Here is a 57,671-nt window from a genome sequence, read left to right as displayed (position 1 = left end):
CCGGCTCGCGGAATCTCGGAAAACAGGTGGCAGAGTATTACCAGAATCTGGCAGTGCGGCTGGACCGCGGTTATGACGAGTACCTGGAAAAACGCGAGGAGCTCATACGCACCTACAAAGAGCAGGGCCGCAGAAAGAAAATCCAGGAGGCGTTAAAACAGCTGCAGTGGAAACCGGACGAAGCGCAGATGCCGGAGGATCTCTGCTATCTGACCGGAAAATATCTGGAAGCCTATCTGCACGACGTGGAGATCTGCCAGCAGTTTGCACGCCGGAACCGGGAAAAAATGGCGGAAATCCTGCTGGAACGAACCGGCCTTACAGGCACCGATGCGTTCCACACGATTCATAACTATATCGACACAAACGAGATGATACTCCGAAAAGGCGCAATCGCAGCGCACAAAGGAGAACGAGTGCTGATTCCGATCAATATGCGCGACGGCAGTATTCTCGCCGTCGGAAAAGGAAATCCGGAGTGGAACGATTCTGCCCCGCACGGAGCCGGACGGCTGATGTCGCGCAAAAAAGCGAAGGAAACCCTGGCACTGGAGGAATACCGGAAGAGCATGGAGGGAATCTATACGACTTCCGTCAACGAACATACCCTGGACGAGGCGCCGATGGCGTACAAATCACTGGATGACATTCTCGATATAGTCCGTGCATCGGTCGATGTCGTGGAGGTGCTGCGTCCCGTTTACAATTTCAAAGCATCAGAATAGAGGCGGAGGAAACCAGTAAAATTCCTCCGCAAGAAGGAGGAAGAAAAAAATGATGGCAATTCCGTCAATTGATATGGAAGCAACAGGAAGAAACATTACAAGACTGCGGCAGCAGGCAGGCCTTACCGTCCGCGACCTGCAGGAAATTTTCGGTTTCACCACCCCGCAGGCAATCTACAAGTGGCAGCACGGCACCGCCATGCCGGCAATCGACAACCTGGTCGTGCTGGCAGCGGTACTGAATGTGTCGATCGATGAGATCGTGATTGTGGAGACAAGAGAGCTTGTGCTTGCGAGTGCATAAACCTGAGAACGTATTTTACGCAACTTTAACACAATCTTCCCTCAATTTCATGTAGAATAAAAAGCACAGATTCCGTAGCTTTTCTACAAACCGCAGCAGCCGGCTTATGGTAGCAGAAGCACTCGGTGAGGCAGAAACAGCAGGCTGGATCGGGTTGGCTCCGTTGACTTTATATGTGCAAACTGATAAGATACTCATAAGTATGTTCTTAGGGGTATCTTATTTTTGTATTTCAAAAAGAAAAGGGGAAATTAAATAATGACAAAAAAGAAAATCATTGGCCTTTGCATCGGCGCTGTCGTTCTTGCCGTGGCTGCGGCCGGTGTGAAGGAAGGCAGCTGGCTGATGAAGCATCGCCGGATGCAGAATGAGTTTACGCATGAGATGAATGCATTCACGACCAAAACAAACGCTGAGCTGATCCAGCCGACGATTGTTGCGGAGGATGATATCTACGGCTGGTTTTTCCATGAGGAAGATGACGGGCTGTACATGAATCTCTATTACCGGATCAAAAACGAGTCCAATCAGCACGAAATTGCATCCAGTGAATTTCCTGTGAAGATCAAAAAGGAGCTTCTTGCGGATGATAAAGTGTGGAGCAGAACGACGGGGACCGCGAAAAATCAGGTTCACGCGGAATACCTGGAAGGAGAAGATGACATGACGGTTTCGTTTGACGTCTATTACCAGTGTGAGGGTTCCTGCGGGGAATATTTTGCGGATATTACCGTGACGGATAGTGAGACCGGAAAGCTCTACTACAGCAGTGAAGCAGAAAATGAAGCGGCAGAATAGGAGGAGCGATGGCCGAAAAACAAAGCAAAAATAAATGGCACACACCGGCGGAGCGGATTATGATGCTGGGATTTGCGGCGGTAATCCTGCTGGGAACGATTCTTCTTTGCCTGCCGGTTTCTGCGGCGGACGGGAAAAGCGTTTACTGGCTCGACGCCCTGTTTACCGCAACGACATCTGTCTGCGTGACGGGCCTTGTCACCGTTCCGACGGCGACGACATGGAGTACCTTTGGAAAAATTGTGATCCTCGGGTTGATTCAGTTCGGAGGTCTTGGCATCATGGCGTGCCTGACGATGGTGTTTCTGATCCTGCGCCGGAAAATCAGTCTGCAGAGCCGGAAATTAATTCAGGATACCTATAATCTGCCGGTTTTAAAGGGCAGTGTGGGCATCGTGCGCCGGCTTCTGATTGGAACAGCAACCGTAGAGATTGCGGGGGCGGTTCTGTATAGCTTCTGGTTTGTGCCGGAGTATGGCTTCTGGAAGGGAATCGGCTACAGTATTTTTCACGCCGTTTCCGCTTTCTGTAATGCGGGAATCGATCTCGTTGGCGAAGCCTCTTTTGCTCCGTTTGTAACGAACCCGCTGATAAACTTTACGACGATGGGACTGATTCTTTTGAGCGGTCTTGGTTTTCCCGTCTGGTGGGAAGTTATGGAGCGGGTGCAGGAGCTTGTGAAGGGAAAACGGCCCCGTAAAAATTTTGTGCGAGGATTCACGCTTCATACGAAACTGGTTTTAACGACAACCATGATTCTGGTGTTCGGTGGAGCACTGCTGATTCTTGCACTGGACTGGAATCACGCGCCATCACTTGGCAGCCTGAAACCGGCGCAGAAGGTCATGGCGGCTTTTTTTCAGTCCGTGACGACAAGAACGGCAGGTTTTGAGACGATCCCGCAGGCTGATTTCTCGGACAGCTCTGCAATGGTAAGTATGGTTCTCATGTTCATCGGTGGCTCCCCGATGGGAACGGCAGGTGGTGTTAAGACGACAACGGTTGCCATTCTGGTTGTGCTGGTTGCCTCCTATATTCGCGGAGACTCAGATACGGTGGCCTGGGGGCGGAAAGTGATGGAAGAAAATATCCGTACCGCTGTCGTCATTTTCTTTTTTGTACTGACGACAGTCTTTACTGCCACCGTGCTGCTGATTTCCGTAACCGGAAGCCCGCTGCTGGATTGTACGTATGAAATTATTTCTGCGGTTGCAACGGTGGGCCTCACCCGTTCCCTGACGCCGACGCTTCCTTTTATGGGAAAGGTGATTGTTATTCTGGTTATGTTTATGGGAAGAATCGGGCCGGTGACGCTGGCTGTCGCACTGCGCCGCAGAACAGGAAGAAAAGATGTCGATATTCAGAGACCGGAGCAGCGGATTCTGATTGGATAGTTGGGAAAATAAAAAACAGGACAGATTTCAGAAAACGAGGAAAAGAAATGAGTAAACAGTATGCAGTCATTGGACTTGGAAAGTTTGGTTTTTCTGTAGCAACGACACTTGCGCAGGCAGGAAAAGAAGTGCTTGCCGTTGATAAAGACGCTGAGCCGGTACAGGAAATTGCCGATCTTGTTACCTATGCGGCGCGCGCGGACATCACCGACAGCCGTGTTTTTGCATCGCTTGGCATCAGCAACATGGATGTCGTGATCGTCGGCATCTCTGAAAATATGGAGTCGAGCATCCTCGCCACCCTGCAGGCAAAAGAGGCGGGCGTGCCGCTCGTCATCGCAAAGGGCATGAGCCAGATGCATGCCAATATTTTGAAAAAAGTCGGCGCGGACCGCGTCGTGATGGCGGAGAGTGAGACGGGCATCCGCCTCGGAAAAAGCCTGATTTCCGGTGGCTTCCAGGACTTCTTCATGCTGTCGGATTCGTTCTCCATGGTAGAGCTTCCCGTGCCGGAAGAGTGGACGGGGCATAACCTCGAGGAGCTGGATCTGCGGAAGAAATACAGTATCAACGTAATCGCCGTCAAGGACGGGGAAGACATCCGTGTCACGGTCAATCCGAAGACGCTGCTCCGCGCAGAGGAAGTGCTGATTCTGATCGGCGAAAACAAAGAACTTGCCAAATTGATGAAAAACAGGAAATGAGGGGACCATTCATGATTACAAGCAGCAGCAATGCACAGGTAAAAAACATTATTGCGCTGAACAAAAAAGCAAAAGAACGCCGGGAGCAGGACGTTTTCGTGGCGGAGGGCTGGAAAATGTTCCAGGAAGCGCCGCGGGAATGGCTGAAAAAAGTATATGTGTCTGAGAGCGGCAGCAAAATGCATGAAATGCCGTCCGACGGGACAGAATACGAAGTAGTGGACGACCGCGTGTTCCAGTCCATGTGCGACACGAAGACGCCGCAGGGTGTTTTAAGTGTGATCCGCATGCCGCATTACACCGAAGAGGAGGTGATGGACAACGGAAAGACACCGCTTCTGATGGTACTTGAGGATCTGCAGGACCCTGGAAATGTTGGAACAATCATCCGCACCGCAGAGGGCGCAGGAGTCACCGGCATCATCATGAGCCGCGGTACCGCGGATATCTTCAATCCGAAAACGATCCGTTCGACGATGGGCTCGATCTACCGTATGCCGTTTCTGATCGTCGACGATGCGGTCGGATTTGTAAAAGGCTTAAAAGCGCGGAAGATCTGTACGTACGCGGCACATCTGCATGGCGTGCATTCCTACCGCGAGGAGGATTACACAAAAGGAACGGCATTCCTGATCGGAAATGAGGGAAACGGCCTGACTGATGCAATGGCAGAGGCCGCCGAGTGCCTGATCCGTATTCCGATGGAAGGAAAAGTGGAGTCGTTAAACGCAGCGATTGCATCCGCCGTTCTCATGTATGAGGCACACGGCCAGCGCGCATAAAAGAAAGAGCGTTACCGGTTTTCTTACATTTCTCTTAACCTGCCGGAAACCTACTCGACAGAACCGGTATTTTGAGCTAAAATAGAAAGAGCAGAGTCCGGGCTGAATTTCTGTCAGTCCGGTAAAACTGTAATATTTGCCAGAAAAGCAAAAGCTGTTTTGGGAGGAAGGAAAAATGAGTGAGAAAAAAAACATCAGTAAAAAGGAGCTCCGAAGAAGAAAGCGGAAGCGTGCGCTGATGATCAAAACAGGAATTCTATGTGTTCTGCTTGTCATCTTCGGCATTGGAATCTGGGCTTTGGCCGGAGGAACAGAAAAAATCCAGCAGAAAGCACAGGAAAAAGAGGATCAGAAAACAGCAGAGGTGGACGGTTCCGTATCGTCGGACAGCACGGGAAGTGCTGAAGCGCCGACAACGAAAGCACAGATTATGGCGGAAGCCGATGCACTTGCGCAGACATACGATTACGATGGAGCCATTGAAAAGCTCCAGAGCGTAGAGGGCGCAGCGACCGACGCGGATATCATCACAAAAGTAGCAGAGTACACCAGCACGAGAGATGCCTGTGTGCGCGTCAACGTCAACGAAGTAACCCACATTTTCTATCATTCTCTTGTAGTCGATCCGCAGAAAGCGTTCTATCAGGACAACGCACAGACCGCAGGCTTCTGCCAGTGGATGACCACCGTGGATGAGTTCAACGCGATCACCCAGCAGATGTACGACAGAGGATATGTCATGGTTTCGATCAACGATCTCGTGAAAAAGACCGTAGATGATGACGGAACCGTTCATTACGAGGAAGGGGACATTTACCTGCCGGAGGGCAAGAAAGCATTCGTTCTTTCTCTGGATGACCTTTCCTATTACCACTCTTACGACGGACGCGGCATTGCCAGCAAGATGGTAGTCGGCGACGACGGAAAACCGACCTGCGAATACATTCAGGATGACGGAACTGTTGTGACCGGTGCTTACGACTGCATCCCGCTGATGGATCAGTTTATCGAAGCGCATCCGGATGCCGTATACCACAATGCGCGCGGAACCGTAGCACTGACCGGCTACGATGGAATCCTTGGATACCGCACCGACGGTGATTACAAGACGAGAGAAGATCTGACGGATGATCAGGTAGCATGGCTTGATGCACACCCGGATTTCGACTGGGATAAAGAGTGCGAGGAGGCGAAAAAAGTAGCCGATGCGATCAAAGCAGACGGCTGGACATTCGCAAGCCATACCTGGGGCCATATCCGTGTCGGCGACAAACCGATCGAGACGATCCAGGCGGATACCGAGAAATGGCTGACGTATGTTGCACCGCTCATCGGCGGAAGCGATATCATCATCTTTGCACATGGACAGGATCTTTCCGACTGGCACGATTACACGATGGACAATGAGAAGTTTGCTTACTTAAAGAGTCAGGGCTTCAACATCTACTGCAACGTAGATTCCTCCCAGTATTTCGTTCAGGTAAGAGACAATTACCTGCGTATGGGACGAAGAAACCTGGATGGATACCGTCTGTACCAGAACCTCTACGGAGGCGGCGAGGACAGAACAAGCGATCTGTTTGATTCTGCCTCTGTTATTGATCCGCAGCGTCCGACAGATCCATCTCTTTACAATTTAGGTTAAAGAATTTTGAAAATGAAAAAGATCTCACAGAACTTTCTATTATTTATAGAAGAAAGTCTGTGGGATCTTTTTTTCAGCAGGGCGAACCGTTTACAGATATTTTTCTACGAGCGGAAACGGCAGAGGCCCGAGACGGAGCAGTTTTTCATGGAAACCGATCAATGAGAATGAGTCACCTTCCTGTTCCCGCACTTCCGAGAGGAGCTGCGAAAACGAGAGCGATCCGACACAGTATTTCAGATAGTTCGCCGGTGTCTCGAGAATATACTGATATAAAGAGGTAGCGGCCGACGCATCCGTGATGCCGAACTGCGCCAGAAAGGCTGACGCATCCGAGAGGAGCCATCCCTGGCTGTGGATTCCGAGATCCAGCAGCGAGCAGAGGGTAAGATGCACCGAGCGGTTCAGATACCAGAGACGGCAGAGCGCCTGCGTGTTTGCATCGAGATTACGTGCGGCGTAGCGGCAGGCATATGATTCAACGTAGGTTGCCCATCCTTCCACATAACCCGACGGCGCGTAGAGATGGCGGATCAGAAGCGGGTCGGAGCGCGAGAACGAGACGGTCTGGTACAGATGGCCGGGAAAGCCCTCGTGGGCAAGTGTGGAATACAGTTCGATGCCGGTCATCTCATCCGCGGGATTCAGGTAAATGGAGTTGGGTGAATTGATATCGGCGGGCGGTGTGAGATAAAAGGCGGGGCTTAAAAAATCCTTGAGGGAGTCATCCACGGTCTTTACTTCGTATGCGATACCCGAAAGAACGGGAAAATCTTCAGAAACGGCATTCTGCAGATCGGCAAGCATTTCCTCCGGCGTGGAGAACGGCAGCACGAGCGCCTGCTCGGAGAGGGAGAGCGACGGATTCTGATCGAGAATGATCTGCATTTCGGCACACTGGTCCGCAAGCTGCTGTGTTAAAAGGCGGGTCAGCTCCTCCGGTGAAGCGTCAACACCGACGCGGCTGCGGAGAAGATACGCATAGTAGGAAAGTCCGTCTTCCTGCCGGGAAAGACCGCCGGCGTTCTGCGTTCCTTTGCCGCGGAGTGAAGAAAGCGCATCGGAAAGAGAGCGGTAGGCGGGAAAAACACAGGAGGTAAGGAGTTTTTCATGCGTCTGCAGACAGAGATTCCTTTCCGCCTCAGAAAACAGTGAAGACGCCTGCAGTTTATTCTGAAAAACGGTGTGGAGCAGATGGCTTTCCGGTGTATCCGCGTCGGCGAGAAAAGCACTGCACTGGCGGATAATGCCATCGACCGCAAGGTCATTCTGAAACATGCCCTGCCGGGATTTTTCCTGCTCGAGTGCGATGAGGTCGGAGAAATAGCGCGGTAGATCCTGCAGGAGATGGAGGTAGTCGGCGATATCCTGCTGTGTGCGGAACGGGTACTCCGCGAGCAGAATGGGAAGCTGTGCCTGAATCCCGAGCGACGGACCGAGCGGTTCCGCAAGAAGGCTGGTGCTGCCCGGCATTTTCTCGCAGTCCAGCTCGTAGAGCAGAAGATCGAGCGTGATCTGATTTTCCGCGGAGAGGCGGTTTCGATGAAAGGATGTGAGCGTTGTTTCCACACTCTGCAGCAGGGCATCATACGAGGTGCGGTAAGGGATGGAAACCGTGCCGAACGAGGCGGTGCCGGGGGCAATTCCGCGGGAAGCCGGATCAGCGAGGGTATAGTGGAGCGTGATGGCAGAAGAGGTTACCTCGGAGTGGAACCGTTCCTCCACATACGCGGAAAACCGGCGGTTCTCACCAGGGGAAAAGAACGGGGAAAAATACCAGAACAGCAGGGCGAAAAGAAGTCCGCCGCACAGAAGCAGAGGGAACAGGATGCGGCGGTGCAGAGAAGCTGGTTTCATAGAATAGGCTCCGGTGCGGACAGTTATCATAAAGTATGTAAAAAATGCTGATTTTATGCGCTTTTTCCGTGGCCTTTCATTTGACTTTCCAAAACGGCTTTGCTATAATCAGTAACGAATGAAATAAGGGACTTTTCAGTGCGGAACGGATTTGAAAAAGAATCCGCGAAGATAAAAGGGAATCAGGTGGAAATCCTGAGCGATCCGGTCACTGTAAGCAGGGAGTGTTAGCTGCAGAAATGCCATTGTGCGAAACGCATGAGAAGGCGCGGCTGCCGTGAAGATCTGCGAGTCAGGAAACCTGCTGGAAAGGTTAGTGAATCGCTTCCGATGAAAGCATATATTCATGGAAAGATGTACGAAGCAAAATCGGACATCTGCTTTTTTGTCGCCATGCGTCCGAAAAAGAGCTTCGGTGGAGAAACTCTTTTGCAGAAAAAGCAGATGTCTGTTTGTCTTTTCGCAGAAAAAATGTGTCCTCAAAAACAAGATTACTTGCAGGGAGACATCATTGACGGGGACAGGCACCGCCCAGCTGCCTGAAAAAGTCAGACGGAATCCGGAGCAGATGCGCGAAGGATATCCGAAGAAAAGGAGAAGTTATGAAAGGAAATTCAAGCAAATTTCTGGCACTGCTGCTGTCGGCGTCCATGATCATGAGCCCGACTGCCAGCGTATTAGCAGATACGCAGGAAAAAGCAGCACAGACAGAAAGCAGCGCAGCCGCAGAGGAAGCGCTGCAGAGCGAAGAAACAGCAGAGACGGCAGAACCGGAAACAACACCGGCAGAAACCGAGAGCAGTGAAAGCACTGCAGAGACTCCGGCAGAAGAGCCGACGGAAACACCGGTTGCGCCTGCAGAGGATCAGACACCGGCAGGATCTGACGAGACCGAGACACCATCTGCAGATGAGGATGCTTCGGAAGATACTGCAGAGGACACTGCAAAAGACGGTGAAGAGACTGCCGATACCACAGAAAAAGAGCCGGAAGCAGCAGATGAGACTTCCCAGGATGCTAAAAAAGAAACACCGGCAAAAGAAGAAACCAAAGATGCTGTAAAAGAGAATACCAGTCCGGCGGCAGAACAGCCGAAAACGGAAGTAAAAGAAACAACCAAAAATGAGGCATCCAATACAGCCGAGGAGAAAGAAACAAAAGCAGCGGAAGCAGCAAAACCGGCAGATGGTGAGTATGAGACTTCTGCAGAAGCAACCGGAAGCATGTTCCGTGTGATTTCTTCCAGACTCATCGTAAAAGATGGAAAACTGAAAGCATCCATTCTGCTGAGTGGAACCGGCTATGATTACCTGTATACGGGAACAGCAGCAGAAGCTGCCGCAGCAGATGAAAAGAGCTGGATTGCTCCGACAGGAAGCGAAACCTATACGGATACGAAGACCGGTGCAGAAAAGACCGGATATCGTTTTGAAATTCCGGTGGAAGAGCTTGACAAACAGATGGATGTTGCCGTTCGCTCAGCCAAGAAAAAAACATGGGCTGATAAAACTGTTACGATCCACAGCACCGCTGCAATCCCGACCGTAACCCCGGAACCGACCGAGCCCCCGGCCCCGAGTGAAACACCAGGCGATGATTCTTCCGAGACACCAGTCAGCGTAGAAGCACCTGTTGTAAAGGACAACGGTCAAGCATTCAAAATGTTCCTCATCTCTGAGGCAACCATGATCAACAAGGGCGACAAACTTGTTCTTACCCTGAAAACAAACAACACATCGTTTGATAAACTGTATTTTGGAAATAATGATGACCTTGCAAAAGCACCGGTTATTCAGGGAATGCAGGAAGCAAACGACGGTTTTTCCTTTGCGTTTGAAGTAGATGCTGACAAAGCCGGCACAACCGTTCCGATTGTTCTTGGAAAGAAAGACGGAACCTGGTATACGAAACAGCAGCTTTACTTTGTGATTCCGGGAACGAAAACACCAGATGTTACACCAACCCCGGAACCGACCGTAACCCCGGAACCGACTGAGATCCCGGCACCAACCGCAACGCCGACCCCGGAGCCATCTAAAGTTCCAAATGGCATTTACAGCGGAACCGCCGAGACGGGTGCTCAGATGTTCAAAGTAGTGGCTGTGGAGCTGACCGTAAAAGATGGTGATATGAAAGCTAAGATCACCTTAAGCGGTGTTGCTTATGACTACCTGTATATGGGAACTCCGGAAGAGGCAGCTGCTGCAGATAAGAGCGCATGGATCGCGGGCATCGGAACAGCGGATTATACGACCGATGACGGACAGACCAAAACCGGAATGCAGTATGAAATCCCGGTAGCAGCACTTGATCAGCCGCTTACCGTTGCATCCCATTCTGAAAAACGGGACAAATGGTATGCAAGAACCATCACCATCGCATCAGCAAGTCTGAAAAAGACCTCAGATCTTCCGGCAGATGAGACAAACAAAATTGCAGACGGTATCTACGAAGCAACTGCTGAGACTGGTGCAGCAATGTTTAAAGTAGTCAAAGTAAAACTGACTGCAAAAGATGGAAAAATGACAGCACTTATCACCTTAAGCGGAGTAGGTTACAATTACCTGTATCTGGGAACAGCAGCAGATGCAGCAGCAGATAAGAGTGCATGGATTGCATCCAAAGGAAAAGGTGAGTACACCTTAAACGGCGAGACAAAAACAGGACTGCAGTTTGAAATTCCGGTAGAAGCACTGGATCAGGGCCTGGCAGTGGCAGCTCACGCAGTAAAGAGCGGCAAATGGTTTGACAGAACCATCACGATCGCATCCTCCAGCCTGAAAAAGACCGGAGATCTGCCGTCGGATGATTCCAACGATCCGAAACCAACCATTGTTCCGACCAAGACCCCAACCGTATCTCCATCTGAGACACCGGTTGTAAAACCGACCAGCACCCCGACTCCGGCACCGACCCAGAAACCGGCCGATACCAAACCGGAGCAGGAATCCAAATATGAGTCTGACTTAAGCGGCGGCACATCCAAAGTAGACAGTGCAACCACACTGGCAGATGGCGTTTACACACCAGACGGATTCTCCTTCTCCGGCGGATCCGGAAAGGTAACCATCTCCTGCAGCAAGATTACTGTAACGAACGGACAGGCTTATGCAACGATCGCATTCAGCAGTCCGTACTACGGATATGTAAAAGCAAACGGAAATAAATACATGGCAAATGTCAGCGGCGGAAGCAGCATCTTCACCATTCCGGTTGAGCTGAACAAGAACAATACCATCATCGGTATGACCACCAGAATGTCCGTTGCCCATGAGATTTCCTACAACATCTTCATCTCCCTGGCAGCAGCAAAGAAGGGCGGCAGCACTTCTTCCAGCACAGGATTTGTAAAAGCAGACGGAACAATCTCCACGATCAGCACCGATAACTCCAAGCTGGATACCACCGCTCCGGAGATCATGGGACTGGAATACAAAGCAGAGACAAAACTTGCTTACGCAGAGTACTTCAAGATGTATCATTACGACGAAGGCATCACCCTGCTGGAGATCGATATGACAAAAGATACCGAGCGTGATCCGGAGAAACAGACCGAGGACGACAAGAAAGCAGAAGATACCAATACCGCAGCAGCAGAGGATACCGCAGCAGCAACCGACGAGGAAGAAGCGGCAGCAGCATCCGATTCCAAAAAAACCAGCACTGAGAAAGCGAAAGATCTGACCGAAAAGACAAAAGAGCTGTACGAAGGCAATGTTGTCAAATATCTGATCGTTCCGAAAGATGTTGAGATTCCGGCAGGACTGGACAAAGATATGATCGTGATCCAGCTTCCGGTTGAGAAAACATACGTAGCATCTGAGGATGCCCTGAAACTTCTCGATGAGCAGTTAGACGCAGCAGAGAGCATCAAAGCAGTCGGCATGGAGCAGAAAGACTGCCAGATCGAAAACATTGCAAAAGCAATGGAAAACAAAAAAATCTCCTTCGACGGAGCATTCGATGATCTGGACTACAAAGCTCTGGTAAAAGACGAAATCGATTTTGCAATTCTTCCGTCTGAGTTCCTTCCGGGAAATGCAAAAGATGAGGAAGATGCTGATGCAGCCGACGAGACCGCAGATACCAAAGCTGAGGATCAGAAGGACGATAAAGACGATAAGACAACGGATGAGAAAGCAGACGAAGACAAGACTCCGGAAGAACTTCTGAAAGAGGAAAATGAGCGTCTGTCCGACACCGCAGAGCGTCTGGCAACCCTGACCATTCCGATGCTGGTTGACCGTTCCGCAGACGAGAAGACCGATCTTGCGAAAGCAGAGTGGCTGAAAGTCTACGGCGTGATCTTCGGATGCGAGGATCAGGCAAACGAGCTGTTCCAGCAGATGGTAAAGGCAGAAGAGAATAAATAAGTACAATAATTTGCAGCAAAAAATGAGAAAGGGCTGCTGCCGTATGGCAGCGGCTTTTTCTTTAAGAAAGGAATATCAAATGACAGGAAAAAACGAAAGAAAGCTGAAAAAATGGGCTGCACTTTTTCTTGCAGCAGCGATGTCACTGACGGCCTGCGGCAGCACCGCATCAACGGGAAGCAGCACATCGTCCGCGTCGGGCACTTCGGCAGTTTCTGAGAGCAGCACATCCACAGCATCCGCAGCAGACGTTTCCGAAAGCCAGACGGAGAGCACATCCGTCTCGGAAAGTACGGCTGAAAGTGAAAGCACCTCCGAAGCCACTGCTGCGAGCAGCACCTCCGGGAGTGATACCGCATCCGCGGATGGTTTCGCAACGACAGACGATGTCAGCGACGCACCGGACATCACCGGAATCACCATCGAGAGCAAGATGGTCCTGAATTACGCCGAGTGCTTTAACGTATACTACTGCACAGACGGCTATAAACTGATCGATGTCAAAGACGGCGCGCAGTATCTGCTCGTCCCGGACGGAAAAGAGGCGCCGGATGACCTCGATTCCGACGTAATTGTAATCCATCAGCCGCTGGAACGCATCTACATGGCAGCAACCTCTCCGATGGCGCTGTTCGATGCCATCGACTCCCTCGATACGATTCGTCTCTCCGGTGAAACCGCAGACAACTGGTACGTACAGGATGCCGTTGACGCGATGAATGCCGGAACGATGATCTTCGCCGGAAAATACAGTGAGCCGGATTACGAACTTCTGGTCAGTGAGAACTGTGATCTGGCCATTGAATCCACGATGATCCTCCATTCCCCGAAGGTACAGGAGATGATCGAGATGCTCGATATTCCGGTCTTCATCGACCGTTCCAGCTACGAATCCCAGCCTCTTGGCAGAACCGAATGGATCAAACTCTACGGTGCCATGCTGGACAAAGAGGAGGAGGCAGCCGACTTCTTTGCAAATCAGGCAAGTGTTGTGGAAAATCTGAAGAATTTCCAGAATACCGAAAAAACGGTCGCTTTCTTCTATATTAATACGAGCGGAGCTGCCGTTGTGCGGAACCCGGAGGACTATATTTCCAACATGATCGAGCTTGGCGGTGCGCGCAACGCCTTCCGTGATCTCCAGGACGACAGCGGAAAAACATCCGTGCCGATCACGATGGAGCAGTTCTACGATACGGCCGAAGATGCGGACTATCTGATCTACAACGCAAGCATCGATTCCACCGTCAAAACCCTGGACGACCTGCTGGCAAAGGATTCCATGTTTGCCGATTACAAAGCAGTCAAAGAGGGCAACGTCTGGACAACCGAGAAATCCATGTATCAGGCAACCGATAAAATTGCACAGTTTACCAACGACATTAACCTTCTGGTAACGGGCGGCGATCCGGATCAGATGGTATTCTTAAGAAAATTATCCTGATGGAGGAACGTATGTCAGAGAAAAAAAATATGACAGGAAAAGAGAACAGTTTCCATATGGAAAACTTCCGGCGCCGTTCGCGGTATGCCGCTGTGTTCCTGGTGCTGATTCTGGCGTTCGCCGCCATCACCGTGTTGAATATCAATTCCGGAAACGTAAATATTTCGATTCCGGAAATTTTCCGGATTCTGCTGCGGCGGACCGGAGAGGGGAAAGCGTACAATATTATCTGGAAAATCCGCCTTCCGCGTATTCTGATGGCGGCAATCCTAGGCGGTGCTCTGTCCCTGTCGGGCTTCCTTTTACAGACTTTCTTTGAAAACCCGATTGCCGGTCCGTTTGTTCTTGGAATTTCCTCGGGAGCCAAAATGGTCGTGGCGCTGACCATGATCTTTTATCTGGAGTGGGCGCGCAATATCACATCTTACACGATGATTGTTGCAGCATTCTTAGGATCCCTTCTCTCCGTCGGCTTCATTCTGCTGATGTCCCGACGGATCAAAAATATGGCAGGACTTCTCGTCGGCGGTATTATGATCGGTTACATCTGCTCGGCGGTCACGGATTTTGTTGTCACCTTCGCGGAGGATTCCGATATCGTCAACCTCCACGGCTGGTCACAGGGAAGCTTCTCCGGCATGAGCTGGAGCAACGTAGCGATCTCTGCGGCTGTGATCGGCATCACCTTTGTCATCACGTTCCTGATGGCAAAACCGATCGGTGCATACCAGCTCGGTGAGGCGTATGCGCAGAGCATGGGTGTCAACATCAAAGTATTCCGCATCGCGCTGATTCTGCTTTCGAGTATTCTCTCCGCATGCGTCACCGCATTTGCCGGTCCGATTTCGTTTGTCGGCATTGCCGTCCCGTTCCTCGTTAAACAGAGCCTCGGCACATCGCGTCCGCTCGTCGTAATCCCGGGAACGTTCCTCGGCGGAGCCGTCTTCTGTATGATGTGCGACCTGATCGCGCGTATGGCGTTTGCACCGCTGGAGCTGTCCATCAGTACGGTCACATCGATCTTTGGTGCGCCGGTCGTCATTTTCATGATGCTGCGCCGGAAAAGGGGGTAAGAGAATATGAATGAATATTATTTTCATCTGGACCACCTGACGGTCGGCTATGATAAGAAGCCGCTGATCAAAGATATCTGCATCAGCATCGAAAAAGGCGAGATCGTTACGCTGATCGGACCGAACGGTTCCGGTAAATCAACGATTCTGAAAAGCATCACCCGCCAGTTAAAGCTGGTCGGCGGAAATGTGGAGTTTGATGGGAAAAACCTGCATGAGCTTTCGTTCCGCGAGTTGTCCACGAAGATGGCCGTTGTGCTGACGGAGCGCATGAAGCCGGAGCTGATGACCTGCCACGATATCGTGGCAACGGGCCGCTATCCGTACACCGGACGGCTCGGCATGCTGACCCGCGAGGATGAGGAGAAGGTCGAGAAGGCGATGCGCGCCGTTCATGCCGAAGAGCTCGGCGGCCGCGATTTCAACGCCATCAGCGACGGCCAGCGCCAGAGAGTGCTTCTTGCGCGTGCGATCTGTCAGGAGCCGGAGGTCATCATCCTCGACGAGCCAACTTCTTTCCTCGATATCCGCCACAAGCTGGAACTGCTCGCGATTCTGCGCCGCATGGCAAAGGAGAAGGGCATCACCGTCATCATGTCGCTGCATGAGATCGATCTGGCACAGAAAATTTCAGATAAGATCATCTGCGTCAAGGGCGATGCTATTTCCCATTTCGGCGCACCGGAGACAATTTTCCGCGAGGATATCATCCGCGAACTGTACGAGATTGACAATGGTTCGTTTGACCCGTGCTTCGGAAGCATCGAGCTGCCGCGGCCGGAGGGAACACCGCGCGTCTTTGTCCTCGCAGGCGGCGGAACGGGAATCCCGGTGTTCCGGAAACTGCAGAAGGAAAATGTCCCGTTTGCGGCAGGCGTCCTGTATACGAACGATATCGATTACCAGCTCGCCCGCATTCTGGCGATGGAGACGGTAACCGAAGCACCGTTTCAGGAGATCGGCGACGAGGCATTTGCCCGCGCCTGCGAGCTGATGAAGAGCTGTGAACGTGTCATCGACACCGGCGTCCCGGTGGGCATGTGCAACCGCCGGATCGAAGAGCTGAGGGCAGAAGCAAAGCGGCTTGGAAAGCTGGCAGAGTAAAACAAAGAAAAATCCAATCAAAATCTCCTGTCTGGGAACGAAACAATTGTTTTCCGAACAGGAGATTTTCTTTTTGCAGCCATTGTAAAAACAGCAAAAGAACACGAAAAATGTAATATTAAATTGTACGAAAAATTCACACAATTCAAGTCAAAAACCAACAGAGATTGACACTTAAAAAGTCAAGTGCTTTGTAAAATCTTTTGGTGAAATAACGGTTTTCTCTGTTATGACCAAAACACGCGTTCTGATTTCGCAAGATTTAAACACATGCTTTCCACACCGTTTTTCGTGGATAATGTGGATAACTCGGTGTATAACTTGTTTTTAGGCATGTTTTCGGTGGTTAACTATGTGGATAACTTGTGGACGAGATGTTTATAAAATTGGCCCGTGTGGAAAAAACCCGGTTTCTTTGTGCAATTTCGACAAAAGAGGTTTTAAAGTTTTATACGACTGACATGAAAGGTTTTTCAGATTTCAGAAACTACGGAAAAACAGAAAAAAGCAGGCAGTTCTCCGTACAATACGAAGAATGCCTGCTTTTGCCGTATTCTATTCGAAAGAAGCCATCAGTGGCTGATCAGATATTTCTCTACCGAAGTCACACAGTTCGCGCCGTCGGCGGCTGCCGTGATGATCTGACGGAGCTGCTTCGTGCGGACATCGCCTGCGGCGAACACGCCCGGCACGCTCGTCACACCGTCTTCGCCGGCTTTGATGTAGCCAGCCTCATCGGTTTCTACGGTGCCTGCGATCAGTGCGGAGACCGGAACGATACCGACGGCAATAAACACGCCGTCTACCGTGATCATACCGGCTTCTCCTGCCTTTTTGTTCGTTACCTTCACGCCGGACACCATCTCGTTTCCCTCGATGGAATCCACAACCGTATCCCACACCATTTCCACATTCGGCAGTGCCAGCAGTGCATCCTGGAGAACACCGGCTGCCCGCAGTTCATCGCGGCGGTGGATCACGTAAACCTTTTTGCACGTTCTGGCAAGGAAAATCGCATCCTCCACGGCGACATCGCCGCCGCCGATAACGGCAACGGTTTTGTCTTTGAAAAATGCGCCGTCACACGTTGCACAGTAAGAGACGCCCATGCCGGAGAGTTCCTTTTCACCAGGTACATTTAACGCGCGGTGCTCCGCACCGGTTGCAAGAATGACCGTTCTGGCATGATACTCATTTTTTCTCGTGCGGACAATCTTGATCTCTTCGTCAAGAACAAGCTCCTTCACACGCTCGCGGGAAAATTCCGCGCCCATTTTTTCAGCGTGTGCGCGCAGCGTGCTTCCGAGATCCATGCCGCTGATGCCCGGAAGGCCGGGATAGTTGTCTACTTCATAGGTATTCAGCACCTGGCCGCCGCTTGCAAAGTTTGCCTCAATCGTAAGAGAGGAGAGCTTTGCGCGTTTCGCATAAATCGCGGCAGAAAGACCCGCCGGGCCGGAGCCGATGATGATAACGTCGTATAAGTTTTCCATAAAAATCCTCGTTTTCGTCTGTAGTAAGCTGCCATGCAGCCATTTTTCTGAAAGTATCGTTACGGAGCCGGTGTTTCGGACGGTTCCTGACTGTCGGAAACGGAAGATGAATCTTCCGCGGAAGTTTTTTTGGCTTCTTCTTCCGGCGCTTCCGGCTGGTTGTGAACCACCTTGATGCTGCGTACCAGCTTCAGATCGTTGTCGATGCCGATTTCAGTGTAGTCCAGCTTTTCGTCATCACTATAGAATGTGTAGAGTGTCAGGTTACTATCCTCTTTTTCCGTTTTTTCTGATTTGGCATCCCCTGCCTTCGCCAGAAAATCGCTCTCGGAAGTGCCGAGCGTGATGCCGTTTGTGATTGAAATCGGAATCTTTGTCGTATCGAGATCGCCGTACAGCGAAGTAACAAAACAGTTGCGCACTGTCGTCGCCTCCGCGCCGTAATTATGTACGGTGCAGTAAAGCTTCTGACCGCCCTTTTCCAGCGTGACGTAGCCGTATTTTCCGTTTAAAACGGCCGTATCGGACTCTTTCATATTGACGGTCCAGTCGTGGTCCAGAAGTTCACTGACCGGAACGGGAAGATGATAGAGTACATCGTCAAAGCGGACGGTCCAGTCGTTGATTTCACTGCTGTCGGCTTCCGGTGCCTGGTAGGCCTCCACTTCCGGTGTTGTGGCATCGCTGACACCATCGAGCGCTTCTGCATCAGCCGTGGTCGTAAAGTTCTGCATATCGAGGGAATACAGAATTCCCGTTTTGTTATCGAAGCCGAGCGTGATCGTCTGGTACAGCCCGTACTCATACGTGAACTGCACAGAGGTATCGGTCTCATAACGGTCCTTTGGCGCACCGTAGATGCTTTCCGCATCCTCCATCAGCGACTGCTGCAGAGTGACGCCGTTCGGCAGGCCGACATAGATATTCTGGCCCTCAGCGGTCGAGGTGTCGATGTGAATGCCTCCGATCAGGCATTCCGCCACTGGCTTTGCCGTGGTATCCGGATTGGCAATATCGACGGTAATCTGGTTTCCGTCCTTTTCAAAACTTTCGCCCTCTGAGAAGGATTCCGGCTGAATTTCCTTCGTGTCGTCGCCGCTGTAGACCCAGCCAAGCGCTGTAAAATCCGCGTAGGATTCCGGAATTTCGTATGTATCGCCCCAGATGGCAAGCTGAAAACTGTTCAGGTTCTTCGAGAGATCCACATCGTATTCCGGAATCTCATCGGAATCGCCGGAGGCCGCCAGATTGTCTTCGGGGTCGTCATCGTCGGTACTCTGACTGATGGTTGTGATCGGAATCGTTTCTGTTTTCTTTCCGCAGCCGCTCGTTCCCACGAGGAAAGCGGCAAATACTGCTGTTAAAACCCAACGGTATTTTTTCATCAAAACCTCCTCATAATAAATGGTTAAAAATATTTGAAAGTTACTTCATGTAAGTAACGATATCAGTTCCCCCTATTCTATCACATTCCGCTTCGTTTTCCAATGTCTGAAGCGGATTTGAGAAAAATGGTTTTTCAAAAGCGCGGTACGGAATACATATTTAGTAAGGAACTGGAAAGGGCAGAAGTCTGGGAGGAGGCTGTGTATGCGTTTTACAAAAATGCAGGGCTGCGGAAATGATTATATCTATGTAAATGCCATGGAGGAGCGGGTGGAGAGTCCGGGGCGGCTGGCAAAAGCGGTAAGTGACCGCCATTTCGGCATCGGCGCGGACGGGCTGATTCTGATCGGGGCATCCAAAACAGCAGATTTTTCGATGGAAATGTACAACGCCGACGGCTCGAAGGGCGCGATGTGCGGCAACGGCATCCGCTGTGTGGGAAAATACGTGTACGAGCATGGGCTGACGAGAAAAACGACGCTGACTATCGAAACCGGCAGCGGAAACCGTGTGATTCATCTGCAGACGGGGGAGAATCTGAATGAGATCTGTCAGGTGACAGTGGAGATGGGAACGCCGGAATTCCGCGCCGCACAGATCCCCGTTGTTTCTCTGGGGGAATATGTGCTGGAGCATAAAATTACCGTGTGCGGGGAAAATTATACGATGACCTGCCTTTCGATGGGAAATCCGCATGCGGTGATTCCGGTGGAAGATGTGGAAAAAATATCCATTGCAAAGACCGGTTCCGCTTTTGAACACCTTTCCTGCTTCCCGGACCGTATCAATACAGAGTTTATCCAGACTTTAGATCAACACACAATAAAAATGAGAGTCTGGGAACGTGGGAGCGGTGAAACGCTGTCCTGCGGAACGGGAGCGTGTGCGGCAGCCGTCGCGGCGATGCTTTCCGGCTGTGTTTCGGAGGGAGAAACTGCCGTAGAACTGCGCGGCGGCAGGCTTTTCGTTACATGGGACCGGACGAAAAATAAGGTCCTTCTGACCGGCCCGGCCGAGACCGTTTTTGAAGGAACGCTTGCAGAACGAATTTGAAAAATGCAGATTTCTGTCTGCACGAAAGAGCAGTATGCAATATTCTGAAAATAAAAACTTACAGGAAATGCCTTTTCTTTTCAAAAGAAACATGCTACAATATGTGGTACCCGCTACAAGAAAAGGGTGGGGGACACACAAGATATAGTGTTTGATTTGGAGGACACCACAATGGTTTATATTATCAAAAAGGACGGCACCAAAGAAGAATTCGACGCGCAGAAGATCGTCCGTGCCGTAAATAAATCCGCACAGAGAATCCTGTATACCTTCTCACAGCAGGAGATTGACTTTATCTGTAAGTTCGCAACCGAGCACGTATATTCCCTTGGAAAGACCGAAATTCCGATCAGCGATATGCACAATATCGTGGAGGGAGCACTCGAAAAAGTAAACCCGGCTGTGGCAAAAAGCTACCGCGATTACCGCAATTACAAAACTGATTTTATCCATATGATGGACGAGGTCTACACGAAGAGCCAGTCCATCCGCTACATCGGCGACAAGAGCAATGCCAACACCGACAGCGCCCTCGTTGCAACGAAGCGAAGCCTGATTTTCAACGAGCTGAACAAAGAGCTGTACCGCAAGTTCTTCATGAACCGCAACGAGCTGCAGGCCTGTAAGGACGGTTACATCTACATCCACGACCAGTCCGCACGTCTCGATACCATGAACTGCTGTCTGTTCGATGTCGGAAACGTTTTAAAAGGCGGTTTCGAGATGGGAAATGTCTGGTACAACGAGCCGAAGACACTCGACACCGCATTTGATGTCATGGGCGATATCGTCCTCAGCACCGCTGCACAGCAGTACGGCGGCTTTACCGTGCCGGAGGTGGACAAGATCCTTGCTCCGTACGCACAGAAGAGCTACGATTACTACGTAAAAGAGTTCCTGAAATATACCGACGCATCCTGGGAGGGTGCACAGGAGAAAGCCATCGAGTATGCGATCGACAAAGTAAGAAGAGAGTGCGATCAGGGATGGCAGGGAATTGAGTATAAGCTGAACACTGTTGGATCTTCCCGCGGTGATTATCCGTTCGTTACCGTGACCCTCGGCCTTGGAACGAGCATGTTCGAGAAGATGATTTCCATCTCCCTTCTCGAGGTCCACAAAAACGGACAGGGCAAGAAGGGCCACAAAAAGCCGGTGCTCTTCCCGAAAATTGTCTTCTTATATGACAAGGCAATTCACGGAGAGGGCGGCATCGCAGAAGATGTCTTCGAGGCAGGACTTGACTGTTCTTCCAAGACGATGTATCCGGACTGGCTGTCGATGAGCGGCGAGGGCTACATCGCCGAGATGTACAAGAAATACAAGAGAGTCATCAGCCCGATGGGATGCCGTGCTTTCCTTAGCCCGTGGTACGAGCGCGGAGGCATGGAGCCGGCAGATGAGAACGACAAACCGGTCTTTGTCGGACGTTTCAACATCGGAGCCGTTTCCCTTCATCTTCCGATGATCCTGGCAAAATCCCGTTCCGAGAACCGCGATTTCCATGAAGTGCTCGACTTCTACCTCGAGATGATCCGCGATCTGCACAAACGGACCTACGATTACCTCGGCGAGATGCGTGCATCCACGAACCCGCTGGCTTACTGCGAGGGAGGTTTCTACGGCGGCCACTTAAAACCGTCCGACAAGATCCGCCCGCTGTTAAAGCCGATGACCGCATCGTTCGGTATCACGGCGCTGAACGAGCTGCAGGAGCTGTACAACGGAAAATCTCTTGTTGAGGACGGACAGTTCGCACTCGACACGCTGAAATATATCAACGACAAGGTTGCCGAGTTTAAGAAAGAGGACGGCATCCTCTATGCGATCTACGGCACACCGGCAGAATCCCTGTGCGGCCTGCAGATAGAGCAGTTCCGCAAACAGTACGGCATCGTCCGCAACGTTTCGGACCGCCCGTATGTGAGCAACAGTTTCCACTGCCACGTAACCGAGGACATCACCCCGATCCAGAAACAGGATCTCGAGGGACGTTTCTGGGAGCTCTGCAACGGCGGAAAAATCCAGTACGTGCGCTATCCGGTCGGCTACAACAAAGGCGCGATCAAGACCCTGATCGAGCGTGCGATGGAGCTTGGCTACTACGAGGGCGTCAACCTGTCCCTGGCTTACTGCGATGACTGCGGCCACCAGGAACTTGACATGGATGTCTGCCCGGTCTGCGGTTCCAAGAACCTGACAAAGATCGACCGTATGAACGGCTATCTTTCCTACAGCCGTGTCCATGGCGACACACGTCTGAATGAAGCAAAGATGGCGGAAATTGCGGAAAGAAAATCCATGTAATCGTCCATGAAATAGTCAATGGAACAATCAATGGAATAATCAAAAGCCTCTGAGAAAAGTCCGGTGTGAATGTGACTTTCCTCAGAGGCTTTTTGGGTATTGCATCCGGTGGAAGCTGCCGGCGGCAGGGACTGCAGATGATGTGAGAACTAATCTTCGACATCGCGGGTAATATTGCGAACCCAGATGTACTTTTTATAATGATGATAAACGGCAGGAAGCTTTACAATTTCATCGAGATTTACAATGCAGTAAACCACCATAACCGGAAGCTTCAGCCAGAATGCGGCAAGAAAGCCAAGCGGTACAGAAAAGCACCACATAGCGCCGATGTTTCCCTGCATATCAAATTTCGCATCGCCTCCGGCACAAAAGATACCGTCGAGAACGGTGGTGTTGACCGATTGTGCCATCAGGTTCAGACCGCAGAAGAGAAGCATGTACTGCAGGTACTCGGCTGCGATATCGGAAAGTGGGGCAAAATGAACGATGGCTGGGGAAATGAGCATCAGCAGGCCGCCGGTCACAATGCCGATGGCAATGGAGAGATGGCTTAAACGTCCTCCATACTCGCGGGCTTTTTCCAGCTCGTTCGCGCCGAGCAGATTTCCGATCAGAACACCGGCACCGCCGCTCACACCGCGGATCAGGCAGGAGAGGAGGCTCTTTGCAATCGAGGTAATCGAGTTTGCTGCAACAGCATCGCTTCCCATGTGGCCCATGATAACGGAGTACAGAACGTAGGCAATTCCCCAGACGAGGGAGGCCGCAAGCACGGGAAGCGTGTAGCGCCAGAAGTCTTCTGAAAGTATTTTCCCTGCGGAAGAGAAGAGGCGGTTCCAGAGAATCCGTACACGCTCCGGTTTCTTTGTCTCGAGATAAGCCCAGATCAGTTCCACAACGCGGGCAGCTACCGTTGCATAAGCTGCTCCGCGGATCCCAAGTGCCGGAGCACCGCAAAGACCGTAGATGAGGATGGCATTTAAAATGATGTTCAGTACAACCGCAGTGGAACTGATGCGGGAGCTGACTGCTGCATGACCGGTGTTTTTCAGCAGGATTAGATAGACCTGCGAAATACCGCAGAGTACGTAGGAGAGTGCAACAGCGCGTAAATACTGGCTTCCGCTTGCAACCAGGGCCGCATCATTTGTAAAGATGCGCATCAGCATTTCGGGACAGAAACCGGCAAGGATGGTAAACAGGCCGGAGAACAGCAGGTTGGTGCGAAGTGCGATCGGAATCACTTTTTCGATCGAAGCAGCATCCCGTTTCCCCCAGTACTGCGCTGCCATAATACCGGCGCCCGCCGCGATGCCTGAGATAAAAAGGCTCAAAACAAACTGCACCTGTCCGGCCAGTGAAACAGCAGACAACGAAGTCTGATCAATCCAGCCCAGCATGATCGCATCCGTTGCGCTGACGAGAGCCAGCATAAAATTCTGGATCGCAATCGGAAGGACGAGGAGTTTTAGTTTCTGGTAAAATTCATCCTTAAAATTCATTCGTGTTTTCATAAAAATTCCCCCAAAGTATAAATAGTAGTTTTTGCTGTATTATAGCGGAAAGGAAATGGGAAAACAATGGCTAAAACAAGCTATTTTCTGGTCATTTTTGACATTCCCTGTATAATATAGAAGAAAAAGAACTTTTCCGGTGCCCGTGTCCGGTACGCCGGAAAGCGGAGAAGAAGTTTGATCAGAAAATCAGGTTTCCTTCAGCAGAAACTCCAGGATTTCTGCTATCAGAATAAATATGCCGGCAGCGGCTGTCTTTATAAAATCCAGAAATCCATGCAGGAGCTGGAGAAGCTTTTGAAAAAGAAAGATAAGAAACGGAAGTAGGTTCGGCTGCCATTGGAGCCGTCATCGAAACAAACGGAAATATACGAAAAAATTGTGAAATTTAATAGAATTATAAGACCTGTTTTCGCTGTTTTTAACAAAAGTAAAGAAACAGTGAAAAAAAGGTTGCTTTTTTCGGCAGAATCCTTTATAATCTTATTTGTGTTCAGCGAGTGGATCATCCAATGAAACACAGAAAAACAAAAGTAAGCGCCTTTAGCTCAGTTGGTAGAGCAGTAGACTCTTAATCTATTTGTCCAGGGTTCGAGTCCCTGAAGGCGCATCGAAAGCACTGTTTTTGCAGACCTGAGAGCTGCGGGGACGGTGTTTTTCTTGTTTTACAAGCAAAATACCAAAAGTCTGTGTATCAACTTTTTTACATTGCGATAGAAACAGAGAAAAACCGGCAGCGGAGCGGTCTTACTTTTCAAGAGACCGTTCTGCTGCCGGTTTGTATTTTGGATGGGAATCAAATCATTTGCGAAAGCATTCCGCTACAGAAACCGTGCCTCCATCTTACAGATCGGGTTTCCAATTGAGGAAAACTTCTCCTCATATTCCGTCATTACATTTCCTTCTGAGAGAACCACATCGTGGTGCAGATCGTATGTGAATGCAGTGAGTTCCCATCCCTCTGCATTTTTCATCTCTTCAAGAGAGAAGTCAAACAGATCTTTATTATCGGTTTTGAATTCCAGTGTTCCGTCCTTCTTTAAAATCTTCTCGTACCGTGCAAGAAACTCATGCGATGTCAGTCTCCGTTTCGCATGGCGGTCTTTCGGCCACGGATCAGAGAAGTTGAGGTAAATGCGGTCTACCTCGCCCTCAGCAAACACTTCCGGAAGCTGGCGTGCATCCATGCGGATAAAGAACAGGTTTTTGATTTCCGTCTCCAGTTTTTCCCGTTTCTGTACTGCGCGGAGCAGCACGCTGTCGTACATTTCAATGCCGACGTAGTTGATTTCCGGATGCAGAACCGCCATATCCATCAAAAAGCGGCCCTTTCCCATACCGACCTCAATATGAATCGGATTTTCATTTCCAAAAATTTCAGCCCACCGTCCCCGGCAGCTCTCCGGCTCCTGCACAACGAACGGACAGGAAGCAATCACATCTTTTGATCCTCTGATATTTCTAAGGCGCATATGCGTAAAATTCCTTTCTTAAGTGATAAATATTAGAATAAAAGCCAATCATATTCAGTATATCATAGCTCCCGAAAAAGCAAAACAGAAAAATCCCGTTTTCAAATTTTCAAAGTTTTCAAAATACTGTATACAATATCAACCTGCACATAGCATTTCTTATCAGCAATATGACAATCGGATTGGATCCATATCGAAATCATATGAGGGACCATCTTTTGGCTATTGAGATTGGAAGAAAAAATATGACCCATTGTCTATTTTTAATTAAAAAGTCGATCGAAATCCCACTTTTTTTTACGATTTCAATATGTCAACTTTGGAAAAAAAGGTGTAGAATACTAACAGCAAAGATGCGGGGAGTTTTCCTCGTCTTTGTTGTCTTTTAAATAAATAAGGAGGGAAAGCGATGCTATGGAATCTGTAATTAACAAACTTGCAGAGATCGAAACGGCTGCTACTAAGATTATGCAGGCTGCCGAGAATCAGAAGAAGCTCCAGGACGAGCAGCAGGAAGAGCGGATTGCAAAATTCGATGCAGATCTGGAAGCGGAAACGGCAAAGCGGATTGAAGAGATCACAACAAAACTTCATTCTACTACAGATGCGGATCAGAAAAAGCAGCGGGACTCTGCCGCCGAACTTCTATCTTCACTGGACGCTTATTACGAACAGAATCACGGAACACTGTCCACGCAGATTTACGAAAACATTATAAGGAAGTGAAACGATGAGCGGTCTATTATCCTACAGCGGCCTTACCACAAAGATAAGAGCCATGCAGAGCCATCTTTTAAACGACCAGAATTTTCGGGAAATCGTGGAATTGGAGAGTGTACCGCAGGCAGTTTCTTACCTCAAGCAGCATAAAGGCTATGAGGATCTGTTTGAGGGCTACAACGAAGCTGACCTTCACCGAGGTCAGATCGAGAAAATGCTGCGCCTGACGGTATACCGGGATTTTTCCAAGCTGTACCGTTTTGCAAATGTGGAGCAGAGAAAGTTCCTTGCGCTCTACTTTAAACGATACGAAGTGTCCGTTATCAAAGAATGCCTGAACACGGTATTTGATCACCGTGATGTGGTATTGAACCTGTCCATATTCGACGAGTTCTTTAACAAGCATTCCCAGCTGGACATCAATCTTCTGGCGTCCTCCAGGACGATCGAAGAACTGATTGCGAACCTGAAAGGGACAGAATATTATGCCCCGTTGTCGCAGCTCGCGGATATCGAGCGTCCGACCCTGTTCGACTATGAGATGACCCTGGATCTGTATTACTTTGCACAGATGTGGAAAGACAGATCAAAAGTAGTGACAAAGCGGGATCTGGAAGAGCTGACCGCTGCATGGGGAAGCAAGTTTGACATGCTGAACCTTCAGTGGATCTACCGTTCCAAACGCTATTATCACATGACCAGCGCACAAATCTACGCCCTGCTGATTCCGGTTCATCACCGGCTGAAAAAGGATGTGGTAAAGGCACTGGTAGAAGCCGAGAATATGAGTGCATTTTCCCAGCTGCTGGAACAAACCTATTATGCGAAACGGTATGATTCCTTCAAAGTCGATACGCTGGAATCCATGTATGCAGCCATTATGAAGCACATACTTTCCAGTGAATCCAGACAGGATCCTTATTCCGTTGCCACCATATACTCATACCTCTATCACAAAGAGCACGAGGTAAACCGGCTTATTATTGCACTCGAGTGCGTACGTTACCGTATCAGCGCTGACGAGGCAATGCAGCATATCGCAAAAACTTAATACACGGGGAGGTGTACTCATTGATTGTCAAGATGAAATTTTTGAGCATCACCGGGCCGAAAGCCGACATTGACCGTGTGGTCAACACTTATCTCTCAAAATATGAGATACATCTGGAAAACGCTCTGACGGAGCTGTCTACGATGCAGAATATCACACCGTATATCCAGATCAACCCATACAAAGAGACCTTAAAACAGGCGGAAGATTTTACAGCACTTCTGCCGGAAGAGAAGCGTACCACCACGAAAAGACTTTCCCTGGAAGATGCCATCAACTGTGTCCATGGTTTGGATCACACCCTTGGCCAGTTGAACCAGGAGCGTACAGAACTGGAAGCAAAAAAGAAAGACTTGATGGAAAAAGCACAGAAAATCGAGCCGTTTCAGGATCTGCACTGCAATCTTTCCTCCATTCTGGATTTCCACTTTATTAAATTCAGATTCGGAAAGATCACAAAAGAGTATTACAACAAATTTGAGAGCTACTGCTATGAGAACAGCGATACGGTATTCTACCGCTGCCATTCCGATGAGCAGTATGTATGGGGCATTTACTTCTGCCCAAGAGATCAGGTCACGAAAGTGGACGCCGTATTCTCATCCCTGCACTTCGAAAGAATCTACGTTCCGGACGAGTACAGCGGAACGCCGGAGGATGCTTACGCAGCACTTCAGGCAGAAATCAAAAAGACAGACGATGCACTCAGCGAGTGCTCACGGAAACTGGCAAAATGCCTTTCGGATTCCGCAGAGGATCTGGTTGCAGCAAAAGAGCAGTTAGAGCAGCTCTCCGGCAACTTTGATGTCCGTCGCCTGGCAGCCTGCACAAAATCCAAGAAGGAAACCTTCTATATTCTGTGCGGCTGGATGTCGGAAAAAGATGCCGCTTCCTTCCAGAAGGACATCGAAAACGACACAAATCTCTTCTGCTTCATCGAGGATGATGCAAACAACGTTCTGCGTCAGCCGCCGACAAAGCTGAAAAACCCGAAAATCTTCCGTCCGTTTGAGATGTACGTGAAGATGTACGGACTGCCAAATTACAATGAAATTGACCCTACGATTATCGTAGGACTCACCTATGCCTTTATTTTCGGAATCATGTTTGCCGATGTAGGACAGGGATTGTGTCTGCTGATTGGCGGCGCACTGCTGTACCACTACAAGAAGATGGATCTGGCAGCGATCATGAGTACCTGCGCGGTATTCTCTGTGATCTTCGGATTCTTGTTCGGCAGCTTCTTCGGATTTGAGAATGTCATACCGGCCCTCTGGCTGCATCCGAAGGAAGCGATGACAACGCTTCCGTTCATCGGTTCGATGAATACCGTATTTGTCGCAGCGGTTGCATTTGGTATGTTCATGATTCTGACAGGAATGGTTCTGCATATGATCAATGCAGCAAGAAACCATAAGCTCGGCGAGCTTCTGTTCAGCCAGAACTCCCTGGCAGGCTTCATTTTCTACGGAGCCCTTGCCGTTACACTCGTTCTCCTGTTCAGCGGCCATAAAGCTCCGGCTGTCGGCGTGATGGTAGTCATGTTCGGTATTCCGCTTCTTGCGATCTTCTTAAAAGAGCCACTGGAGCGTATGGTAGAGAAGAAGGGCAATGCATTTCCGGAGACCGGAAAGGGAATGTTCTTTGTACAGGCATTCTTCGAACTCTTCGATGTGCTTTTGAGCTACTTCTCCAACACAATTTCCTTTGTCCGTGTCGGCGCATATGCAGTCAGCCATGCGGCTATGATGGAGGTTGTCCTGATGCTCGGCGGAGCAACAGGCGGCGGCAGCATCAGCTGGCCGGTTATTGTTCTCGGAAATGTCTTCGTTGCCTGCCTTGAGGCACTGCTGGTAGCGATCCAGGTACTGCGTCTGGAGTATTACGAGATGTTCAGCCGGTTCTATGAAGGAGACGGAAAACCATTTGTTCCGTTTTTGAAAAAAGGCGAGAAATAAAAGAGGATTCAGAGCCATGCGAAATGGAAGTGAATATGGCGGGAAGCTGTATCGGGAAAAAGTGAAAATGGCTCCGGATCGCAGCAAAGAGTAAATTTAATGAATTAACTTCAGGAGGAAAACTATTATGAACTCAGCATTTGTACAGGTACTTACTGCAATCGCAATGGTATTAACCATCGTTGTTCCTATGACTTATTACTTCAAAGGTGAGCACAACAAAAATCGTTACAAAAAATCTCTGGCAGCCAATGTAAGCGGCTTCTTCGGCCTTCTGCTGATCGCAACCGTTGTTTCCTTCGCAGGCGCAACAACTGCATCTGCTGCAACAGAAGCAGGCGCTGGTCTTGCAACCGGTCTTGGTTACATCGGTGCAGCTCTTGTTACCGGTCTTTCCGGTATTGGTTCCGGTATCGCCGTTGCATCTTCCGCAAGCGCAGCTCTTGGAGCAATCAGCGAAGACGGCAGCATCTTTGGTAAATCCATGATCTTCGTAGCTATGGCCGAAGGTATCGCTCTGTATGGTCTGATCATCTCCTTCATGATTCTTGGTAAACTTTGATTCCAAAACCGGAAGGTATTGATCTTCACCTTAAGTTGGAGGAATCATAAATGAAAATGTTCTTGATCAGTGATAACGTAGACACTCAGACGGGCATGCGCCTGGCCGGAGTGGAAGGCGTTGTCGTTCATGAGCGCGAGGAGCTTTATGATACACTGCAGAAAACACTGGCAGACAAAGAGATCGGAATTATTCTCCTTACAGAAAAGTTCGGGAAGGAATTCCCGGACATTCTGGAGGATGTCCGCCTCAACCATAAGCTTCCGCTGCTCATTGAAATTCCGGACCGTCACGGTACCGGAAGAGCGCCGGACTTTATCACTTCCTTTGTAAATGAATCTATTGGATTAAAACTGTAAGAATGCCCTGGAGGTGACACACATTGACTACTGAGGAGAAACTTCAGAATTTTTATAATCATTCCCTGGACAGTGCAAACCGTGAAGCAGAACGTGTGATCGGCGATCACCAGAAAGCTCTGGATAAGATCTTCGAGGAGCATAAAGCAACCGCAAGACGTCAGGCAGAAGAAGAAGTTGCTGCCGAGACCGAGAAAGCAAAACGTGATGTCAATAAGACACTGTCTGCGGATCAGCTTCATATCAGACGGAAGCTGTCCCGTAAAAATCTGGAATTAAAAGAAAAACTGTTTAAAGAAGTTCGTGAAAAACTTACCGCTTATAAAAAGGATCCATCCTATGAGGAGTATCTGGAGCGCAAAATCCGCGAAGCCGTTACATTTGCCGGAAACGACAAGCTGACCTTATATCTGGATCCGTCAGACGAAGCTCATAAGGCTTCCCTGGAGCAGAAACTCTCCGTAACCCTTACCATTTCGGCCATGCCGTTCCTTGGCGGCGTGCGCGCGGTCATTCCGGAGAAAAATATTCTGATCGATAATTCCTTCGAGACCCTTCTGAACGAAGAGCGGGAGAATTTCATCTTTCACGGAGGTGTAGAGCATGAATAAAACCGGAGTTATCTATGGAATCAACGGTCCGGTCGTATATCTGAAAGGAAACACCGGATTTAAAATGTCCGAGATGGTTTACGTTGGTAAAGAACGTCTGGTCGGCGAGGTTATTGCCCTGACAAAGGATACCACCACAGTACAGGTTTTCGAGGAAACCACAGGACTGAAACCAGGCGAAACAGTTACCGCATCCGGAGATGCCCTCTCTGTTACATTGGGACCTGGAATCCTGAACAACATTTTTGACGGTATTGAGCGTCCGCTGTCCGAGATTGCAAAGCAGTCCGGTAAATACATCAGCCGCGGCCTTACCGTAGATTCTCTGGATACAGAGAAAAAATGGGATGTCCATGTAACTGTTTCGGAAGGCGAAGAGCTGATGGGCGGCGCAATCATTGCAGAAACACAGGAAACCCGTTCCATCGTTCACAAATCGATGGTTCCGCCGGATGTCAACGGCACGGTTATCTGGGCTGCCAAAGACGGAAAGTATACCATCCTTGACCCGATTGTAAAACTGAAACTGGAAGACGGCACCGAAAAAGAGATCACACTGGCACAGAAATGGCCGATCCGTGTACCGCGTCCAACCCTGAAAAGATATCCGGCATCCGTTCCGCTGATCACAGGACAGCGTATCCTGGATACGATGTTCCCGATCGCAAAAGGCGGCACAGCAGCCATCCCTGGCGGATTCGGTACCGGAAAAACCATGACCCAGCACCAGATCGCAAAATGGTCTGATGCCGATATCATCATCTATATCGGATGTGGAGAGCGTGGAAACGAGATGACACAGGTTCTGGAGGAGTTCCAGGAACTGATCGACCCGAAGAGCGGCAACCCGCTGATGGACCGTACCACCCTGATCGCCAACACATCCAACATGCCTGTTGCAGCCCGTGAGGCATCTCTGTATTCCGGACTGACACTGGCTGAGTATTACCGCGATATGGGCTATGATGTAGCAATCATGGCAGACTCTACATCCCGTTGGGCAGAGGCACTCCGTGAGCTGTCCGGCCGTCTGGAGGAAATGCCTGCCGAGGAAGGTTTCCCGGCATACCTGGCATCCCGTCTGTCCGCTTTCTATGAGCGTGCCGGCATGATGCAGACCCTTTGCGGCGCAGAGGGAAGCGTATCCATCATCGGAGCCGTATCTCCGCAGGGTGGTGACTTCTCCGAGCCTGTTACCATGAACACCAAACGTTTCGTCCGCTGCTTCTGGGGACTGGACAAATCTCTGGCTTACGCCCGTCATTTCCCGGCGATCCACTGGCTGACCAGCTACAGTGAATACCTGCAGGATCTGTCGCCGTGGTACAAAGATCACGTAAACAAAAACTTTGTAGATATGCGGAACCAGTTAATGGGAATCCTGAACTCCGAGAGCTCCCTGATGGAAATTGTAAAACTGATCGGTAGCGATGTTCTTCCGGATGACCAGAAGCTGACCCTGGAAATCGCCAGAGTTATTCGACTGGGCTTCCTGCAGCAGAACGCATTCCATCCGGATGACACCTGCGTATCTCTGGAAAAACAGTACAAGATGATGGAAGTTATTCTTTATCTGTACAAGAAATCCAAAGCGCTCGTGACGATGGGCATGCCAATGTCCGTACTGAAAGAGGACAAGATCTTTGACCGCGTCGTTTCTATTAAATACGATGTACCGAATGACCGTCTGGATCTGTTTGACACATACAAAAAAGATATCGACACCTTCTACGATAAGGTACTCGAGAAGAATGGTTAAGGAGGGAATTCATCATGGCAATTGAATATTTAGGCCTTAGTGAGGTCAATGGCCCTCTGGTTGTTCTGGAAGGTGTAAAAAATGCTTCCTACGAGGAAATCGTAGAATTTACCGTAGACGGCAATGAGAAAAAACTGGGACGTATCGTTGCTGTATACGAAGACAAAGCCGTTATTCAGGTATTTGAGGGAACTTCGAGCATGTCTCTTACCAATACTCATACCCGTCTGACCGGACATCCGATGGAGATCGGACTTTCCGAGGAAATCCTGGGACGTACCTTCGATGGTATCGGAAAACCGATCGACCGCATGGGACCGATTGACGCAGAGGTAAGAAGAAACGTCAACGGCCTGCCGCTGAACCCGGTTACCCGTAAATACCCAAGAAACTATATCCATACAGGTATTTCTGCAATCGACGGTCTGACCACCCTGATTCGTGGCCAGAAGCTGCCGATCTTCTCCGGAAACGGACTTCCGCACGACCAGCTGGCAGCACAGATCGTACAGCAGGCATCTCTTGGAGATTCCGATGAGAAGTTTGCAATCGTATTTGCCGCTATGGGTGTTAAATACGACGTAGCAGAGTTCTTCCGTCGGACCTTTGAGGAAAGTGGTGTATCTGACCACGTTGTTATGTTCCTGAACCTGGCAAACGACCCGGTTGTAGAGCGTCTGATCACCCCGAAGGTAGCACTGACAGCTGCCGAGTACCTTGCATTCGAGAAAGGCATGCATATCCTGGTTATCCTGACCGATATCACATCCTTCTGCGAGGCTATGCGTGAGGTTTCCTCCTCCCGTGGAGAGATTCCTTCCCGTAAAGGTTATCCTGGATACCTGTACAGTGAGCTGGCTACGCTGTATGAGCGCGCCGGAATCGTACAGGGCGTAGAGGGATCCGTAACACAGATTCCGATCCTGACCATGCCAAACGATGATATCACGCACCCGATCCCTGACCTGACCGGTTACATCACCGAGGGTCAGATCGTACTGGACCGCCAGCTTCACGGCCAGTCTATTTACCCGCCAATCAGCGTGCTGCCGAGCCTGTCCCGTCTGATGAAGGACGGTATCGGTGAGGGCTACACAAGAGCCGATCATCAGGACGTAGCGAACCAGCTGTTCTCCTGCTATGCAAAGGTAGGAGATGCGCGTTCCCTGGCATCCGTTATCGGTGAGGATGAGCTTTCTCCGATCGATAAACAGTACCTGGTATTCGGTAATGAATTCGAGCATGAATTCATCGGCCAGGGAATGGATGAAAACCGTTCCATGGAAGATACGCTGAATAAGGCATGGGAGCTTCTTGGACTGCTTCCGAGAGAAGAGCTCGACCGTGTCAACACCAAGGTTCTGGATCAGTATTATCATCCGACCACCATTGATGCAGTAGCAAAAGCAAAGGCAGAAGCCGATGCCATGAATGAGTAAGCGAGAGGAGTGAGATCGGAATGGACCCGAATACCTTTCCTACCAAGGGAAACCTGATTCTTGCAAAGAACTCTCTGAAACTTGCCCACATGGGTTACGAGCTGATGGACAAGAAGCGGAATATTCTGATCCGCGAGCTCATGGGCCTGATCGATGAGGCAAAGGATATTCAGCGTCAGATTGATGTGACGTTCCGCGAAGCATATGCGGCGCTGCAGATTGCGAACATGGAGATCGGTATCACCAACGTACAGACCGTGTCCTATACCGTTCCGGTGGAGGAATCTATCCGGATCAAGACAAGGAGTATCATGGGCGTGGAAATTCCGCTGGTAGAGGCTGATCCGTCCGGACAGGCCCCGACTTATGCTTACTACAGCACGAAGGAGTCCCTGGATCAGGCAAGACAGGCCTTTGAAAAAGTAAAAGACCTGACCTTAAACCTTTCCATGATTGAGAACTCGGCATACCGCCTTGCTGCGGCAATCAAGAAAACACAGAAGCGCGCCAATGCGCTGAAGAACATCACGATTCCGCATTACACCCAGTTGTCCAAGGATATCGCGGACGCACTGGAGGAGAAGGAGCGCGAAGAGTTCACACGACTGAAGGTCATCAAACAGAGAAAGAACAAGGCAAGCTGATAAGGCTTTCCCGGAATAGAGATGAAAAACCCGCTTGGGCCGCGAAGAGATTTGCGGTGCCGGGCGGGTTTTTATGTGTCATGCAAAAAATATGTTTTTGGCTGCACTTTTTGTGCAAAAATTTTATAAAAATTTTCTATCTTTTTAAAACGGTCTTTGCTATAATACGTAAGGCGATTGTAAAGAAAAGTTAAGATTTTGTAAGCTGTAATGCTTTTTGGAGGTAGGAAGATGAAACACAAGAAACAGAAAAAAACGAAAAAAGCAGGGCGCATTCTGCTGGCTGTGTTTGCAGTGTTGATCGGAACGCTTGGCGTGCTGCTGTTTACGTCCGAGCGCTGGATGCGGAAAACATGGCCGAATCTGAGCATGGAAGAGCTTGTTTACCAGTTAAAGGCCCCGATTGCCGGAACCAGCCATGATCTTCTGATGAGTTATATCTGCTCAAGTGCGCTGATCGCAGCGGCAGCACTCATCCTTCTGATTCTGGTCAGCATTTTTCTTCGGGAAAAACGCAAAGCCCATGTGGCGTTCGGGATGATCTGTATCGCGGCAGGAGCCGCCAGCATCGTCTATTCCATCAATGACGTGTGGGCAGCACTGGACGTAAAAGATTATCTGAAAAATCAGAGCACGTACAATACCGTGGTAGAAGACAACTACGTAGATCCGGACCGCGTGAATATCACGTTCCCGGAACAGAAACGAAATCTGATCTATCTCTATCTGGAATCCATGGAGAGCACCTACGCAGACAAAGCTTCCGGCGGAGCATTCGATAAAAACTATATCCCGGAGCTGACCCAGCTTGCCGCAGACAACATCAGTTTTTCCAATTCGGAGCTGCTCGGCGGCGGCCAGCCTACCGTAAACGCAACCTGGACCATTGCCGGAATTTTCGCACAGACCTCCGGTCTGCCTCTCAGCATCGGAATCCAGCGAAATGAGATGGCATATCAGGCCAGCTTCTTCCCGGAAATCAATACCCTGGGTGATGTCCTGGCGGATGAAGGCTACAAGCAGTATTTCTTCATCGGTTCAATCGGACAGTTCGGCGGCCGGGAAGAGTACTTTAAAGAGCACGGCGACTACGAAGTAGACGATTACAACTGGGCTATGGAAAAAGGCCTGATCCCGGAAGGATATTACGAATGGTGGGGCTATGAGGATGAAAAACTCTTTTCCTTTGCCAAAGACCGTCTGACCGAAATCGCAGCAGAGGGAGAGCCGTTCAACTTCACCATGCTGACCGCAGACACCCATTTTGAGGATGGCTATCCGTGTGAGCTCTGCGATGAAGAAAACGACGGTGACAACCAGTACGGAATGGTTCTGCACTGCTCCAGCAAGCAGGTCACCGAGTTCGTTTCCTGGATTCAGCAGCAGGATTTCTACGAGAACACAACGATCGTAATTTCTGGCGACCATCTGACGATGGATTCCGATTTCTGTGAGAACATTGATCCGGACTACATCAGAACCGTATACAACGTGATCATCAACTCTCCGATCCAGCCGCAGCAGGAGAAAAACAGAAGTTTCACCACCATGGACATGTTCCCGACCACCATCGCAAGTCTCGGAGCTACCATTGAGGGTGACCGCCTCGGTCTTGGAACGAACCTGTTTTCAGGTGAACAGACGCTTGCAGAGAAGCTGACTTTCGACCAGCTCAATGATGATCTCTCCCAGAAATCCAAATTCTTCGAAAAAATGGAAGATCAGGTAACCTCCATTTGGACCAAAACCGATGAGGGCTGGAAGTTCTATATCGAAGACGAAGACCGATGGGCCAAAAGCGAATGGGTTTCCCTGAACCCGCACCGCTATGCAAACGACACCGAGCAGAGATATTACATTGACGCAAACGGCTACGCCGTAAAAGGATGGAAACTGATCGACGGAAAATGGTATTACTTCTCCACACAGGGCAGCTACCGCCTCCTCGAAGGACCGTGCGACGAACCGTTTGAGGTGGATGAGTCGCAGTATTCTTAAAAAATAAAAAAGAGAAGGATTTTCGGCAGCAAAAAGCCGGGAATCCTTCTTTTTTTAATGCAGAATTGTGCCGCTCCGCCTTTTGGCGGAATTTTCTGCATTTTTTGGTACAAAACGTATAAAGATTGTGAAATAAATAATTATCAATTGAATCATCTTACAAAACATGGTAAAATATGGCTATCAATCGGCGGACAAAGCGGAAAAAAGAAAGGGGATTTTAAAACAATGGGTTACAAATCAGACATTGAAATTGCACAGGAATGTACCATGCAGCCGATCACAGCGATCGCAGAAAAAGCAGGTATTGATGACAAATATCTGGAGCAGTACGGAAAGTACAAAGCAAAAATTGATTACAACCTGTTAAAAGACACCAATGCGGAGGATGGAAAACTGATCCTCGTTACAGCCATCAACCCGACACCGGCAGGAGAAGGAAAAACAACAACTTCTGTAGGTCTGGTAGACGGACTTTCCAGAATCGGTAAAAAAGCAATGGTTGCACTTCGCGAGCCATCTCTTGGGCCGGTCTTCGGTGTAAAAGGCGGAGCAGCAGGCGGCGGATACGCACAGGTTGTTCCAATGGAAGATATCAACCTTCACTTCACCGGTGACTTCCATGCAATCGGTGCAGCAAACAACCTGCTGGCAGCTATGATCGACAACCACATTTTCCAGGGAAACGCTCTGAATATCGATCCGAGAAAGATCACCTGGAAACGATGCGTAGATATGAATGACCGTCAGCTTCGAAGCGTTGTAGACGGCCTTGGCGGAAGAACAAACGGAATGCCGAGAGAAGACGGCTATGACATCACCGTAGCATCTGAGGTTATGGCAGTTCTGTGTCTGGCAAGCGACATCACAGATCTGAAAGAAAGACTTTCCAAGATCATCATCGGATATACCTACGGAAAAGTATCCGAGCAGAAACCGGTAACCGCAGGTGACCTGCACGCAGAAGGCGCTATGGCAGCACTCTTAAAAGATGCCCTGAAACCAAACCTGGTACAGACTCTGGAAGGAACTCCGGCTATCGTTCACGGCGGACCATTCGCAAACATCGCACACGGCTGCAACTCTGTAACAGCAACCAAAATGTGCCTGAAATTAGCAGATTACACTATCACAGAGGCAGGCTTCGGTGCTGACCTTGGTGCTGAGAAATTCCTCGACATCAAATGCCGTATGGCAGGCCTGAAACCGAATGCAGTTGTAGTCGTAGCAACTGTTCGTGCCCTGAAATACAACGGCGGCGTTCCGAAAGCAGAACTGAACGGCGAGAACCTGGAAGCTCTGGAGAAAGGTATGCCGAACCTTCTGAAACACGTAAGCAACATCACAAACGTATACAAACTGCCATGTGTCGTTGCTATCAACGCATTCCCGACCGATACCGAAGCAGAGCTGAAGCTGGTTGAGGAGAAATGCAAAGAGCTCGGTGTCAACGTTGTTCTGTCCGAGGTATGGGCAAAAGGCGGCGAGGGCGGCGTAGCCCTGGCGGAAGAAGTTGTCCGTCTTTGCGAGCAGCCGAACGATTTCACTTATGCATACGATCTGGAAGGCTCCATCGAAGAGAAACTGAACGCCATCGTTCAGAAGATCTACGGCGGAAGCAGAGTTGTCCTGACCGCAAATGCACAGAAACAGGCAAAACAGTTAGAGGCTCTCGGATTTGGCAACTGCCCGATCTGTATGGCAAAAACCCAGTACAGCCTGACCGATGATCAGACCAAACTCGGCGCACCGACCGGATTCGAAGTTACCGTACGTAACCTGAAAATCTCCGCAGGTGCAGGCTTCATCGTAGCCCTGACCGGTGACATCATGACCATGCCAGGTCTGCCGAAAGTTCCGGCAGCAGAGCGTATCGATGTAGACGCTACTGGAAAGATTACAGGATTGTTCTAATAACACAGGATATTGTCTTGAAAAGACAGAATAAAGCGTGAAATAAAACACAGAAAAAAAGAGACATTCCTTCGTGAATGTCTCTTTTTTTACGTTTTTATTGCAAAATATTACAAAAGATAATATAATTTCTAATGATAACATGGAGAGAAAAGCAGATATAATATAGTAAGGGAGTTACTTGCCAATGACATCGAAGAAAAAATTGAGAAGTCTTCTGGGCGGTACACTTTTTATGGTGCTGATGCTCAGCGTACATCCGACGACTGTTTCCGCGAGTGCTGTGGGGAGCAGCACGGTGATGGACCAGTCTGTGGAGACAGAGGATCAGCAGAGCGGGATACAGAGTGAAACGCAGACACAGGCTTCACAGGACAGCGGTGCTGCTGTGCGGGCCAGTCAGAATGGCTGGGTTAAGGCAGGCGACGGCGGCTGGTATTTTTATGAGAACGGACAGCTGAAAACAGGATGGCTTTACCGGAATGGAAACTGGTACTGGCTGGATCCGGACCGGAACGGCCGCATGGCAGAAAACAGCTGGTTCACATACGATAATAATTTTTATTATGCCAAGGGAGACGGAGCAATCTATAAAAATGGTTTTCAGGAAGTAGATGGAAACCTTTATTATTTCCAGAGCTGGGGCGGCATTCAGAGAAATGTGTATCTCAGCATCAGTGGAAAAATGTACTATGTACAGGAAAATGGTATCGTTGCCCGTGGAATAGTCAGAACAATGAATGGACATGGTGATCTCTGCGCATTTGATGATACTACGGGAGCGCAGATCACACAAAAAGGCTGGCTGAAAAAAGGCACATCATATTATTGGGTAAGAGAAGACGGCGTCCTGCAGACCGGCTGGCTGCTGTACGATGATAACTGGTACTGGTTTGATGATAATGGTGTCATGATGGCATCCGGCTGGAAAGAAATCAACAACAATCTGTATTACTTCCAGAGCTGGGGCGGCATTTATAAAAACGGTTTCCAGAGCATCGGAGGAAACGAGTATTATTTCCGGAGCTGGGGTGGTGTATATCGAAACACCTTCTTTACCGTAAAAGGAAAAACCTACATAGCGCAGAATGACGGATCGATCTATCATGCCAGCCAGACCGGCTGGGTTCAGCTGGGAGATCAGACTTACTGGATCAATCAGGATGGTTCTGTTCAGACCGGCTGGCTGAAGCTGGAAGGCAAATGGTACTGGCTGAAAGCGGACGGCACACGTGCTGCATCTGAATGGATCACGTATGACAACAACCGATACTATTTCGACGGTGACGGTGTGATGTACACCGGAATGAAAGAGGTTGACGGAACAAGATATTATTTCCACAGCTGGGGCGGCGTTTACCATAACGAATCTTTTACTTGGCAGGGAAAGAAATACTGGGCAAAGGATGACGGAACCTTCTATACAGGTGTCTGCGATATCAATGGAAAGAAATACTATTTTCTGGAAGACGGCGAGCAGATTACAAAAGAGGGCTGGTATCTGACCAACGGAACGTATTACTGGATCAACAAGGATACGTCGCTTCAGACCGGCTGGGTGAAATATGACAACAACTGGTACTGGATGAAAGAAGACGGTACGATGGCATCGTCTGAATGGATCACCTACGACAAAAACCGCTACTATTTCCGAAGCTGGGGCGGCATGTACACCGGAATTCATACCATCGGCGGAACAAAATACGCATTCCAGAGCTGGGGCGGTCTGTACCATGATCAGACATTTACCATCGGCGGTAAAACATACTATGCCAATTCAGATGGAACATTTGCCACCGGCTGGGTGCAGAACGGCGGAAAAACGTATTATTTCGATGAGGACGGCACAAGCCATACGGGCTGGCTGCTTCTGGACGGAACGCATTACTGGATCAACGCCAATGGAACCAGAAGAGATGACGAGCTGTTTCAGTACGACGGAAACTATTATTATGTAGACAAAAACGGCGTTATGGCGACAAGCGGCTGGGTATACTGGGATTATAACTATTATTATCCGAGAAGCTGGGGCGGCATGTACAAGAATGCGTTTATTACCTATGATAATAACCTCTATTACCTTGGATCTGACTCGAAAATGGCAATCGGCTGGCAGTCGATTGGCGGAAATACATACTATTTCCGAAACTGGGGCGGCATGATAACCGGAAAACAGGTGATCGACGGAAAAACGTATGTGTTCGATGAGGACGGCAAGCTGGTACAGAGTCCGGACGGATTTGAACCGTCCGCGCAGATCGGTGTCCGCACCGTACGGAACTTTCTGAAAAATGCACTGCTTCCGCTTGGAAACACCCTGTATATCTGGGGAGGCGGCCACACAGACGCAGAGGCAGAGAGTTACGGCGTCAATGCGCAGTGGAAACAATTCTTCAATACACAGAATTCCACCTACAACTATTCCGATCATCTGTATGAGTACGGAAAAGGTCTTGACTGTTCCGGCTATGTCGGATGGACCGCACATCAGGTGACGAAAGAGTATGCAACGACAACCTCCACTGGAATGCCGGCCTACTTTGCAAGAAAAGGCTGGGGAACCTGCGTGACAGGCGATACATCCCAGAAATTTACGCCGGGTGATGTGGTCAGCAAGAGCGGTCATGTCTGGATTGTCATTGGCCAGTGCTCGGACGGCAGCGTGGTTGTCATTCATGCGACACCGCCGTATATTCAGCTTGGCGGAACCGTTTCTTCAACAGGAAGCATTAACAGTGAAGCTATTGAGCTGGCAAATGAATACATGAAAATGTATTATCCGGTTGCGTATGAGCGGTATGGTGTAAAAGTTCTTGACCGGTCCTATCTGACCGGTGTGAATCATTTCACCTGGAGCAGCAGTATCTTAAGTGACAGTGAAGGCTACCGCAGGAAGAAACCGGCAGAAATCCTGAACGATCTGTTCCAGTAAAATATCTTCTATAAAAAATAAGAGAGAATACAAAAAAACTTTGTAGTTCGTGTATTCTCTCTTTCTTTTTGCGCTGGAATTGTCTATACTAGAAGGTGCGTGAAAGACGCAGATCAGAAATACAAAAGAAAAAATCTGGAAAATAAAAATACAAGGGGAGTAAACATGCGAAAGAGCTGGAAATGGGCGCTCTGTCTTGGCGTAGTGTCGTTGCTGCTGCTGGGCGGCTGCGGAAAAGAAAAGACGGAACCAGTGGATCTGGTGCTGGTAACCGACGGCAGTGAGGTAGCTTCCGATGCCGTGTATCAGTCAGCATGGAACGGTCTTGCGCAGTATGGAGACGAGAGCGGTCTGAAATATGAAGCAAGTGTTCCGGCAGGACGGACAACAGAGGACTATGAAAACACCATCAAAGAGGCGGCGCAGAAGGGAGCATCCGTTATCGTCTGTGTCGGAACGAGCATGAGCCGCGCCGTTTACGATGCACAGCGCGACTGGAAGGATGTCCGTTTTCTGCTGCTGGAGGCAGAACCGGTCAGTGAGAGCGGCCGCAGCCGTCTCCGCGGAAATACAGAAAGCCTGGAAATTGATGTATCAGAGGCCGGCTACCTGGCAGGATATGCGGCAGTACAGGCCGGCTACACGCACCTGGGCTATATCGGACAGAAAAACGAAGAGAACGGAACAAAGTACGGGACAGGTTATGCACTCGGTGCAGAGGCGGCCGCTGCGGATCTGGGACTTGGAGAAAACAGCATCACGCTGGATTATACGTATCGGAAAAGCAGCAGCGTATCACCGTCGTATTTGGAAAAAATCAAAAGCTGGTATGGTGAGGGCGGACAGATTCTCTTCTCGGACGGTGCATCGTATCAGAATGTACTTGGCGCAGCAGCATCTGCGGCAGGCGGAGCACTGATCGCAAACGGCGGCGTGGAGGAGTACGCCAATGCCGTGTTGAAAGTACGTCTGGATTATGGAACTGCAGTTTACAATGCGTTAAAAGAAATGAAACAAAAGGATTTTGAAGGCGGGAAAATTGTAACGCGCGGCGTGACCGATCAGGAAATCAGTCTGGAATGGAATCAGGATGCGGTGCCGTACTTTACAGAGGATCAGTACCGGGCACTCTGTGCGAAATTCTCCGCAGAGGACTTTTCAATCCCTGACGGCGATGCGCTTTCCTCGCCGGATCAATACAAATTGAGTTGTGTGAGTGTACAGAAGGTAAAATAACATGTATCGTTACTGTTCACGAATTGTTTACAAAAAGTCGGGATATTTTTCCTTGCATCCATTTGTGAATTGTGATATTATGTAAAAGAATTGGGAAAAATATTTCAAAATTGTTACAGAATAATTGAATTTCTAAGAAACAGGGAAACCTGAAACAAAGAAACCTACATACAACGAATCAATTTGGGAGTGAAAGAATGAGAAAAAAATTTCTTGCCTTAAGTTTAGCAGTGATCGTAAGTGCAGCTCAGGTAATGACAGTAAGCGCCTCGAAACAGGAGCAGTTACAGCAGCAGCAGGCAGCACAGGCAGAGACCAGCGCACAGCTTGACAACGCAAAAGCAGAAATCGACGATCTGGAAACCAAAAAGAATCAGATTACCGGCGAGATTGATGACCTGGACGCACAGCTTGTCGTAACCATGGCATCCGTGGAAAATCTGAAAAATGAAATTGCAGAGAAACAGACAGAAATTGAAACAACACAGGAAAAACTGGCACAGTCCCAGGCTGAAGAGGACGAGCAGTACGAGCTGATGAAAAAACGAATCCAGTTCCTCTATGAGAGCGGCGGAGACAACGGCTGGGCAGCACTTCTTCTGGAGGGAAAAGATTTAAGCAGCATTCTCAACCAGGCTGAGTACACCCAGAAGTTATACAAATACGACAGAGAGTGCCTGCAGGAGTACATGGATCTTGTACAGCAGGTAACAGACTACAGCAATCAGCTTGCAGATGAAAAAGCAGATCTCGAAGCCAGTGAGGCAGAGCAGGAAGCACAGCAGCAGTCCCTTGAGGCAATGCTTGAGCAGAAAAAAGCCGTTTCCGATGACTACGAAAACCAGATCGCAGACCTGAACGACATGGCTGCACAGTACAACGCAGTACTGGCAGAGCAGAACGCAAAGATCCAGCAGATCCAGGAGGAGATTGCAGCCGAAGAGGCAGCAAGAAAAGCCGAAGAGGCCCGTCAGGCAGCAGAAGCAGCCGAGGCAGCCCGCCAGGCAGAAGCAGCAAGACAGGCAGCAGCAGAAGCAGCCGCAAGCAGTGCTGCAAATAATACAACAACGGCAGACAACACACCGTCCAGCACAGGAAGCTCCACCACGACAACAACACCGTCTAACGGAGGAAGCTCTTACGATGATTCTTCGTCCAGCGATACCAGCAGCTCGGATGATTCCAGCAGCTCCAGCAGCACCGGAAGCGCAACCGGAAGTGCCATCGTATCCTATGCAACACAGTTTATTGGAAATCCATACGTATGGGGCGGCACAAGCCTTACCAACGGAGCTGACTGCTCTGGTTTTATCATGAGCGTTTACGCACACTTCGGATACGACCTTCCGCATTCCTCCAGTGCACTGCGTGGTGTAGGACGCGGTGTATCTTATGCAGAGGCTCAGCCGGGCGATATTATCTGCTACAGCGGCCACGTAGCCATCTACATCGGCGGCGGTGCAATCGTACACGCAAGCAATGAGCGCGACGGTATCAAGATCAGCAGCAACGCAGCGTATACCACGATTCTTGCGGTAAGACGTGTGGTTTAAAAAAGAATTACATAGTAAGAATTTTCAGATCCCGGGAGAGAAAAATCCCGGGATCTTTTGCGTTTTGCTTAAAATTGAGTGCATTCGCGTTAAAACTGTGATATACTAAAGCACATCGGAGATACAAGGGCGTATTGACCAACAGAAGGTCAGTATGCCCTTTTGCTTGTTAGGAAGAAGGGAGAATCGTTATGAAACTGGAAAATTATTTTCGTCGTTTCGGTATTCGGAACGGATCTGGTGCGGAAAGTAGCGTCAGTGCTGTCCATCTGCATTATTGCCGGTCTGCTGATCGTCTACGTCCCGAACATCATCGCCGGAGCCGGAAAGATCGGCGATACTGTAAACACCATGAAAACCGCAGACCTCCCATTCGGCAAAGCCCTGTACGCCGCATTCCTCTACGGAACCTTCCAGCTTGCCAATGTCGCAGTCTTCGTCCAGCATGCCAAATCCTTCGAAAAACCGCAGGATGCCGGAAAGAGCATGGCAGTCGGTGCCGTATTAAATGCCCTTCTGATGATCATGGTCGTCCTCGGAATCATGACCGTATACCAGAACCCGGAAATGATCCAGCAGAGCGTCCCGACATTATTTATGGTTCAGCAGGGCGTCGGCAGTAAATTCATGACACCGCTGATTTCCGTACTGATCATCCTCGGTGCCGTATCCACAGCCGTCAACATGGTTGCCGCCATGGTCAAACGAATCCACGCCGGTCTCGCTGAACGAAGCAGCAGAACAGAAACCGCAGGCAAAATCAGCCGCACCCAGATCCTTGCCGCGCTTGTCTGCTGCATCGCGGACTTCCTTATCGCACAGTTTGGTCTGCTGACGCTGATCCAGAAGGCGTACAGCATCCTGGCATACCTGGCAATCCCGGTCATCTTGGTGCCGTACGTGGTGCACATGGCGGTGACGCGGTTTGATACGAAAAAATAGAAAAGAACAATAAAAAATTTGTAACAAAAATTTACACCGCAGAAAGAGAGATTTGCTTCTGGAGAATGGAAGTATTTCGCAGACAGCAGAAAAAAGAAGATTCATGCAGAGCAGACGTGAGTCATAAAGAAATGACATGCGTCTGCCTTTTTTCTGTGCGTCTGGCAGAGTATGTGTCGGTGACAAAGCAGAAAACAGGAACTCTTCTTTGGGACTCGATTGTGCCGTCAAAATATGGTATACTGCAAAAAGGATCAAAAAGCGGATATTGATATTTCACGGGAGGGGAAGAAGATGAAAAATGCACCGGCTTATGTGAAGGTTTACAGCAGACTGAAAAACGAGATCAATAAGGGAACATATCCTGTCGGGGGATTTCTGCCGAAGGAGTGTGAACTGGAGAAAATCTATCAGGTCAGCCGTACTACGGTACGGAATGCAGTAAAGATGCTGGTGCAGGAGGGACTGGTTGAGGTTCGCCAGGGTTCTGGAACGAGGGTGCTGAATCATAAGGCAATTCAGAATTATAACAAGGTCACATCGGTCACGGAATCCCTGATGAAAAAAGGATATCGGGTAACGACGTCAGATATGATGATCGACATCATTTCGGCGGACAAACAGCTCGCCGATGAACTGGAAATTCCGGAGGGAACCAGCGTGGCGAGGATTCAGCGGCTGCAGCTTGCGGATGAAGAGCCTGTTACGCTGATGGAAAATTATATCGAATATGCGAAAGTCCCTGGCATCGAGGCGTATGAGAATCAGTTTGTAGCGCTGTATCAGTTTCTGGAGGAGAAATTCGGCTTGCAGATTGATGAGACACGAGACAGAATTTCAGCGAAATCCGCGACCTTTATGGAAGCCCAGGTTCTGAAAACGGAGCCGAAGGATGCGCTTCTTGTGGTGCACAGAGTCACCTACTGGCAGAACCGGCCGGTGAGCATTGACCACGTGCGGATCATCGGAAGCAAGTACGAGGTGGAGATTTCGGGAAAAGGACGGAGTAAATGAGCGATGAGACAGAAGAACAGAAGAAACTGATGCGGCAGATTGATATCAGCTGTGTACAGGCATTTCATACAATGGATGAAATTGATGCGATGGTGGAGCTGGCAAAGAAATATCGTCTGGCTGCTGTGTTTACCTTGCCGGCGTTCAGCGCCCATGTGGCAGAACGGCTGCAGGACACCAGAGAAATCCATGCGGGAGGCGTGGTAAGCTTTCCGGGCGGCGGAGATACGACCGGACAGAAGAAGTGGCAGGCAAAAGAACTGTGGGAGGCTGGCTGCCGGGAAATCGACATGGTGATGAATCTTACGGCATTCAGAAGCCACGAATTTTCTTATGTAAAAGAAGAACTTCTGGCCATCCGGGAGCAGGTGCCTTCGGCGATTTTTAAGGTGATCATCGAGGCACCGCAGCTGACGGAGCAGGAAATCTGCCAGGCAGTGGATCTGTGTGTGGAAGGCCGTGCGGATTATGTAAAGACGAGCACCGGATGGTATCCCGGCTGTCCTTCCACCGTGGAGCAGGTTCGAATCATGAGCCGTGAAGCCGCCGGTCGCATTCAGATCAAGGCCGCCGGTGGAATCCGCAGTCTGGAAACTATACAGGAAATGCAGAAAGCCGGCTGTAGCCGTTTCGGTATGGGAATGCGGTCGGTACAGAATTTGATAAAAAGTATCTATAAGTAATCTATTGTGCAAAAGCTATAAAAAAGTCACGGAATATTCTACGATATTCCGTGACTTTTCTGTTGAATTAGTAACCTATTAGTGATATATTCGAATCATAGGAATCGATAAATCATTAACAATCTGAAAGGAGAGCAAAAGATATGAAAGGTTATGCAATGCTGAAAATCGGTGAATCCGGATGGATCGAGAAAGAACGCCCGAAATGCGGGCCGATGGATGCCATTTGCCGTCCACTGGCAGTTGCCATCTGCACATCAGATGTCCACACTTTATGGGAAGGGGCCATCGGTGACCGTCATAACATGATTCTGGGCCATGAGTGCTGTGCAGAGGTTGTGGAAGTCGGAGAGCTCGTAAAAGATTTCAAACCGGGAGACCGGGTTCTTGTGCCGGCCATCACTCCGGACTGGAATTCTCTGGAAGCACAGGCTGGTTATTCCATGCACTCCGGCGGAATGCTGGCAGGCTGGAAATTCTCCAACTTCAAAGATGGTGTCTTTTCTGAATTCTTTCATGTAAATGATGCCGATGGAAACCTTGCGCTGCTTCCGAAAAACATCAATGTTGTCGACGCGTGCATGCTTTCCGATATGGTGCCGACCGGATTCCACGGCGTAGAGCTTGCCGATGTACAGTTTGGTGATACAGTTCTTGTCATCGGAATCGGACCAGTTGGTCTGATGTCGGTAGCCGGAACGAATATGCGCGGCGCATCGAGAATCATTGCTGTCGGAACGAGACCGGTCTGCGTAGAAGCGGCAAAAAAATACGGCGCAACGGATTTTGTCAGCTACAAGAACGGACCGATTTTCCAGCAGGTACTTGATATGACAGATGGAAAAGGTGTTGATAAAGTAGTCATCGCCGGCGGTGGTGTAGAAACCTTTGCAGAAGCAGTAAAATGCCTGAAACCGGGCGGAAAGATCGGAAATGTAAACTATCTTGGATCCGGTGACAACATTGATATTCCGCGTGTAGAGTGGGGCGTTGGAATGGGTCACAAACAGATTAACGGAGGCCTGATGCCTGGCGGAAGACTCCGCATGGAAAAACTGGGAGCTCTTGTTTCGGCAGGCAAGCTGGATGTCAGCCCGCTGTCCACACATGTGTTTGATGGATGGGATCATCTGGAAGAAGCACTGTTCCTCATGAGAGATAAACCGAAGGATTTAATCAAACCAGTCGTTAAATTGGCTGACTGATGATTTGAAAATTTGACTGAAAAAGGAAACGTATGAAAATATTGATCGTATCCGGCTTTTTGGGCGCGGGAAAAACAACATTTATCAAACGGCTGGCCAGGAACGTCGATCAGCGGTTTGCCATACTGGAAAATGAATATGGAGCCGCAGGAATCGACGGCGCACGTCTTGGCCAGAACCGGCAAGGAACGCAGAAAAATGTATGGGAAATGACAGAGCAGTGCATCTGCTGCATCGGGAAAAAGGATTTTGCAGCATCCGTGCTGACCATTGCCAATGTGGTAGACCCGGAATACCTGATCGTAGAACCGACAGGCGTCGGAAGTCTCGCCCGGATTATAGAAAATCTGCGTCAGATCGAGTACGAGAGAATTCAGCTTCTCTCGCCGGTCACTATTGTGGATGTTTACAGTTACCGCCGCTATATGGCGGAATATCCCGAGCTGTATCAGGATCAGATCCGAAGCGCGGATACGATCATTGTTTCCAAAACAGAAGCATGCCAGGCGGAAGAAAAACAGCGCATCCAGAAATTTCTGCAGGAAATTAACCCGCAGGCAAAAATCATCACGGATTATGCATCCACGATGACACGGGAAGATTACCAGAGCCTGCTGCTGGGCGGCCGATATGAGAAAGAAGTACAGGATACGCAGAGCGGCGAAAAGATGCCGGAGACCTTCTCCTTCGAAAATATCCGAATGGAGGCACCGGAAACCCTGTGGTGTTTTCTGGAACAGATCATTCGCGGAGCGTTTGGAAATATCATCCGTGCAAAAGGACAGTTCGCAGCCGGAGACCAGTTTCTCCAATTTGATGTCGCCGATCACCGCTACAGCATCACCGGCACAGAACAGAAAAACGCCGGCCAGGCTGTGTTTATCGGAAACGATATGAACGAAAATGCGATCCGGCAGTATTTTAAGAAATGCGCCGGAAACCAGAAAATGAAATATGCTGCCCGTCATGTATCATAAAGTAAATAGGAAAAAGAGATTGCGGAGTCCTGCCAAAACAGGGTTTCGCAATTTTGGTTTTTACAGAAAGATTCAACTGAAAAACGAAGGATAGGCAAAAACGAAAAATTACGCTAAAATAAACATACAAGTATTTCAAATAAAACAAAAGAAAAATCAGGGGGGATCTGATATGGAGGAACAGAAAAGAAGACGGGAAAGAAAATCAGCGGCATACTGGTTGAGCAAAAGCTCGATTTTATATCCGATCTGTATCTTGTATGTGATGTATGTGAAACAGGTTGAGGTATATATTACAGAATGTTCCGTCCATATTTCGTCGGGGACAATGCTTTTTGCCTATGCGCTGTGCCTGATTTTGTGGCTGGCCTCACCCATTCGAAGCTACTGCGCAGATGGAACTGCAAATGAAGTTTTATTCTATACATTTCCGCCGAGCATACTGATGCTGTTTTTATTTGCCCAATATTCACTGAAAATTGTGTTGTTTCTTGCAGTGCTGGATGGGATATTTCTTGTTACGGTTTTAAGAGATTTACATAGAAAAAAACGAAAATATTCTCCGAAAAAATTCTGGAGATTAAAAAGAAGTGACTTAAACGCATTTCTGTTTGTTTCAGTATGCGTGAGTATGGTACCGACTTGTATGATGATATATTGGAAGCTTGAGTCTCCGTCCGGAGTGGCAGAACTTTACGAACGAAAAAAGGACTATAATCTCGTCCAGAATCAGGAGAACATTTTTCAGGAAAATAAAGAATTTCTGCTGAGCTTAAAGGAGAGCGAATGGAGGCAAAAAACACTGGAAGAAAGAACAATTGCAGCGCAGAAGATGGTACGGCTTGAAACAGAACGACTTGGAATTCCCGAAATTCCGCTGTATGTGAAAGAGACAGGATCATCGAATTGCGTTGCATTATATAATAATGAAGAGAACGAAATATGGTATGCTCCAGAGCATTTAACATCTCAGACAGCAGAAGAATTTTTTACGGGAATTTGCGAAGAATGTTATCATGGAATGGAGTATTATCTGCTGGAGCGAATGGACTGGAATTCGGAAATGGCGAATACTGCTTATTTTGAAGAAATGAGGAAGTGGAAACTAAATGATAATCGCTACATATCTGGACGCGACGAGGGCGATTCGTTTGAAGCATATCAATCACAGCCGCTGGAAGCATCTGCCAAAAAGTATGCCAGTTCCGAAACAGAGGCACTGATTCATTTTATTGCTGTGTACGGCGATGAATAAAAATCTTTTAGGGGGGGAGGGAGAAAAGGAGCGTCGGGAAAAATAAAAAAAATTAGCACTCACCTCTTGACAGTGCTAATAACTAGTGTTATAGTACGACTAGAACAAAGAAAGAAAAGAAAATTCACATCAACGCTCTTTTTGTTCGGAGCGAATGTTAGCACCCAAATAGATAAGGAGGAAGCCGATTATGAATATCAGTAAATTCACACAAAAATCGCTGCAGGCTGTACAGGACCTGGAAAAGACCGCATACGATTTCGGCAACCAGGAAATAGAGCAGGAGCATCTGTTGTATAACCTCCTGCATCAGGACGACAGCCTGATTCTGAAAATGATCGAAAAGATGGAAATCAACAAAGATCATTTTCTGAACCGTGTCGAGACGGCGCTGAACGACCGCGTCAAAGTATCCGGCGGTCAGCCGTATATCGGTCAGTATCTGAATAAAGCATTGATAAATGCTGAGGATGAGGCGAAAGCCATGGGAGACGAGTATGTTTCCGTAGAACACCTCTTCCTGGCAATGCTGAAAAACCCAAGCCCGTCCATGAAAAAACTGTTTCAGGAGTACGGCATCACAAGAGAACGTTTCCTGCAGGCATTAAGCACCGTGCGCGGAAACCAGAGAGTTACCACCGACAACCCGGAGGCAACATACGACACCCTGGAAAAATATGGACAGGATATCGTAGAAAAAGCCAGAAACCAGAAAATGGACCCGGTTATCGGCCGTGATACCGAAATTCGGAACGTTGTCCGTATCCTGTCCCGTAAGACAAAAAACAATCCGGTTCTGATCGGTGAGCCTGGTGTTGGTAAAACCGCAGTCGTAGAAGGCCTGGCCCAGCGAATCGCCAACGGCGATGTACCGGAGAGCCTGAAAGATAAAACCATTTTCTCCCTCGATATGGGAGCCCTGGTAGCCGGAGCAAAATACCGCGGCGAATTCGAGGAGCGTCTGAAAGCCGTTCTGGAGGAAGTCAGAAAGAGCGACGGAAAAATCATTCTGTTTATCGATGAGCTGCACCTGATCGTCGGCGCCGGAAAGACCGACGGCGCGATGGATGCCGGAAACATGCTGAAACCTATGCTGGCACGAGGCGAACTGCACTGCATCGGTGCCACAACGCTGGATGAGTACCGCCAGTACATCGAAAAAGATGCCGCCCTGGAGCGCCGTTTCCAGCCGGTTCAGGTTGATGAGCCGACCGTAGAGGATACGATTTCCATCCTGCGTGGCTTAAAAGAGCGCTACGAAGTTTACCACGGCGTAAAAATCACCGACGGTGCCCTCGTTGCAGCCGCAACCCTTTCGAACCGTTACATCAGCGACCGTTTCCTGCCGGATAAAGCAATCGACCTGGTCGACGAGGCATGCGCTCTGATCAAGACAGAACTGGATTCCATGCCGGCCGAGCTGGATGAGCAGCGCCGTAAGATTCTGCAGATGCAGATCGAGGAAGCCGCACTGAAAAAAGAGACCGACAATCTGAGCCGCGAGCGTCTGGAAACACTGCAGAAAGAGCTGGCTGAGTTAAAGGATACCTTCAATTCTGCAAAGGCACAGTGGGAAAATGAAAAGAGTTCCGTTGAGAAACTGTCCAAACTGCGTGAGCAGATCGAGGACATGAACCGCCAGATCCAGAAAGCAAAGAATGATTACGATCTGAACCGCGCCGCTGAACTGCAGTACGGTGAACTCCCGAAATTACAGCAGATGCTGGAAGCAGAAGAGAAAAAAGTTAAAAATGAAGATCTCTCACTGGTACACGAGAGTGTAACGGATGAAGAGATTGCCAGAATTGTCTCCCGCTGGACCGGAATCCCGGTTGCAAAACTGACCGAAGGCGAGAGAACTAAGATCCTCGGCCTGGAAGATGAACTTCACACGAGAGTTATCGGCCAGAATGAAGCAGTCACCAAGGTTTCGGATGCGATCATCCGTTCCAAAGCCGGAATCAAGGATCCGACAAAACCGATCGGTTCGTTCCTGTTCCTTGGACCTACCGGTGTCGGTAAAACAGAGCTTGCGAAAACGTTGGCAGAAAAGCTGTTTGATGATGAGAACAACATGGTTCGAATCGATATGAGTGAATACATGGAGAAATACTCCGTCTCCCGTCTGATCGGAGCGCCTCCGGGATATGTAGGCTACGAGGAGGGCGGCCAGCTGACTGAGGCAGTGCGCAGAAAACCATATTCTGTTGTTCTGTTCGATGAGATCGAGAAAGCGCATCCGGACGTCTTCAACGTTCTGCTGCAGGTACTCGATGACGGCCGTATCACCGACTCCCAGGGCCGTACCGTAGACTTTAAAAATACGATCCTGATCATGACCTCCAATATCGGATCCCAGTATCTGCTGGACGGCATTCAGGATGACGGCAGCATCTCCGAAGAGGCGAGAAACCTGGTCATGCAGGATCTGCGTGCACACTTCCGTCCGGAGTTCCTGAACCGTCTGGATGAAACAATTATGTTCAAACCATTGACAAAAGACAACATTGGTCATATCGTAGATCTGTTGCTGAAAGGACTGAACAAACGTCTGGCAGACCAGGAGCTTACCGTCGAACTGAGCCCGGCTGCAAAACAGTTTGTCATTGAGGGCGGCTACGACCCTGTTTACGGCGCCCGTCCATTGAAACGTTTCGTACAGAAAGAGGTAGAAACCAGCACCGCAAAACTGATCCTTGGCGGTCAGGTCAGCGAGGGCGATACGATCCTTCTGGATGTGGAAAACGGCGGCCTGAAGGCAATGATCAAACCAGGTGTGGAGGTAGTAGACGAATGATGCCGAAAGATCCCGTAATGCTGCTGAGCTATGTCAATACGCAGTTAAGAGATTTTTACCCGTCGCTCGCAGAATTCTGCGCGGCCATGCAGACAGAGGAATCCGATCTGCGGGAAAAACTGGCGCTCATCGACTATGAGTACGATGAGAAAACGAACCAGTTTGTGTAAGAATAACCAGGCCCTGAAAAAAATGGCGGAAAAAGGCGTTCCGTATGTGGAAAAAACACATACGGGGCGCCTTTTTTACGCAAAGCGTGTTTCTTATAACTGACAGGAAAAATCATATCTATAATAGAAGAAATGTGGTAAAATGGAGGAAAAGAAAATCCGCTGAAAATGGGGAAACAGCGGATCTGGAGAAGGAGGAAACCAATATGTATTTTGGTGTACAGATGTATGGGGTATCCAAAGAATGGAAACAGGATCCCGAAGGATTTTTAAAGAAAATCTATGAGGCAGGCTACCGCCAGATCGAGCCGTGTCTCGGATTCCGTGTTGATGCCAGGGACTACGGTTTCTGGATCCCGGAGGATCTGGAGCAGGCAATGCCGTTGCTTGCAAAATACCACATTGAGGTTCATGCGGTCCACATTTTCCTGGATGAATACCACTATGAAAGAGAACTTGCCATTCTTACAGAACTGGCGCAGAAATACCACATTTCCTGGTTTGTCGTAAAGAGCCCGGCACGCCTGACAAAAGATGTTCTGGACGAAACCGCTGCAAGATACCGCGAACTGGCAGAAGAACTGGAAAAAGCCGGAGCAGGTCTTCTGATTCACAACGAAAAAGAAGATATCTGTATCCGCGTGAATGGAAAAACAGCGTACGAATATCTCCTGGAAGCCTGCGGTGAAAAAGTCGGAGCAGAAGTAGATGTCGGCTGGATGTACTGCGGCGGCGTCGACCCGGAAGAGTTCCTCTGGGCGCATGCGGACCGAGTCAAAGCCGTTCATTATAAAGATATGAAAATCACCGGCCAGGAAGCGCCGCTTGGAAAAGGCATGGTTGATCTGAAAGCCTGCTTCCAGTTCGCCCGTGCAAACGGTGCACTGCAGATTGTGGATATGGATGCGGCAACACTGGAGGATACCTGCCGCGCCGGAAAAATGCTCTCCGGATGGACAGGGGACAGAGACAACACCGACAGCATTCTCTGCACGATGGATGTGGAGACCGGAGAAGAAACCGTGCTGCATGAGTTTCCGGGAATCATCGAGGCACCGAACTGGCTGAACGATGGAAACACCCTGCTTTATAATGCGGATGGAAAAATCTACCGCTATGAGATCGACAAAGACCATGTGGAGCAGGTTGATACCGGTTTCTGCGTGCAGTGCAACAATGACCACATTCCGTCACCGGACAACCAGCTGCTGGCGGTAAGCTGCATGCCGCCGGAACTCACAGATGGAACGTATGAATCCCACATCTACGTGCTCCCGATGACAGGCGGTGAACCAAAAGACCTCACCGGACCGGGTCTCAGCTATCTGCACGGCTGGTCGCCGGACGGAAAAGAGCTTGCGTACTGTGCCTTCCGCAAAAAGCCGGAGGAGGAGACTATGCGCATTGAGATCTGTACGATTCCATCAGACGGCGGCGAGGAAACCTGCCTGACGGACGGCAAAGGCTACAACGACGGTCCGGAGTATTCACCGGACGGAAAGCACATCTGGTTCAACAGCACCAGAAGCGGTCTGATGCAGGTATGGCGGATGAACCGTGACGGCAGCGGTCTCACCCAGATGACCGATTTCGATGCCAACAACTGGTTCGGCCACGTTTCGCCGGATGGAAAACACGTCATTTACCTGACCTTCGCTAAAGGTGAGCTGGAACCGAATGAGCATCTGCCGAACATGTATGTATCGCTTGGAATGATGGATTATGACGGACAGAATAAGAAAAAAGTGCTGGATCTTTTCGGCGGCCAGGGCAGTATCAACGTCAACTCCTGGGCACCGGACAGCCGCAGAATTGCGTATGTGAAATATGTGCTTCATCACAAATAAAGGAATATCTTAAGAAAATCTGACGGGCCGTAAAAATTCATGGAAGTATTGTGAAAAAACGTTGAAAGTATTTTAGCGGAAATGCACAAGAATTCTTACGAATTTTTACGGCCCGTTGACTCTTTTTCTGACACACGTATAATGAAAGTAACAAGAGAAACTGCGGCCCCTGGCGGCTGCAAAACAATCAAAAGGAAAGGAGGATTTGTGTTATGAAGAAAACGAAAAAAATGCTTTCGTTTGTACTGTCCATGCTTCTGATCGTGACGATGTTCCCAACCATGGCATTCGCAAAAGAGGAAGCCAAAACGTGGAAGTTCGGAGAGCTTTCGCTGAAAGCAGGCGACGTTCTCGGCAAAGATACGGAGATTAAAAATGATGCAGAGAACAGAGAAATCCGAATACTTTCAGAAAAAACAAATCTGGATGAAAAGAAAGATGACAAAGAAAGAATAAAAACAGAAAAAGAGGCTGTGATCGCAGCGGCGGCTTCCTGGAATCTGAAGGATCTTACGGAAAAGGCCAAAAAGGCTCCGGCAGATTATCTGCTTAAAAAGGCAGACAGCTGGAACGGAAGCTGGATTGTAACAAAGATCGCAGAAACGGAAACAAAAGATGCCATTGAAATCCAGATAAGAACCTATGAGTACGTAGCTGTAACAGAAATCCAGGGCATACCGAAAGAAATCCCGGGAATCACCGCACTGACGGGCAAAGCAGTTCCAGAAAATGCAGATCAGAAACAGATCACATGGGAAATCACGGATGCCGGAATGACAGGTGCTGTTTTAGACGGCACAAACCTGAAAGTAACGAATGCCGGAACCGTAAAACTTCTGGCGACAATCAAAGACGGAAAGAAAACCGGCGTTGACTTCACACAGGAATTCACTGTGATTGTAAAAGCCGCAGATTACACCAAAGTAACAGAAGCGCTGGCGCTGATCCCGGAGGACATGGGCCGGTATACAGAAGAAAGCGCGGCAGCTGTTCAGAAAGCAAAAGATGCGGTAAAAGAGAACCTGCCATCAGCTGAACAGGAAACCGTAAATGGTTATGCGGCAGCCATTCAGACAGCAGTAAACGCACTGACGCTTCTTGGCGCAGATTACACAGAAGTTGATGCAGTACTTGCCAAAGTTCCGGGAGATCTTTCTATCTATACGGAAGAAAGCGTGGAAGCACTGAATGCAGTCATCGCATCCATCGACCGCACCAAAACGGTAGAAGAGCAGCAGGCAGTTGATGCTTATGCGGAAGCACTGGAGAATGCAATTGCAGCACTGGTACGCAAACCGGTTCCGGCAGATTATCAGGGAGTGGAAGAACTCCTGGGAAAGATTCCGAAAGACTTATCCATTTATACCGAAAAGAGTGTAAAAGCACTGAATGCGGCAAAAGAAGCCATTGTATGGGATCTGGATGACAGCAGACAGGAGGAAGTCGATCAGTCTGCAGAAAACCTGAAAGCAGCTCTTGACGGACTGACCCTGAAACCGGCGGACTACAGCGCCGTAGACGCGGCTCTTGCCAAAGTTTCGAATGATCTGAGTATTTATACGGAAGAAAGCATTCAGCCGCTTCAGACAGCGATCAACAGCGTAGAAAGCGGAAAAACCATTCTGGATCAGGCAGAAGTAGACGGCTGGGCAGCAGCAATTGAAAATGCACTGGCAGGACTGCAGGTTCGGAAAGCAGATTATTCCAAAGTAGAGGAAGCCATCAAAAAGATTCCGGCGGATCTCAGTCTGTATACCGATGCGTCTGTAAAAGCACTGGAAGATGCAAAGAACAGCGTCGTAACCGAGCGGCCGGTCACAGAGCAGGAGAGCGTAGACGGTTACGCAAAAAAGATCGAGGCAGCGATTGCCGGCCTTACGTATAAAGATGCGGACTACAGCAAAGTAGATGCCGCAGTGAAAAAGATTCCAAACGATCTGAAGAAATACACGGACGAGAGCGTAAAAGCAGTCAATGATGCAAAAGCAGCGATTGTACGCGGAAAGAATATCACGGAGCAGAAGACGGTGGATGGTTATGCGGCAGCGCTGGAAAAAGCGATTGCCGGCCTGAAACAGAAACCGATGACTGCGCAGAATCTTCCGGAGATTACCAAAGGAGTCAATCAGTCAGGTATGCAGGGCAAGGAGCTTTCCTTCACCGCAGATTTTGAAGCAAAGGATCTCAAAAAGGTTCTCATCGACCAGAAAGAGATTGATGCGAAGAATTATGTGACGGCTGGAAAAGAGAATACGCAGGTTACGCTGAAGGCCGAGTATACAAAGAGTCTGGCAGAAGGCAAGCATACGATTTCGATCGTTTCAAGCAAGGGCCAGGCGGATACCGTATTCTATCTGAAGAAAGCAACAAAGAGTCCGGACACGGGAGACCGCACACAGGTGATGCTGTGGGTGATCCTGCTCGGCGTTTCTGCAGCAGCAGTGGTCGGAGCAGTTGTTTATCGTAAACGTGAGAAATAAGAGTTGAAAGGGAAAGGGCGCCGGAAGGCGCCTTTTCTTTTGGACGGTTTCGGATAGATTGTAAATAGTCAGATAAAATACAAAATATGCAGAATTAACTATATTTTTCTAAAAATAAGAAAATTCGAAAAAAG

45 protein-coding genes, 1 tRNA gene and 1 riboswitch (1 of these 47 running past the window's edge) are annotated in these 57,671 nt (G+C 49.3%); of the genes, 41 read left to right on the top strand and 5 right to left on the bottom strand.

The genetic code is table 11. The features are described from left to right. The 8 genes from DWX26_RS07015 to DWX26_RS06985 all read left to right on the top strand — a co-directional run. A protein-coding gene (locus DWX26_RS07015) for an RtcB family protein (RefSeq protein WP_118601134.1) crosses the window boundary here: on the top strand, positions 1-725 show its 3' portion. It extends 484 nt beyond the left edge of the window; the window shows 725 of its 1,209 coding nt (coding positions 485-1,209); its start codon lies beyond the left edge, outside the window; it ends in the stop codon at positions 723-725. A gap of 49 nt (positions 726-774) precedes the next feature. Continuing rightward, the gene (locus tag DWX26_RS07010) at positions 775-1,029 is read left to right on the top strand and encodes a helix-turn-helix domain-containing protein (RefSeq protein WP_117510109.1); all 255 of its coding nucleotides are present in this window, start codon (positions 775-777) and stop codon (positions 1,027-1,029) included. A 106-nt stretch (positions 1,030-1,135) separates the two neighbouring features. Further along, a complete protein-coding gene (locus DWX26_RS16735; RefSeq protein ID WP_158555015.1) occupies positions 1,136-1,288 on the top strand; it encodes a hypothetical protein in 153 nt (50 codons plus the stop codon). After that, entirely contained in the window at positions 1,288-1,827 is a 540-nt protein-coding gene (locus DWX26_RS07005; protein WP_055220204.1) for a hypothetical protein, read from the top strand. The genes DWX26_RS16735 and DWX26_RS07005 overlap by 1 nt, the downstream gene beginning before the upstream one ends. Positions 1,828-1,835: 8 nt before the next feature. Continuing rightward, positions 1,836-3,221: a TrkH family potassium uptake protein gene (locus tag DWX26_RS07000; RefSeq protein ID WP_055228548.1), complete on the top strand. Its 1,386-nt coding sequence runs from the start codon at positions 1,836-1,838 to the stop codon at positions 3,219-3,221. Positions 3,222-3,268: 47 nt separating this feature from the next. Continuing rightward, on the top strand, positions 3,269-3,925 hold the full coding sequence (locus DWX26_RS06995; protein ID WP_055228547.1) for a potassium channel family protein: 657 nt from the start codon (positions 3,269-3,271) through the stop codon (positions 3,923-3,925). An 11-nt stretch (positions 3,926-3,936) separates the two neighbouring features. Continuing rightward, positions 3,937-4,707 (top strand): TrmH family RNA methyltransferase, encoded by a 771-nt coding sequence (locus DWX26_RS06990; RefSeq protein WP_055228546.1) that lies wholly within the window; start codon positions 3,937-3,939, stop codon positions 4,705-4,707. A 175-nt stretch (positions 4,708-4,882) separates the two neighbouring features. Continuing rightward, the gene (locus DWX26_RS06985; protein ID WP_022461704.1) at positions 4,883-6,352 is read left to right on the top strand and encodes a hypothetical protein; all 1,470 of its coding nucleotides are present in this window, start codon (positions 4,883-4,885) and stop codon (positions 6,350-6,352) included. Positions 6,353-6,442: 90 nt separating this feature from the next. Here the strand turns inward: DWX26_RS06985 and DWX26_RS06980 are convergent, their stop codons facing one another. Continuing rightward, the gene (locus DWX26_RS06980; RefSeq protein WP_158580592.1) at positions 6,443-8,209 is read right to left on the bottom strand and encodes a DUF885 domain-containing protein; all 1,767 of its coding nucleotides are present in this window, start codon (positions 8,207-8,209) and stop codon (positions 6,443-6,445) included. A 119-nt stretch (positions 8,210-8,328) separates the two neighbouring features. After that, positions 8,329-8,532: riboswitch (cobalamin riboswitch) on the top strand. Between the two features lie 31 nt (positions 8,533-8,563). On the opposite strand from DWX26_RS06980, the gene DWX26_RS16730 reads away from it, so the two are divergent. From DWX26_RS16730 to DWX26_RS06960, 5 genes are all read left to right on the top strand, one after another. Beyond that, a complete protein-coding gene (locus tag DWX26_RS16730) occupies positions 8,564-8,752 on the top strand; it encodes a hypothetical protein (RefSeq protein ID WP_147398329.1) in 189 nt (62 codons plus the stop codon). 59 nt (positions 8,753-8,811) lie between these two features. Next, the gene (locus tag DWX26_RS06975) at positions 8,812-12,582 is read left to right on the top strand and encodes a hypothetical protein (protein WP_118601132.1); all 3,771 of its coding nucleotides are present in this window, start codon (positions 8,812-8,814) and stop codon (positions 12,580-12,582) included. 79 nt (positions 12,583-12,661) lie between these two features. Continuing rightward, positions 12,662-14,026 (top strand): ABC transporter substrate-binding protein, encoded by a 1,365-nt coding sequence (locus tag DWX26_RS06970; protein ID WP_243030570.1) that lies wholly within the window; start codon positions 12,662-12,664, stop codon positions 14,024-14,026. 11 nt (positions 14,027-14,037) lie between these two features. Next, on the top strand, positions 14,038-15,099 hold the full coding sequence (locus DWX26_RS06965; RefSeq protein ID WP_243030568.1) for a FecCD family ABC transporter permease: 1,062 nt from the start codon (positions 14,038-14,040) through the stop codon (positions 15,097-15,099). Positions 15,100-15,105: 6 nt separating this feature from the next. After that, entirely contained in the window at positions 15,106-16,203 is a 1,098-nt protein-coding gene (locus tag DWX26_RS06960; RefSeq protein WP_118601131.1) for an ABC transporter ATP-binding protein, read from the top strand. Positions 16,204-16,775: 572 nt separating this feature from the next. Here DWX26_RS06960 and trxB read toward each other — a convergent pair. Together trxB and DWX26_RS06950 are read right to left on the bottom strand one after the other, a co-directional pair. Next, positions 16,776-17,696, bottom strand: coding sequence for a thioredoxin-disulfide reductase (gene trxB / locus DWX26_RS06955; protein ID WP_118601130.1), 921 nt, complete (start codon positions 17,694-17,696; stop codon positions 16,776-16,778). A 59-nt stretch (positions 17,697-17,755) separates the two neighbouring features. After that, entirely contained in the window at positions 17,756-19,081 is a 1,326-nt protein-coding gene (locus DWX26_RS06950) for a hypothetical protein (protein ID WP_118601129.1), read from the bottom strand. Positions 19,082-19,286: 205 nt separating this feature from the next. Here DWX26_RS06950 and dapF point away from each other — a divergent pair, with 205 nt between their 5' ends. Next, positions 19,287-20,135, top strand: coding sequence for a diaminopimelate epimerase (gene dapF / locus DWX26_RS06945; RefSeq protein ID WP_022461696.1), 849 nt, complete (start codon positions 19,287-19,289; stop codon positions 20,133-20,135). Between the two features lie 171 nt (positions 20,136-20,306). Continuing rightward, positions 20,307-22,442, top strand: a complete 2,136-nt coding sequence (gene nrdD / locus DWX26_RS06940) for an anaerobic ribonucleoside-triphosphate reductase (protein WP_022461695.1) — start codon at positions 20,307-20,309, stop codon at positions 22,440-22,442. Positions 22,443-22,591: 149 nt separating this feature from the next. On the opposite strand, the gene DWX26_RS06935 is transcribed toward nrdD, so the two are convergent. Then, entirely contained in the window at positions 22,592-23,959 is a 1,368-nt protein-coding gene (locus tag DWX26_RS06935) for an MATE family efflux transporter (RefSeq protein ID WP_118601128.1), read from the bottom strand. A gap of 177 nt (positions 23,960-24,136) precedes the next feature. Between DWX26_RS06935 and DWX26_RS16725 the strand changes: the two genes are divergently transcribed. Both DWX26_RS16725 and DWX26_RS06930 read left to right on the top strand, forming a co-directional pair. Further along, positions 24,137-24,286 (top strand): hypothetical protein, encoded by a 150-nt coding sequence (locus tag DWX26_RS16725; protein WP_156327623.1) that lies wholly within the window; start codon positions 24,137-24,139, stop codon positions 24,284-24,286. Between the two features lie 210 nt (positions 24,287-24,496). After that, positions 24,497-24,569: transfer RNA gene (locus tag DWX26_RS06930), tRNA-Lys, on the top strand. 211 nt (positions 24,570-24,780) lie between these two features. Here the strand turns inward: DWX26_RS06930 and trmB are convergent. Continuing rightward, positions 24,781-25,431 carry a tRNA (guanosine(46)-N7)-methyltransferase TrmB gene (trmB, locus tag DWX26_RS06925; protein ID WP_117801545.1) on the bottom strand — a complete coding sequence of 217 codons (651 nt, stop codon included), beginning with the start codon at positions 25,429-25,431 and terminating at the stop codon, positions 24,781-24,783. Between the two features lie 414 nt (positions 25,432-25,845). Here trmB and DWX26_RS06920 point away from each other — a divergent pair, with 414 nt between their 5' ends. The 24 genes from DWX26_RS06920 (at position 25,846) to DWX26_RS06800 (ending at position 57,537) form a co-directional block, all read left to right on the top strand. Beyond that, a complete protein-coding gene (locus DWX26_RS06920; protein ID WP_022461691.1) occupies positions 25,846-26,157 on the top strand; it encodes a hypothetical protein in 312 nt (103 codons plus the stop codon). Between the two features lie 4 nt (positions 26,158-26,161). Then, on the top strand, positions 26,162-27,202 hold the full coding sequence (locus DWX26_RS06915; protein WP_022461690.1) for a V0D/AC39 family V-type ATPase subunit: 1,041 nt from the start codon (positions 26,162-26,164) through the stop codon (positions 27,200-27,202). 11 nt (positions 27,203-27,213) lie between these two features. Further along, the gene (locus DWX26_RS06910; RefSeq protein WP_373142148.1) at positions 27,214-29,160 is read left to right on the top strand and encodes a V-type ATP synthase subunit I; all 1,947 of its coding nucleotides are present in this window, start codon (positions 27,214-27,216) and stop codon (positions 29,158-29,160) included. Between the two features lie 127 nt (positions 29,161-29,287). After that, complete coding sequence (locus DWX26_RS06905; protein ID WP_022461688.1) at positions 29,288-29,722, top strand: ATP synthase subunit C; 435 nt, start codon at positions 29,288-29,290, stop codon at positions 29,720-29,722. 50 nt (positions 29,723-29,772) lie between these two features. After that, the gene (locus tag DWX26_RS06900) at positions 29,773-30,081 is read left to right on the top strand and encodes a V-type ATP synthase subunit F (protein ID WP_055220228.1); all 309 of its coding nucleotides are present in this window, start codon (positions 29,773-29,775) and stop codon (positions 30,079-30,081) included. Between the two features lie 23 nt (positions 30,082-30,104). After that, entirely contained in the window at positions 30,105-30,692 is a 588-nt protein-coding gene (locus tag DWX26_RS06895; RefSeq protein WP_055220230.1) for a V-type ATP synthase subunit E, read from the top strand. Continuing rightward, entirely contained in the window at positions 30,685-32,451 is a 1,767-nt protein-coding gene (locus DWX26_RS06890) for a V-type ATP synthase subunit A (RefSeq protein WP_022461685.1), read from the top strand. The genes DWX26_RS06895 and DWX26_RS06890 overlap by 8 nt, the downstream gene beginning before the upstream one ends. A 14-nt stretch (positions 32,452-32,465) precedes the next feature. Beyond that, on the top strand, positions 32,466-33,890 hold the full coding sequence (locus tag DWX26_RS06885) for a V-type ATP synthase subunit B (protein ID WP_022461684.1): 1,425 nt from the start codon (positions 32,466-32,468) through the stop codon (positions 33,888-33,890). A gap of 20 nt (positions 33,891-33,910) precedes the next feature. Then, on the top strand, positions 33,911-34,534 hold the full coding sequence (locus DWX26_RS06880) for a V-type ATP synthase subunit D (protein WP_022461683.1): 624 nt from the start codon (positions 33,911-33,913) through the stop codon (positions 34,532-34,534). 231 nt (positions 34,535-34,765) lie between these two features. Beyond that, positions 34,766-36,532, top strand: a complete 1,767-nt coding sequence (locus DWX26_RS06875) for a sulfatase-like hydrolase/transferase (protein WP_117805219.1) — start codon at positions 34,766-34,768, stop codon at positions 36,530-36,532. A 228-nt stretch (positions 36,533-36,760) separates the two neighbouring features. Beyond that, complete coding sequence (locus DWX26_RS06870; protein WP_022461681.1) at positions 36,761-38,446, top strand: formate--tetrahydrofolate ligase; 1,686 nt, start codon at positions 36,761-36,763, stop codon at positions 38,444-38,446. Between the two features lie 187 nt (positions 38,447-38,633). Beyond that, positions 38,634-41,378, top strand: a complete 2,745-nt coding sequence (locus DWX26_RS06865) for a hypothetical protein (protein ID WP_117805218.1) — start codon at positions 38,634-38,636, stop codon at positions 41,376-41,378. Between the two features lie 165 nt (positions 41,379-41,543). Then, entirely contained in the window at positions 41,544-42,614 is a 1,071-nt protein-coding gene (locus DWX26_RS06860; RefSeq protein WP_147326117.1) for a BMP family ABC transporter substrate-binding protein, read from the top strand. Between the two features lie 197 nt (positions 42,615-42,811). Further along, positions 42,812-44,167, top strand: coding sequence for a C40 family peptidase (locus DWX26_RS06855; protein ID WP_117510092.1), 1,356 nt, complete (start codon positions 42,812-42,814; stop codon positions 44,165-44,167). Positions 44,168-44,407: 240 nt separating this feature from the next. Then, entirely contained in the window at positions 44,408-45,109 is a 702-nt protein-coding gene (locus DWX26_RS06850; RefSeq protein ID WP_173827592.1) for a hypothetical protein, read from the top strand. 294 nt (positions 45,110-45,403) lie between these two features. After that, positions 45,404-46,123 (top strand): GntR family transcriptional regulator, encoded by a 720-nt coding sequence (locus tag DWX26_RS06840; RefSeq protein ID WP_055220242.1) that lies wholly within the window; start codon positions 45,404-45,406, stop codon positions 46,121-46,123. Then, positions 46,120-46,806, top strand: a complete 687-nt coding sequence (gene deoC / locus DWX26_RS06835) for a deoxyribose-phosphate aldolase (RefSeq protein ID WP_118601127.1) — start codon at positions 46,120-46,122, stop codon at positions 46,804-46,806. The genes DWX26_RS06840 and deoC overlap by 4 nt, the downstream gene beginning before the upstream one ends. Before the next feature lie 143 nt (positions 46,807-46,949). Beyond that, on the top strand, positions 46,950-48,011 hold the full coding sequence (locus DWX26_RS06830) for an NAD(P)-dependent alcohol dehydrogenase (RefSeq protein ID WP_022461674.1): 1,062 nt from the start codon (positions 46,950-46,952) through the stop codon (positions 48,009-48,011). A gap of 32 nt (positions 48,012-48,043) precedes the next feature. Continuing rightward, entirely contained in the window at positions 48,044-48,988 is a 945-nt protein-coding gene (locus DWX26_RS06825; protein ID WP_117805215.1) for a CobW family GTP-binding protein, read from the top strand. Positions 48,989-49,160: 172 nt separating this feature from the next. Beyond that, positions 49,161-50,243: a hypothetical protein gene (locus tag DWX26_RS06820; protein ID WP_117510090.1), complete on the top strand. Its 1,083-nt coding sequence runs from the start codon at positions 49,161-49,163 to the stop codon at positions 50,241-50,243. Positions 50,244-50,433: 190 nt separating this feature from the next. Beyond that, positions 50,434-53,040, top strand: coding sequence for an ATP-dependent chaperone ClpB (gene clpB / locus DWX26_RS06815; RefSeq protein ID WP_055220290.1), 2,607 nt, complete (start codon positions 50,434-50,436; stop codon positions 53,038-53,040). Then, positions 53,037-53,210: a DUF4250 domain-containing protein gene (locus tag DWX26_RS06810; RefSeq protein WP_022461670.1), complete on the top strand. Its 174-nt coding sequence runs from the start codon at positions 53,037-53,039 to the stop codon at positions 53,208-53,210. The genes clpB and DWX26_RS06810 overlap by 4 nt, the downstream gene beginning before the upstream one ends. A 206-nt stretch (positions 53,211-53,416) precedes the next feature. Further along, positions 53,417-55,057, top strand: a complete 1,641-nt coding sequence (locus DWX26_RS06805) for a TIM barrel protein (protein WP_158555011.1) — start codon at positions 53,417-53,419, stop codon at positions 55,055-55,057. Between the two features lie 212 nt (positions 55,058-55,269). Beyond that, positions 55,270-57,537 carry a hypothetical protein gene (locus DWX26_RS06800; RefSeq protein WP_118601126.1) on the top strand — a complete coding sequence of 756 codons (2,268 nt, stop codon included), beginning with the start codon at positions 55,270-55,272 and terminating at the stop codon, positions 57,535-57,537. Positions 57,538-57,671: the final 134 nt, after the last annotated feature.

Origin of the sequence: Blautia sp. AF19-1, from assembly GCF_003479155.1 — a bacterium.
In the GTDB taxonomy this organism is placed as follows: Bacteria; Bacillota; Clostridia; order Lachnospirales; family Lachnospiraceae; genus Fusicatenibacter; species Fusicatenibacter saccharivorans.
This window is presented reverse-complemented; position numbering and strand designations above follow the sequence as displayed.

Coding starts and splice junctions, on each gene's coding strand:
- DWX26_RS07010 (WP_117510109.1), top strand. CDS start 775: ATGATGGCAATTCCGTCAATTGATATGGAAGCAACAGGAAGAAACATT.
- DWX26_RS16735 (WP_158555015.1), top strand. CDS start 1,136: ATGGTAGCAGAAGCACTCGGTGAGGCAGAAACAGCAGGCTGGATCGGG.
- DWX26_RS07005 (WP_055220204.1), top strand. CDS start 1,288: ATGACAAAAAAGAAAATCATTGGCCTTTGCATCGGCGCTGTCGTTCTT.
- DWX26_RS07000 (WP_055228548.1), top strand. CDS start 1,836: ATGGCCGAAAAACAAAGCAAAAATAAATGGCACACACCGGCGGAGCGG.
- DWX26_RS06995 (WP_055228547.1), top strand. CDS start 3,269: ATGAGTAAACAGTATGCAGTCATTGGACTTGGAAAGTTTGGTTTTTCT.
- DWX26_RS06990 (WP_055228546.1), top strand. CDS start 3,937: ATGATTACAAGCAGCAGCAATGCACAGGTAAAAAACATTATTGCGCTG.
- DWX26_RS06985 (WP_022461704.1), top strand. CDS start 4,883: ATGAGTGAGAAAAAAAACATCAGTAAAAAGGAGCTCCGAAGAAGAAAG.
- DWX26_RS06980 (WP_158580592.1), bottom strand. CDS start 8,209: ATGAAACCAGCTTCTCTGCACCGCCGCATCCTGTTCCCTCTGCTTCTG.
- DWX26_RS16730 (WP_147398329.1), top strand. CDS start 8,564: ATGTACGAAGCAAAATCGGACATCTGCTTTTTTGTCGCCATGCGTCCG.
- DWX26_RS06975 (WP_118601132.1), top strand. CDS start 8,812: ATGAAAGGAAATTCAAGCAAATTTCTGGCACTGCTGCTGTCGGCGTCC.
- DWX26_RS06970 (WP_243030570.1), top strand. CDS start 12,662: ATGACAGGAAAAAACGAAAGAAAGCTGAAAAAATGGGCTGCACTTTTT.
- DWX26_RS06965 (WP_243030568.1), top strand. CDS start 14,038: ATGTCAGAGAAAAAAAATATGACAGGAAAAGAGAACAGTTTCCATATG.
- DWX26_RS06960 (WP_118601131.1), top strand. CDS start 15,106: ATGAATGAATATTATTTTCATCTGGACCACCTGACGGTCGGCTATGAT.
- trxB (WP_118601130.1), bottom strand. CDS start 17,696: ATGGAAAACTTATACGACGTTATCATCATCGGCTCCGGCCCGGCGGGT.
- DWX26_RS06950 (WP_118601129.1), bottom strand. CDS start 19,081: ATGAAAAAATACCGTTGGGTTTTAACAGCAGTATTTGCCGCTTTCCTC.
- dapF (WP_022461696.1), top strand. CDS start 19,287: ATGCGTTTTACAAAAATGCAGGGCTGCGGAAATGATTATATCTATGTA.
- nrdD (WP_022461695.1), top strand. CDS start 20,307: ATGGTTTATATTATCAAAAAGGACGGCACCAAAGAAGAATTCGACGCG.
- DWX26_RS06935 (WP_118601128.1), bottom strand. CDS start 23,959: ATGAAAACACGAATGAATTTTAAGGATGAATTTTACCAGAAACTAAAA.
- trmB (WP_117801545.1), bottom strand. CDS start 25,431: ATGCGCCTTAGAAATATCAGAGGATCAAAAGATGTGATTGCTTCCTGT.
- DWX26_RS06920 (WP_022461691.1), top strand. CDS start 25,846: ATGGAATCTGTAATTAACAAACTTGCAGAGATCGAAACGGCTGCTACT.
- DWX26_RS06915 (WP_022461690.1), top strand. CDS start 26,162: ATGAGCGGTCTATTATCCTACAGCGGCCTTACCACAAAGATAAGAGCC.
- DWX26_RS06905 (WP_022461688.1), top strand. CDS start 29,288: ATGAACTCAGCATTTGTACAGGTACTTACTGCAATCGCAATGGTATTA.
- DWX26_RS06900 (WP_055220228.1), top strand. CDS start 29,773: ATGAAAATGTTCTTGATCAGTGATAACGTAGACACTCAGACGGGCATG.
- DWX26_RS06890 (WP_022461685.1), top strand. CDS start 30,685: ATGAATAAAACCGGAGTTATCTATGGAATCAACGGTCCGGTCGTATAT.
- DWX26_RS06885 (WP_022461684.1), top strand. CDS start 32,466: ATGGCAATTGAATATTTAGGCCTTAGTGAGGTCAATGGCCCTCTGGTT.
- DWX26_RS06880 (WP_022461683.1), top strand. CDS start 33,911: ATGGACCCGAATACCTTTCCTACCAAGGGAAACCTGATTCTTGCAAAG.
- DWX26_RS06875 (WP_117805219.1), top strand. CDS start 34,766: ATGAAACACAAGAAACAGAAAAAAACGAAAAAAGCAGGGCGCATTCTG.
- DWX26_RS06870 (WP_022461681.1), top strand. CDS start 36,761: ATGGGTTACAAATCAGACATTGAAATTGCACAGGAATGTACCATGCAG.
- DWX26_RS06865 (WP_117805218.1), top strand. CDS start 38,634: ATGACATCGAAGAAAAAATTGAGAAGTCTTCTGGGCGGTACACTTTTT.
- DWX26_RS06860 (WP_147326117.1), top strand. CDS start 41,544: ATGCGAAAGAGCTGGAAATGGGCGCTCTGTCTTGGCGTAGTGTCGTTG.
- DWX26_RS06855 (WP_117510092.1), top strand. CDS start 42,812: ATGAGAAAAAAATTTCTTGCCTTAAGTTTAGCAGTGATCGTAAGTGCA.
- DWX26_RS06840 (WP_055220242.1), top strand. CDS start 45,404: ATGAAAAATGCACCGGCTTATGTGAAGGTTTACAGCAGACTGAAAAAC.
- deoC (WP_118601127.1), top strand. CDS start 46,120: ATGAGCGATGAGACAGAAGAACAGAAGAAACTGATGCGGCAGATTGAT.
- DWX26_RS06830 (WP_022461674.1), top strand. CDS start 46,950: ATGAAAGGTTATGCAATGCTGAAAATCGGTGAATCCGGATGGATCGAG.
- DWX26_RS06825 (WP_117805215.1), top strand. CDS start 48,044: ATGAAAATATTGATCGTATCCGGCTTTTTGGGCGCGGGAAAAACAACA.
- DWX26_RS06820 (WP_117510090.1), top strand. CDS start 49,161: ATGGAGGAACAGAAAAGAAGACGGGAAAGAAAATCAGCGGCATACTGG.
- clpB (WP_055220290.1), top strand. CDS start 50,434: ATGAATATCAGTAAATTCACACAAAAATCGCTGCAGGCTGTACAGGAC.
- DWX26_RS06810 (WP_022461670.1), top strand. CDS start 53,037: ATGATGCCGAAAGATCCCGTAATGCTGCTGAGCTATGTCAATACGCAG.
- DWX26_RS06805 (WP_158555011.1), top strand. CDS start 53,417: ATGTATTTTGGTGTACAGATGTATGGGGTATCCAAAGAATGGAAACAG.
- DWX26_RS06800 (WP_118601126.1), top strand. CDS start 55,270: ATGAAGAAAACGAAAAAAATGCTTTCGTTTGTACTGTCCATGCTTCTG.